The sequence below is a fragment of the Citrobacter pasteurii genome (assembly GCF_019047765.1).
Classification (GTDB): Bacteria; Pseudomonadota; Gammaproteobacteria; order Enterobacterales; family Enterobacteriaceae; genus Citrobacter; species Citrobacter pasteurii.
In genome coordinates this window covers 57672-114627 of record NZ_CP077262.1, presented here as the reverse complement: position 1 = coordinate 114627, position 56956 = coordinate 57672, and the positions used below count along the sequence as shown (strand labels likewise).

At 53.2% G+C, this 56956-nt stretch carries 55 protein-coding genes (2 of these 55 only partly in view); 23 read left to right on the top strand and 32 right to left on the bottom strand.

What is annotated here, in order from left to right; all coding sequences use genetic code 11:
* The 6 genes from I6L54_RS00595 to I6L54_RS00570 form a co-directional block, all read right to left on the bottom strand.
* A protein-coding gene (locus I6L54_RS00595; RefSeq protein ID WP_040233071.1) for a putative frv operon regulatory protein crosses the window boundary here: on the bottom strand, nt 1-1268 show its 5' portion. 478 nt of this gene lie to the left of the window's left edge; the window shows 1268 of its 1746 coding nt (coding positions 1-1268); it begins with the start codon at nt 1266-1268; its stop codon lies off the left edge, out of view.
* 82 nt (nt 1269-1350) lie between these two features.
* Nucleotides 1351-2463, bottom strand: a complete 1113-nt coding sequence (locus tag I6L54_RS00590) for an aminopeptidase (RefSeq protein ID WP_005121803.1) — start codon at nt 2461-2463, stop codon at nt 1351-1353.
* Nucleotides 2453-3904 (bottom strand): PTS fructose-like transporter subunit IIBC, encoded by a 1452-nt coding sequence (locus I6L54_RS00585; protein ID WP_040233070.1) that lies wholly within the window; start codon nt 3902-3904, stop codon nt 2453-2455. The genes I6L54_RS00590 and I6L54_RS00585 overlap by 11 nt, the downstream gene beginning before the upstream one ends.
* Nucleotides 3905-3914: 10 nt before the next feature.
* Nucleotides 3915-4361: a PTS fructose transporter subunit IIA gene (locus I6L54_RS00580; RefSeq protein ID WP_005121799.1), complete on the bottom strand. Its 447-nt coding sequence runs from the start codon at nt 4359-4361 to the stop codon at nt 3915-3917.
* Nucleotides 4362-4543: 182 nt separating this feature from the next.
* Nucleotides 4544-4867 carry an AzlD domain-containing protein gene (locus tag I6L54_RS00575; protein WP_005121797.1) on the bottom strand — a complete coding sequence of 108 codons (324 nt, stop codon included), beginning with the start codon at nt 4865-4867 and terminating at the stop codon, nt 4544-4546.
* Nucleotides 4867-5526 (bottom strand): AzlC family ABC transporter permease, encoded by a 660-nt coding sequence (locus I6L54_RS00570; protein WP_040233068.1) that lies wholly within the window; start codon nt 5524-5526, stop codon nt 4867-4869. Before I6L54_RS00570 ends, I6L54_RS00575 begins: the two co-directional genes overlap by 1 nt.
* A gap of 101 nt (nt 5527-5627) precedes the next feature.
* Between I6L54_RS00570 and I6L54_RS00565 the strand changes: the two genes are divergently transcribed.
* The gene (locus I6L54_RS00565; protein ID WP_040233067.1) at nt 5628-6176 is read left to right on the top strand and encodes a helix-turn-helix domain-containing protein; all 549 of its coding nucleotides are present in this window, start codon (nt 5628-5630) and stop codon (nt 6174-6176) included.
* 84 nt (nt 6177-6260) lie between these two features.
* Here I6L54_RS00565 and rhaM read toward each other — a convergent pair whose 3' ends face one another.
* The 5 genes from rhaM to rhaB all read right to left on the bottom strand — a co-directional run bounded on the left by rhaM (nt 6261) and on the right by rhaB (nt 11543).
* On the bottom strand, nt 6261-6575 hold the full coding sequence (rhaM, locus tag I6L54_RS00560; protein ID WP_040233066.1) for an L-rhamnose mutarotase: 315 nt from the start codon (nt 6573-6575) through the stop codon (nt 6261-6263).
* Nucleotides 6572-7720 carry a lactaldehyde reductase gene (gene fucO / locus I6L54_RS00555; RefSeq protein ID WP_005121786.1) on the bottom strand — a complete coding sequence of 383 codons (1149 nt, stop codon included), beginning with the start codon at nt 7718-7720 and terminating at the stop codon, nt 6572-6574. The genes rhaM and fucO overlap by 4 nt, the downstream gene beginning before the upstream one ends.
* Nucleotides 7721-7846: 126 nt before the next feature.
* Nucleotides 7847-8674 (bottom strand): rhamnulose-1-phosphate aldolase, encoded by an 828-nt coding sequence (gene rhaD / locus I6L54_RS00550; RefSeq protein ID WP_005121783.1) that lies wholly within the window; start codon nt 8672-8674, stop codon nt 7847-7849.
* 143 nt (nt 8675-8817) lie between these two features.
* Nucleotides 8818-10077 (bottom strand): L-rhamnose isomerase, encoded by a 1260-nt coding sequence (gene rhaA, locus I6L54_RS00545; protein ID WP_040233064.1) that lies wholly within the window; start codon nt 10075-10077, stop codon nt 8818-8820.
* Nucleotides 10074-11543, bottom strand: coding sequence for a rhamnulokinase (gene rhaB, locus I6L54_RS00540; RefSeq protein WP_040233062.1), 1470 nt, complete (start codon nt 11541-11543; stop codon nt 10074-10076). Before rhaB ends, rhaA begins: the two co-directional genes overlap by 4 nt.
* Before the next feature lie 303 nt (nt 11544-11846).
* On the opposite strand from rhaB, the gene rhaS reads away from it, so the two are divergent.
* Nucleotides 11847-12695: an HTH-type transcriptional activator RhaS gene (gene rhaS, locus I6L54_RS00535; RefSeq protein WP_040233061.1), complete on the top strand. Its 849-nt coding sequence runs from the start codon at nt 11847-11849 to the stop codon at nt 12693-12695.
* A gap of 131 nt (nt 12696-12826) precedes the next feature.
* Nucleotides 12827-13675 (top strand): HTH-type transcriptional activator RhaR, encoded by an 849-nt coding sequence (gene rhaR / locus I6L54_RS00530; protein ID WP_005121771.1) that lies wholly within the window; start codon nt 12827-12829, stop codon nt 13673-13675.
* Here rhaR and rhaT read toward each other — a convergent pair.
* A complete protein-coding gene (gene rhaT / locus I6L54_RS00525; RefSeq protein ID WP_005121768.1) occupies nt 13672-14706 on the bottom strand; it encodes an L-rhamnose/proton symporter RhaT in 1035 nt (344 codons plus the stop codon). The genes rhaR and rhaT overlap by 4 nt on opposite strands.
* 289 nt (nt 14707-14995) lie before the next feature.
* Between rhaT and sodA the strand changes: the two genes are divergently transcribed.
* Nucleotides 14996-15616, top strand: a complete 621-nt coding sequence (gene sodA / locus I6L54_RS00520; RefSeq protein ID WP_005121766.1) for a superoxide dismutase [Mn] — start codon at nt 14996-14998, stop codon at nt 15614-15616.
* A 236-nt stretch (nt 15617-15852) separates the two neighbouring features.
* The gene (gene kdgT, locus I6L54_RS00515; protein ID WP_040233060.1) at nt 15853-16836 is read left to right on the top strand and encodes a 2-keto-3-deoxygluconate transporter; all 984 of its coding nucleotides are present in this window, start codon (nt 15853-15855) and stop codon (nt 16834-16836) included.
* A gap of 42 nt (nt 16837-16878) precedes the next feature.
* Here kdgT and I6L54_RS00510 read toward each other — a convergent pair whose 3' ends face one another.
* Complete coding sequence (locus tag I6L54_RS00510; protein WP_005121761.1) at nt 16879-17775, bottom strand: dihydrodipicolinate synthase family protein; 897 nt, start codon at nt 17773-17775, stop codon at nt 16879-16881.
* Between the two features lie 152 nt (nt 17776-17927).
* Between I6L54_RS00510 and yiiM the strand changes: the two genes are divergently transcribed.
* A complete protein-coding gene (gene yiiM / locus I6L54_RS00505; RefSeq protein ID WP_040233057.1) occupies nt 17928-18602 on the top strand; it encodes a 6-hydroxyaminopurine reductase in 675 nt (224 codons plus the stop codon).
* Between the two features lie 62 nt (nt 18603-18664).
* Here yiiM and cpxA read toward each other — a convergent pair whose 3' ends face one another.
* A complete protein-coding gene (gene cpxA / locus I6L54_RS00500) occupies nt 18665-20038 on the bottom strand; it encodes an envelope stress sensor histidine kinase CpxA (protein ID WP_005121758.1) in 1374 nt (457 codons plus the stop codon).
* Nucleotides 20035-20733: an envelope stress response regulator transcription factor CpxR gene (gene cpxR / locus I6L54_RS00495; RefSeq protein WP_005121756.1), complete on the bottom strand. Its 699-nt coding sequence runs from the start codon at nt 20731-20733 to the stop codon at nt 20035-20037. The genes cpxA and cpxR overlap by 4 nt, the downstream gene beginning before the upstream one ends.
* Before the next feature lie 150 nt (nt 20734-20883).
* Between cpxR and cpxP the strand changes: the two genes are divergently transcribed.
* The 7 genes from cpxP (at nt 20884) to I6L54_RS00460 (ending at nt 28594) form a co-directional block, all read left to right on the top strand.
* Nucleotides 20884-21384 (top strand): cell-envelope stress modulator CpxP, encoded by a 501-nt coding sequence (cpxP, locus tag I6L54_RS00490; protein WP_005121753.1) that lies wholly within the window; start codon nt 20884-20886, stop codon nt 21382-21384.
* Nucleotides 21385-21531: 147 nt separating this feature from the next.
* Entirely contained in the window at nt 21532-22434 is a 903-nt protein-coding gene (gene fieF / locus I6L54_RS00485; RefSeq protein ID WP_040233055.1) for a CDF family cation-efflux transporter FieF, read from the top strand.
* A gap of 184 nt (nt 22435-22618) precedes the next feature.
* Nucleotides 22619-23581 (top strand): 6-phosphofructokinase, encoded by a 963-nt coding sequence (pfkA, locus tag I6L54_RS00480; protein WP_005121749.1) that lies wholly within the window; start codon nt 22619-22621, stop codon nt 23579-23581.
* Between the two features lie 203 nt (nt 23582-23784).
* Complete coding sequence (gene sbp, locus I6L54_RS00475) at nt 23785-24774, top strand: sulfate/thiosulfate ABC transporter substrate-binding protein Sbp (RefSeq protein WP_040233054.1); 990 nt, start codon at nt 23785-23787, stop codon at nt 24772-24774.
* Between the two features lie 106 nt (nt 24775-24880).
* Nucleotides 24881-25630 (top strand): CDP-diacylglycerol diphosphatase, encoded by a 750-nt coding sequence (locus I6L54_RS00470; protein WP_040233053.1) that lies wholly within the window; start codon nt 24881-24883, stop codon nt 25628-25630.
* A 73-nt stretch (nt 25631-25703) separates the two neighbouring features.
* Complete coding sequence (locus I6L54_RS00465; RefSeq protein WP_040233051.1) at nt 25704-27008, top strand: SLC13 family permease; 1305 nt, start codon at nt 25704-25706, stop codon at nt 27006-27008.
* A gap of 113 nt (nt 27009-27121) precedes the next feature.
* Nucleotides 27122-28594, top strand: coding sequence for a DASS family sodium-coupled anion symporter (locus I6L54_RS00460; protein ID WP_040233049.1), 1473 nt, complete (start codon nt 27122-27124; stop codon nt 28592-28594).
* Nucleotides 28595-28633: 39 nt separating this feature from the next.
* Here the strand turns inward: I6L54_RS00460 and tpiA are convergent, their stop codons facing one another.
* Nucleotides 28634-29401 (bottom strand): triose-phosphate isomerase, encoded by a 768-nt coding sequence (gene tpiA / locus I6L54_RS00455; RefSeq protein ID WP_040233048.1) that lies wholly within the window; start codon nt 29399-29401, stop codon nt 28634-28636.
* A gap of 111 nt (nt 29402-29512) precedes the next feature.
* The gene (locus I6L54_RS00450; RefSeq protein WP_005121734.1) at nt 29513-30109 is read right to left on the bottom strand and encodes a YiiQ family protein; all 597 of its coding nucleotides are present in this window, start codon (nt 30107-30109) and stop codon (nt 29513-29515) included.
* A gap of 100 nt (nt 30110-30209) precedes the next feature.
* Here I6L54_RS00450 and I6L54_RS00445 point away from each other — a divergent pair, with 100 nt between their 5' ends.
* A complete protein-coding gene (locus tag I6L54_RS00445) occupies nt 30210-30638 on the top strand; it encodes a DUF805 domain-containing protein (RefSeq protein ID WP_005121733.1) in 429 nt (142 codons plus the stop codon).
* Between the two features lie 70 nt (nt 30639-30708).
* Here the strand turns inward: I6L54_RS00445 and fpr are convergent, their stop codons facing one another.
* From fpr to I6L54_RS00425, 4 genes are all read right to left on the bottom strand, one after another.
* The gene (fpr, locus tag I6L54_RS00440; RefSeq protein WP_005121731.1) at nt 30709-31455 is read right to left on the bottom strand and encodes a ferredoxin--NADP(+) reductase; all 747 of its coding nucleotides are present in this window, start codon (nt 31453-31455) and stop codon (nt 30709-30711) included.
* A 95-nt stretch (nt 31456-31550) separates the two neighbouring features.
* On the bottom strand, nt 31551-32561 hold the full coding sequence (gene glpX, locus I6L54_RS00435; protein ID WP_040233046.1) for a class II fructose-bisphosphatase: 1011 nt from the start codon (nt 32559-32561) through the stop codon (nt 31551-31553).
* A 182-nt stretch (nt 32562-32743) separates the two neighbouring features.
* On the bottom strand, nt 32744-34252 hold the full coding sequence (glpK, locus tag I6L54_RS00430; protein ID WP_040233045.1) for a glycerol kinase GlpK: 1509 nt from the start codon (nt 34250-34252) through the stop codon (nt 32744-32746).
* 21 nt (nt 34253-34273) lie between these two features.
* The gene (locus I6L54_RS00425) at nt 34274-35119 is read right to left on the bottom strand and encodes an MIP/aquaporin family protein (RefSeq protein WP_005121726.1); all 846 of its coding nucleotides are present in this window, start codon (nt 35117-35119) and stop codon (nt 34274-34276) included.
* Nucleotides 35120-35545: 426 nt separating this feature from the next.
* On the opposite strand from I6L54_RS00425, the gene zapB reads away from it, so the two are divergent.
* Nucleotides 35546-35791: a septal ring assembly protein ZapB gene (zapB, locus tag I6L54_RS00420; protein ID WP_005121725.1), complete on the top strand. Its 246-nt coding sequence runs from the start codon at nt 35546-35548 to the stop codon at nt 35789-35791.
* 202 nt (nt 35792-35993) lie between these two features.
* On the opposite strand, the gene I6L54_RS00415 is transcribed toward zapB, so the two are convergent.
* From I6L54_RS00415 to priA, 8 genes are all read right to left on the bottom strand, one after another.
* Nucleotides 35994-36737: an SDR family NAD(P)-dependent oxidoreductase gene (locus I6L54_RS00415; protein WP_040233044.1), complete on the bottom strand. Its 744-nt coding sequence runs from the start codon at nt 36735-36737 to the stop codon at nt 35994-35996.
* A gap of 187 nt (nt 36738-36924) precedes the next feature.
* On the bottom strand, nt 36925-37410 hold the full coding sequence (gene rraA, locus I6L54_RS00410) for a ribonuclease E activity regulator RraA (RefSeq protein ID WP_003028798.1): 486 nt from the start codon (nt 37408-37410) through the stop codon (nt 36925-36927).
* A 92-nt stretch (nt 37411-37502) separates the two neighbouring features.
* Nucleotides 37503-38432 carry a 1,4-dihydroxy-2-naphthoate polyprenyltransferase gene (gene menA, locus I6L54_RS00405; protein ID WP_005121721.1) on the bottom strand — a complete coding sequence of 310 codons (930 nt, stop codon included), beginning with the start codon at nt 38430-38432 and terminating at the stop codon, nt 37503-37505.
* 67 nt (nt 38433-38499) lie between these two features.
* A complete protein-coding gene (gene hslU, locus I6L54_RS00400) occupies nt 38500-39831 on the bottom strand; it encodes an ATP-dependent protease ATPase subunit HslU (protein WP_003028803.1) in 1332 nt (443 codons plus the stop codon).
* 9 nt (nt 39832-39840) lie between these two features.
* A complete protein-coding gene (gene hslV / locus I6L54_RS00395) occupies nt 39841-40371 on the bottom strand; it encodes an ATP-dependent protease subunit HslV (RefSeq protein WP_003028805.1) in 531 nt (176 codons plus the stop codon).
* Nucleotides 40372-40463: 92 nt separating this feature from the next.
* On the bottom strand, nt 40464-41447 hold the full coding sequence (ftsN, locus tag I6L54_RS00390) for a cell division protein FtsN (RefSeq protein WP_072041491.1): 984 nt from the start codon (nt 41445-41447) through the stop codon (nt 40464-40466).
* A gap of 93 nt (nt 41448-41540) precedes the next feature.
* On the bottom strand, nt 41541-42566 hold the full coding sequence (gene cytR, locus I6L54_RS00385; RefSeq protein ID WP_003825179.1) for a DNA-binding transcriptional regulator CytR: 1026 nt from the start codon (nt 42564-42566) through the stop codon (nt 41541-41543).
* A gap of 156 nt (nt 42567-42722) precedes the next feature.
* Complete coding sequence (gene priA, locus I6L54_RS00380; protein ID WP_005121709.1) at nt 42723-44921, bottom strand: primosomal protein N'; 2199 nt, start codon at nt 44919-44921, stop codon at nt 42723-42725.
* Nucleotides 44922-45125: 204 nt separating this feature from the next.
* Here priA and rpmE point away from each other — a divergent pair, with 204 nt between their 5' ends.
* From rpmE to I6L54_RS00365, 3 genes are all read left to right on the top strand, one after another.
* Entirely contained in the window at nt 45126-45338 is a 213-nt protein-coding gene (gene rpmE, locus I6L54_RS00375) for a 50S ribosomal protein L31 (RefSeq protein ID WP_003028810.1), read from the top strand.
* Between the two features lie 344 nt (nt 45339-45682).
* Nucleotides 45683-46363, top strand: a complete 681-nt coding sequence (locus I6L54_RS00370; RefSeq protein ID WP_005121705.1) for an oligogalacturonate-specific porin KdgM family protein — start codon at nt 45683-45685, stop codon at nt 46361-46363.
* Nucleotides 46364-46441: 78 nt separating this feature from the next.
* Nucleotides 46442-47866 carry an MFS transporter gene (locus I6L54_RS00365; RefSeq protein WP_005121703.1) on the top strand — a complete coding sequence of 475 codons (1425 nt, stop codon included), beginning with the start codon at nt 46442-46444 and terminating at the stop codon, nt 47864-47866.
* 52 nt (nt 47867-47918) lie between these two features.
* On the opposite strand, the gene metJ is transcribed toward I6L54_RS00365, so the two are convergent.
* Nucleotides 47919-48236 carry a met regulon transcriptional regulator MetJ gene (gene metJ, locus I6L54_RS00360; protein WP_003028816.1) on the bottom strand — a complete coding sequence of 106 codons (318 nt, stop codon included), beginning with the start codon at nt 48234-48236 and terminating at the stop codon, nt 47919-47921.
* Between the two features lie 265 nt (nt 48237-48501).
* Here metJ and metB point away from each other — a divergent pair, with 265 nt between their 5' ends.
* Nucleotides 48502-49662: a cystathionine gamma-synthase gene (gene metB / locus I6L54_RS00355; RefSeq protein WP_005121701.1), complete on the top strand. Its 1161-nt coding sequence runs from the start codon at nt 48502-48504 to the stop codon at nt 49660-49662.
* Nucleotides 49663-49664: 2 nt separating this feature from the next.
* Nucleotides 49665-52097 (top strand): bifunctional aspartate kinase/homoserine dehydrogenase II, encoded by a 2433-nt coding sequence (metL, locus tag I6L54_RS00350; RefSeq protein WP_040233039.1) that lies wholly within the window; start codon nt 49665-49667, stop codon nt 52095-52097.
* A 72-nt stretch (nt 52098-52169) separates the two neighbouring features.
* Here metL and I6L54_RS00345 read toward each other — a convergent pair whose 3' ends face one another.
* Nucleotides 52170-52601, bottom strand: coding sequence for a hypothetical protein (locus tag I6L54_RS00345; protein ID WP_052463778.1), 432 nt, complete (start codon nt 52599-52601; stop codon nt 52170-52172).
* Nucleotides 52582-52959, bottom strand: coding sequence for a carboxymuconolactone decarboxylase family protein (locus tag I6L54_RS00340; protein ID WP_005121694.1), 378 nt, complete (start codon nt 52957-52959; stop codon nt 52582-52584). The genes I6L54_RS00345 and I6L54_RS00340 overlap by 20 nt, the downstream gene beginning before the upstream one ends.
* Nucleotides 52960-53048: 89 nt before the next feature.
* Between I6L54_RS00340 and I6L54_RS00335 the strand changes: the two genes are divergently transcribed.
* From I6L54_RS00335 to katG, 3 genes are all read left to right on the top strand, one after another.
* Nucleotides 53049-53957: a LysR family transcriptional regulator gene (locus I6L54_RS00335; protein ID WP_040233037.1), complete on the top strand. Its 909-nt coding sequence runs from the start codon at nt 53049-53051 to the stop codon at nt 53955-53957.
* A gap of 157 nt (nt 53958-54114) precedes the next feature.
* Nucleotides 54115-55002, top strand: coding sequence for a methylenetetrahydrofolate reductase (metF, locus tag I6L54_RS00330; RefSeq protein ID WP_005121692.1), 888 nt, complete (start codon nt 54115-54117; stop codon nt 55000-55002).
* Between the two features lie 168 nt (nt 55003-55170).
* Nucleotides 55171-56956, top strand: partial view of a catalase/peroxidase HPI gene (gene katG, locus I6L54_RS00325; RefSeq protein ID WP_005121691.1) — the 5' portion only. The gene runs 395 nt beyond the window's last position; 1786 of the gene's 2181 nt are visible here — the first part of the coding sequence; its start codon is at nt 55171-55173; the stop codon falls past the right edge of the window.

Here is a 56956-nt window from a genome sequence, read left to right as displayed (position 1 = left end):
GCAGCGGTGATAATGTTCTTGATGGTTAATGTATTTTTTATTGAGTCATCGAGTAAGTAATGGCTATTGTTGATGATTAACAATGGGGCAACTTCTTCACTGATGGCGCTGATTTCACTTGTATTTCGCGCAATGATCACCCGACAATTCAGCACATCTCGCTCAATGGCCTGTTGGTTGATGGTGGCGATAGCATTCTGGTCGGATAACAAAATGACGGGCTGCCGCTCGTTTTGATGTCGTTCCAGCGCGCAGGCGAAGTAAAGCCCGATGAGGTCGCTATCAAACAGGGGGATATCCAGTTTTTCACGCAGCAGGGCAATAAAACGCAGACTCAAATCGAAAGCAGCCGGCCAGGTAGACCTCAGGTTATGCATACTGCTCTGGCGATGTTCCGGTACCCAAACCGGGGCAGAGATGCATCTCAGCAAGTGGCCGGTAATATTATCAACCAGTTGGGTATCGATAACGTTCAACGCAGCGATGCCGGGAACGCTTTTTAACAAACAGGTCACCGCATCGGCCGAGATGGTCATTGCCTGCCGTTGCCTGATTTCCAGAAGACCGTTCAGTGTTCTGAAGGCGTTCTCGCCCAGGTAAACACCACCTTGTTCCACCACATTTTTCAATGATGCATACCGACATTCCGGCCATGAGCCGGAGAGCTGATTACGCAGGGCGTAGACTGCCAGCACCAGGCTTGCCAGGTATTCTCCCGAAATGAGCGGGAATTCATTCAGTTTTTCACATGCGGCATTAAGCCTGTCAATGTTGTCTCGGGTCATACCCGGCAGTGGAATCAGGAGAGGATCTTTTTTGAGCAGATTTGCCAGCAGGATAATGCGCTTTTCTTCCGGTTCATCAATGAAATGACCGACGCCCGGGCGGCTGGCCAGGCAAAAGGCACGCTCATAGCGCTGCTTCAAACGTAGGAGGCGGTCGGCCACCCAGGTTTCGGGCAAATTAAGCGCTGAGGCCAGCTGTACCCGGGGTGTGAAGGTATTGATTAACAGAAACGCCAGCAACCGATCATCATTATCATGACGTTGCAGAAGCTGGAAAAAACTGCGCCTGTCGACGATATCCAGTTGATAGCCCGCGTTGCCGCCAGGCTGAATACGGGCCTTACCACTGAGGGTAAAGTTGAGGTAATCAATATCACGCAGGATGGTTCTGCCTGAAACGCCAGTTTGTCGCGCCAGCTCGCCCAACGGACACGGCTGTTGTTCAAGAATATCCACAATTTTTAACTGGCGTTCCGATAACATATACACTTCCTCCTTCAAGCTGCTTCTGCGTTGGCTGCATTCACTCCCCCTGGTCACGTACTATTTGTACGTTCCCAGGGATTCATTCATTTGCCGCCTTGATGCAACTCGAATGAGTTTGTGTATTGTTCACCTGGCGAAAGTCGGTGAAGGATTTCACTTTCTCTGCCGTCAGCGAGGTCAACAGCTCACGCACCAGCGTAAACAGCGCGTCGTAATCTGCTGCGGAAATCATGCCGCTGTTGGCGTGGAGATAGCGAGTCGGCAGACAGAGCGCCGCCACCGGGCGACCACCACCCATCACGTTATAGCGCCCACCGTCCGTCGCCCCGGTTTTCATGGTACAGAACTGCAAAGGCGCATCGCTCTTTTTGGCACACTCTTTTAACGCGGCGACCAGTTGCTGATTGGGAAAATATCGCTTATCGAACAGCATCAGGCCAGGGCCATCGCCCAGCTTCAAGGGGTATTTAATATTGTCGATTCCTGGTACGTCGCCCGCCACCGCCGTATCCAGCACGATCACCACGTCGGGCTTGATATGCTCCGCTGAAGTTTGTGCCCCGCGCAACCCGACTTCTTCTTCCACGCTGCCCACGCCGTACAGGGTAATTTCAGGGTTATCGACGGTTTGTAGAAGCTCTGCCATCAGGGCGCAGCCGACGCGGTTATCCAGCGCTTTACCGACGATCTTATCTTCGCCCCAGCGAGCGAAGTTGGCTTCCGGGCTACTGAAGTCACCGATCGCAATCCCGCGTTTTTCCACCTCTTCACGGCTGCTCGCGCCAATATCAATAAACATCTCGTCAAAGGTCAGCGGCTGCTGTCTCTGCTTTTCCGTTAAGGCGTGCGGAGCGACGGAGCCGATGATGCCAGGGATTTTAACGCCTTTACGGGTACGAATGGTGACCCGGTGGTTCAGCATCGACTGGCTCCACCAACCGCCAATGGTGGTGAAGCGCAAAAAGCCGCTATTGTCGATATGTGTAATCATAAAGCCCACTTCATCCATGTGCCCAACGATGGCAACCTTCGGCCCACGGTTTCCTTTGCGGGCGACAAAGCTGCCGAGGCCGTCGAAGGTGATTTCATCGACGCTGGGATCCAGCGCATTAATGAGAAGTGCGCGAACGTCCTGCTCATCACCGCTGACGGCGCTGGCTTCACATAACTGCTGAAGTAACTCAATGTTCATGGGCAAGCTCCTGCTGCGCGGCTTTTGCTTTACGTCTCAGCCACAATCCTTTCAGAATGATAATTAACGAAATGTTCAGCGCCAGGCCGATAGCCAGCACCAGGTAAAATGAGCCCACTGGAGACATCAGGCCGATCAGCGGATCAAAGATACCTAAACCTGGCGCGAGGCGTTTGATTCCAAAGGTGATGACCAGCATACCGGTAATACCGCCGGAGAGCGTATTAGCGGTAATCATCGGTAGCGGCGCAGCCAATGCGTAAGGGATCGCCGGTTCGGTGGCGACGGTTGCACCCACCACAATCGCGCTACTGGCGGCGGCTTTCTCCTGTTGGGTAAACAGTTTTGGTGCGATATAGGTGGCAATGCCCGCCGCGACGGGCGGCATCAGGGCTACCACCCCGACGATGGCGTACCAGTCATAGATATGCTTTTCCAGCAGCGAGAAGCAGAAGAACCAGGCGGTTTTGTTGATTGGCCCGCCCATATCAAACGCCAGCATCGCGCCAACGAGGAAAGCCGCGCCCATTTTCATAGACGGCGGAATGGTGTTCAGGAAGTGCAGCAGGCCGCCCATGATGTCAGACATTACCGGGCCGATGACGTAATAAGTCAGTACGCCAAACACCAGTAGGGTGATGAACGGGATCAACATGGAACCCAGCAGCGGCTGCAGCGCTTTGCCGAGCTTAACTTTGCGAAACCACAGCACGAAGTAACCGATCGCCAGCCCCAGCACTACCGCACCGAGAAACCCCGCCCCGGACTGGGTACCGAGCAGGCCTTTATCATTTGCCAGATAACAGACCAGAAATGCGGGAGCGAAAGCCGGCTTATCGGCAATCGACCATGCGATATACGCGCCCATAATTGGGATCATAAAGGTAAAACCCAGATAGCCTACCGATTCGACAATCCAGGTAAACGACGGTGCGCCTTTCGACATATCGGTGTAGGGCAAACCGAACTGAACGAGCATATTGGCGATGGCGACCAGAATACCCCCGCCGATAACAAACGGCAGCGCGGCGGAAACGCCCGCCATCAGGTGACTCATCACGCTGCCCTGCTGAACCTCCTGTTTACCCAGCCTCACGCTGCTGTCGGCGGCAAACAGCTGCGAATGCGTCGGCAACTGGGTGAAAATCTGGTCGATATTTTTCAGCGCCTGGGAAATGGCAATCTCATAGACTTTTTTCCCGGCGAAACGCGCGCGATCCTCACCGCTTAATCCACGACCCGTCGCCAGAATAACGTAATCGGCGGCGGCAATATCTTCGGTTGTCAGGCGGTTTTCGACACCGCTTGAACCCTGAGTTTCAACGTTAATGGTGTGGCCGAGTGCGCGCGCTTTTTGTTCCAGCGCTTCCGCCACCATATAAGTGTGAGCGATACCTGCCGGACAGTTGGTGATCGCCACTAAACGTAAGGATGACTCCATAGCCGCTTCCTTATGAGGTTAAGGTCTGATTGAGCAGGGCGAGCACCTGGCTGGCGTCGCCCTGTTTCAGCTGGTTGATAAAATCGTCGTGGATGATTTTGCGGCACAGGGTGCCGATAATTTTGACCTGATCATCTTCGCCGGTTTGCGGTACGCCGAGGCAGATCCAGCAGTTAACGTCTTCGCCGTCGCTGGCTTTCCAGTCCACGTTTTCTGATTTACGCGCGAACAAGACGAAAGGCTGCCTAACGCAGGGGCTTTTACCGTGAGGGACGGCGATGCCGGATCCAAAGCCAGTAGAGTGCAGCTTTTCGCGCAGCAATAGGGTTTGTAGGAAGGCGCTGCGATCGGAGACATAACCATTCTGAAACGCCATATCCGCCAGTTGCTTGAGGATGGCATAAACGCTATTCCCCTGAATATTCAGGTCAATACAGTTAGCTGTAAGGGCTGTCATGGTGGGATTCCGTTAAAAACTGTTTGATGTGATTTTAACGATGAGATGGCGAAGAGATGAGCAGCAATATGTCTGCGGGGCGTGACAATTTTAGGCAGAGTTAGCGCCTGGTTTTGTGGAGTAAAACACACAACGCCACAGGCGATTACCCTGACGAATATTTTGCCAGGGTAATGCTATTTTTAGTGCATACCAGCCATTCTTAACAACGCAGTCACCACTGCGGCGGCAACGATCACCACAATCAGCGGCAGCTTACGCCAGGCGAGAAACACCGCAAAACCCACACCGAGTACGCGCGCCATGCCGGCAAAGTGTTCGCCTTCATAAAAGGTGGTTGCCAGCGCGACGGAGAACAGTAACACCGTTGCAGCATCAGAAAGCAACGCCTGTGAACGTTCAGAAAAGGCTAAACGGCCTCCCAGTTTTGCTCCCCCTAAGCGCATTAAATATGTACCCAAAGACAATACGGCGATACCGACGATAAACAGCGTCATGTTACCCATTATTTTTTCCTCGCCAGTAAGCCAAACAGTGAGAGCAGTACCGGCAAGCCTACCGGTGCGAAAGGTACGGACGCGAGTGACAATGCGGCCCCGCTACAGGCACGGATGAGCGTGGTGCGGTTTTTAAAGGCCGGAACCACTAAGGCCAACAAAATGGCAGGGAAAACGGCATCCAGCCCAATGGTTTCAGGTGCAGGGAGCAGCTTGCCGACACCGGCACCGATCAGTGTGCCAATCGGCCAGAAAATGGCGACGCCCAGGCCGCATAACCAGTAGGCGGCTTTACGTTGTTCCGGTGTTTTTTGCGACAGGCCGAACACCACGCTTTCATCGTTCATGATATGGCAGCCGAGAAAGCCAGCGGCGCGAGTGCCGACCAGATCGCGTACCGTCACGCCAAACGGTACATGTCGGGCATTCACCAGTAACCCGGCCGCCGCTGCCGCCAACGGATTTCCGCCGCTGGCGATAATACCGATAAACATAAATTCAGAAGCCCCGGCCAGCACTGTAATCGAGAGTACAAAGGGCACCCAAATCGGGAAGCCGTAAGCCATTGCCAGCGAACCGTAGGACATGCCTACCACGCCGACGGCCAGGCACACTAAAAATATCGCTTTAATCGTGTCGCCTTTGAGGCTGGAAAAATAATGTTTCATACTGTTTTAGCCATATCGAACGAATTTCCATTATAATGAACGGAACAGGTTTGCTTTACAAGTCGAACGATTCGTTCGATATAAAAAACAAAGAGTCGAATATGACCCAACCCATCAGTATGATTGCGAAGAGTCTGGTGCGCGAACGTCAGCGTACCGGTTTGTCGTTGGCGGAGATTGCGCGCCGCGCAGGGATTGCAAAATCTACGCTTTCGCAGTTGGAAGCCGGTAATGGAAATCCTAGCCTGGAAACGCTGTGGTCACTGTGTGTGGCGCTGGATATCCCCTTTGCCCGATTACTGGAACCGCAGGAGCAAAAAACGCAGGTGATTCGCCGTGGCGAAGGGACAAAAGTGGTGGCGGAACAGGCCCATTATCAGGCGATTTTATTGGCAGCTTGCCCACCGGGCGCGCGGCGGGATATCTATTTGCTGCTGACGCAACTCGGTGCGGACCGTATTTCACAGCCACATCCACCGGGATCGGTGGAGCATATTATTGTGACGCAGGGTAAGGCGATGGTGGGATTGACGGAAGCGCCGGAGGAGTTAGGCGAGGGCGACTATATTTGTTACCCCGCTGACCAGGCGCATATCTTTAAAGCACTGGAGCCGGACACCCAGGCGATTCTGGTTTCTGAACAAAATTGAAACTGCCGGATGGCGCTATCGCTTATCCGACCTGGAAAAAATAGAACCGTAGGCCCGGTAAGCTTGCGCCACCGGGCACACGACTTACGGCAAATAAAACACTTCTTTTAGCTCTGCGCTGACCGGGCTGTTGTCCGGGTTTGCCGGCATTACATCGCGCATATGCTTCCACCAACGCTGGCAAACCTCAGTCTCGGCGACAGCATTCCAGCGCGCTTCGGACTCGATCTCAACGGTGGCGAACAGCAGATTGCGCTCCTCGTCGAGATAAATCGCATAGTGATGTGCGCCGTGGGCTTTCAGCACCGCTTCCAGTTCTGGCCAGATGGGATTGTGCCGACGTTGATACTCAACGTGCGCATCGGCATTCACCTGCATTATAAAGGCCTTGCGGATCATAACGCCTCCAGATACAGCTCGCGGATCTCGTCGCGGCTGGCGGTGCGCGGGTTGCACGGCGCACACGGATCGGCCAACGCTTTATCCAGCCAGCCCTCAATATCCTCTTTCGTCACGCCAAGTGAACTAAAGCCCGCAGGAATACCGACACGCTTGCTGAGTGCACGAATCGCGTTGATGGCCTCCATGCTGGCCGCTTCATCGCTCATACCGTGCGTATCGACGCCCATTGCCTGCGCCACGCGGGCAAAGCGTGCCACGGCGTTGGGGCGATTAAAGTTTTCGATTACCGGCAGCAGGATGGCGTTGCAGACGCCGTGCGGCAGGTTGTGCGTTGCGCCCGGCTGGTGCGCCAGCGCATGTACCAGGCCAAGACCGGCACTGTTAAACGCCATGCCCGCCAGATACTGGCCAAACGCCATTTGTTCACGGGCGTCGAGGTTATGACCCTCATCGACCGCTTTCGGTAGCCATAGGTTGATCAGACGAATCGCTTCTAACGCGTTGGCATCGGTCAATGGATGTGCGCCGACGGAGACATAGGCTTCAATGGCGTGGGTCAGGGCGTCCATGCCGGTTGCAGCGGTGACGGAAGCCGGGATGTCCAGCATGACGCTGGCGTCATCCACGGCGATATCCGGGATGATATTCGGGTCGATGATCACCTCTTTAACCTTGCGGGCTGAGTCGATAATGACCGCATTACTGGTCATCTCTGCTGCCGTTCCGGCGGTGGTATTGATGGCGACCAGCGGTACGCCCGCATTTTTCACTTTTCCCACGCCGGAGTAAGCAGTGGAAGGGCCTGGGTTGGCGGTCAGGATCTTCACCGCTTTGGCGGTATCGATCGGGCTGCCGCCGCCGAAAGCGATGATGTAATCACACTCTGCGTCCTGGTACGCCGCAAAGCCTTTCTGCACCAGCGCTTCCGTCGGGTTTGGAAACACCTCATCAAACAGGTGGTAAGACATCTGATGTTCATCCAGCGCGGCAAACAGGCTATCCAACAGGCCCAGCTTTACCAGTTGACCATCGGTGACGATCAGCGCTTTGCCCCATTGCTTATTCGCCACGAGGTTCACCATATCGGCAATCGCGCCGGCGCCATGCAGGCTAATTTTTGGCAGTGCCAACATAAAGCTCATCATTATTCTCCTTAAAAAAATTCCCTGGTGCCCGATGGCGCTACGCTTATCGGGCCTACGGTGAAATGCGCACCGTCATGTAGGCCGGATAAGGCGAAGCCGCATCCGACGTTGAGTGGGGAGGTATCAGTACAGCTCTATGGCGCTTGCCAGCGGCGTCACGCCGAAGCGTTTGCCAAGTGCTACCAGCTCTTCACGCGTAATGGTCTGCTTCATACCGCCCATCGAGTAAATCTTGACCAGAACCTCAGCGGATTTCTCTGCGGTATCGATCAAACCGAACGCTTCGTCGAGGGTGGGGCCACTGCCGAACACGCCGTGGAATGGCCACAGTACCAGCGAATGTTTCTGCATTTCTTCTGCGGTGGCCTGACCGATTTCATCCGTACCAGGCACCATCCACGGCAGAATACCGACGCCATCCGGGAACACCACCAGACACTCGGTGCTGCCTTCCCACAGCTTACGGGTCATCAGCGCGGTATTGTTTTCCAGTACGTAGGTCAGGGCGATCAGGTTGGTGGCATGGCAGTGCATGATCACGCGGTCTTTGCCATTGGTGGCTTTAATGCGCTCGCAGTGGGAAAGGAAGTGCGCGGGCAGTTCGGAGGTCGGCACGGCTTCATGGGTCAGCCCCCACAGAATGTGGTAACCCGCGCCATCGCTGTCGATTTTCACCACGCCCAAATTGGCTGCCGGATCGAGCTGGACGTTGCGGAAAAATTTCCCCGAACCGGTGACGATAAACGGCGTATTCGCCAGCAGCGGCATCGGCTGGCTCAGCGCGATATAGCGCGGTTTTTCGTGGAAATCGGCGCTAAATGGCGCAATATCTGCCTCATCCAGGCGCAGTGTCAGGTTGCCGCCGTTGCGTTCGTCCCAGCCTTTCAGCCAGGCATCGGAAGTGGCTTTAATCATCCCCTGGACGAACCAGGAAGTGGTCATGTTTTGCATGTTCGGTGTTCCCATTTATTGCCCGAACGTTATCGGGTCTTACGTAGGCCGGATAAGCGAAACGCCATCCGGCAATCGTGTTTTATTCATTGCCGGATGGCGACGCGGGGCGTTTTATCCGGCCTACAGGTCAGGCGATGCGGTTAGCTACGTTTGCTCAAAATCTCTTTTTCATAAGCGCGAACGCTGTCCAGCCACTGGCTGCCCGCTGGCGTGTCGTGACGCTGGCAATACATCTCCCAGACGGCCTGCCACGGCAGCGATTTTTGCTCTTCCAGCAGAGCCAGACGTGCGGTGTAGTCGCCGCTGGCTTCGAGCTGACGCAATTGCCCGGTCGGTTCTAACAGCGCGCGCAGCAGGGCTTTTTTCATATTGCGGGTGCCGATCACCCACGCGGCGATGCGGTTAATGGAGGCGTCGAAGAAGTCGAGGCCGATGTGTACGCGGTCAAACAGGTTGTGGCGCACGATCTCGCTGGCAATCGCCTGTGTTTCATCATCCAGCAGCACCACGTGATCGCTGTCCCAACGCACCGGACGGCTGACGTGCAGCAGCAGGCGCGGCACGTACAGCATGGCGGCGGAGATTTTGTCGGAGATCACTTCTGTTGGGTGGAAGTGACCTGCATCCAGGCACAGCGCGGTCTGGCGGCTGGTGGCGTAACCCATATAGAATTCGTTGGAGCCGACGGTATAGCTTTCTGCGCCAATACCAAACAGTTTGCTCTCGACGGCATCGATGTGGTGCGCCGGGTCGAATTTCTCGCTGATCACTTCGTCCAGCGCGTCCAGCAGGCGTTGGCGCGGTGCTAAACGATCAACAGTGATGTCTTTCATGCCATCCGGGATCCAGATGTTCATCACTGATGGCGTACCCAACTGCTCGCCAAAATACGCCGAGACGCGACGGCTGGCTTTGCAGTGGTCAATCCAGAACTGGCGAATGGTGTCATCGGCGTGGGCCAGCGTGAAGCCGTCGGCGCTCAGCGGATGCGAGAAGCAGGACGGGTTGAAATCAAGCCCTAAGCGGTTCACTTTTGCCCACTCAACCCAGTTTTTAAAGTGTTCAGGTTTGATTTGGTCGCGGGCAACTGGCGTATCAGACTCCAGATAGATTGCATGCAAATTCAGACGTTTTGGACCCGGGATCAGGCTCAGCGCCTGCTCCAGATCGTCCCGCAGTTCGCTGGCGTTACGCGCTTTGCCCGGATAGTTGCCGGTAGCCTGAATACCACCCGTGAGCGAACCTTCCGGGTTTTCGAATCCGGCGACGTCGTCGCCCTGCCAGCAGTGCATGGAGACCGGCAGACGATCGAGCTGGCGCAAGGCTGCCTCGACATCAATACCTACCGCGGCGAAACGCAGTTTTGCCAGTTCCCAGGCTTGTTCAAGTTGAGTGGTCATGCGCAAAGCTCCTTTGTCTGTCGTAATGGTTGAAACTGCGCTTTGTGGCGGGCAATTTCACTTTCAGGATTGGGAATGAAGGTGGTCAGGTCGTAGTTAGCGCGTACCACCTGACGGAAATCATCGACGTTGTTAAGCTCGTCCAGCGTCATCAACTGGACGCCAATATTGCCGAGCGTGGAGGCCTCAATAGGCCCGGATATGACACGAATACCGCAGGCATCCGCGCAAAGTTGGTTGAGTAATGCGTTCTGGCACCCACCACCCACGATGTGCAGTTGGTGAAATACTTCGCCGCGAAGCTCAGCCAGTTCCTGCAGGATATCGGCGTACAGCAATGCCAGGCTGTCGAAGATACAGCGCGCCAGTTCGGCGTTTTGCTGGGGAACGGGCTGGCCTGATTCACGACAGGCCGCCTGAATTTCCGCACTCATATCGTCGGGATTAATAAAGCGATCGTCGTTGGGGTTTATCAGGAACTGACAGGCCGGCAGCGCTTGCGTTTGGGCGATAAGCGCTGGCAGGTCGGTTATCTGTCGCTCTTTTAAAACGCGCTGAAGTAGCCACAGCCCCATGATGTTTTTCAGCACGCGGTAGCGCCCTTCCGCGCCCCCTTCGTTGGTGATGTTCGTCGCCAGCGCCGCATCGTTGGTATACGGTGTTCTGCTTTCGAAGCCCATCAGCGACCAGGTACCGGAAGAGAGATAGGCACTATTTTTATCGGCCAGCGGAGAAGCAATGACCGCGCTGGCCGTGTCGTGACTGGCGACGGCAACCACCGGAATTTGATTTTTCTGCGGGCAAATCCAGTGGCCAATTACGTTCCCCGGATGTGTGGGGCGGCCAAACCACGTTGTGTCGGCACCGCTCCAGGCCAGCAGGGTTTCGTCCCAGTCGTCGGTGTTGATATTGACTAACTGGGTGGTGGTGGCGTTGGTATATTCCCAGTTCATTTCTCCGGTCAGGCGATAGCTGAAGTAATCTGGGATCAGCAGGGCATGCGCCACCTGGGGGAGCAGTTCCGGTTGCTGCTCGACCAGCGCGCGGAGCTGATACAGGGTATTAAAGGGTAGAAACTGAATGCCGCTACGGCGATAGATTTCACTTTTACCTGGCTGCGTCATGGCTCGTGACATAATGCCGTTCGTGCGGCTATCGCGATAAGAGACTGGCAACCCAACACGCTGACCGTTTTTACCGATCAGGACATAATCCACACCCCAGGTATCAATGCCGATGCTGTCGATCCGAATGCCTTGATCGCAGACTTTCTGCAGACCGAGGCGAATGTCGTTTTCCAGGCTGTCGATGTCCCAGGTGTCAAAACCGTCTGTTTTTTGCAGGCAGTTAACAAAGCGGTGGATTTCACGCAGTGTCAGGGTACGGTGTTCACTGTCGTAACGCGCCAACATTACGCGTCCACTGGATGCACCGAGATCAACAGCGACACAATGGCGAAGAGTCATAGCGAGGTCCTTCTGAGTTTCATTGCACTCAGTCTAAGAACCCGTGAAATGGCGTACCTTCTTGTTAGTGACAGCGACAATACGCGGCTGGCAGCATGGCAAAGGTGAACGTGATAGCGTTCACAGTTTCTACTAATAGGGACGATTTCACCTGATGTGACCCCTTCCGCAATTCCCGATCTTTCCCGCTATTTCTTGAAGAATTGACCGTGTTTACGCACTTTGGCGTCAAAAATTTAAGGTGAGGGTGATAACCCTTAATTACTATTCAGCCATGTCCATTTGATCGGGGGGGATGTCATCATGACCGTATTGCATTGCGTGGATTTTTTTCCGACAGGTAAAGCGCCCGTGGCGATTGAGCCCCGGCTTCCTCAGCCTGCTTTTCCAGAGCATCATCATGATTTTCATGAAATTGTAGTGGTTGAACATGGTACGGGAATTCATGTGTTCAATGGACAGCCTTATACCATTGGCGGGGGAACGGTGTGTTTTGTCCGCGATCATGACAGACACTTATATGAACATACTGACAACCTGTGTCTGACCAATATTCTGTATCGTTCCCCGGATGCATTTCAGTTTTTGTCCGGGCTGAATCAGTTGTTACCCCAGGAGTTGAATGGGCAATATCTGTCACACTGGCGGGTGAATCAGAGCGTGTTGCTGCAGGTTCGGCATCTGGTGGGGCAAATGGAAAATCTTGGAGAGGCAATGGATACGCCAACAGCGGCAAACCGTGAGATCTTGTTCATGCAGTTGTTGGTGCTGTTGCGTAAAAGCAGCCTGATGGAAGCGGCAACAGATAATGATGCGCGGCTGAACCAACTACTGGCATGGCTGGAGGACAATTTTGCCGATGAAGTGTGCTGGGAAGCCATAGCCGAGCAGTTTTCGCTCTCTTTACGTACTTTGCACCGCCAGCTTAAACAACAGACCGGGCTGACGCCACAGCGCTATCTCAACCGCCTACGGCTTATCAAAGCCCGCCATTTGCTACGTCACAGTGATGACAGCGTGACGGACATCGCTTATCGCTGCGGGTTTGGTGACAGTAACCATTTTTCGACGCTGTTTCGCCGGGAGTTTAACTGGTCGCCGCGCGATATCCGACAGGGACGCGATGTCATTACTGGAAGCAGCCTCCAGTAACGCGAAAGCTATCAACGTTTTTTACCGCCGAATCTCAGATAATCTTGTTCCTTAACGCCGGATGGCGGCTACGCCTTATCCGGCCTACAGATTACGTGACACGTAGCCGCTATCCGGCAGGGAATATTGTGATGGCGAATCAGCTAATCCTTTTGAAATCAGACTTTTTTGCGCATGAGCAGCAGGCTGTCGCCGTGGCCGATCGTTATCCGCAGGATGTCTTCGCTGAGCATACTCACGAGTTTTGCGAGCTGGTGCTGGTCTGGCGCGGCAATGGCCTGCATGTTCTCAACGATCGCCCGTACCGGATAACCCGTGGCGATCTGTTTTATATCCGTGCCGAAGACAAACACTCCTACACCTCAGTTAACGATCTCGTCCTGCAAAATATCATTTACTGCCCGGAACGGCTGACGCTGAATGTCGGCTGGGAAAGCGCGATCCCAGGATTTAACGGCTCGCCGCGACAGCCCCACTGGCGGCTTGGTAGCGCGGGTATGTCCCAGGCCCGGCAGATAATTAGTCAGCTTGAGCATGAGAGTAATCAGCGTGACCCGCTGGCTTTTGAAATGGCCGAGTTGCTGTTTGGGCAACTGGTGACTCATTTCAAACGGCACCGCTATGCCACGGATACGCTTCCATCGACATCAAGTGAAACGTTGTTGGATAAGCTGATTACCGCGTTGGCCGGGAGTCATGAACATGCCTTTGCGCTGGATAAATTCTGTGAGCAGGAACAGTGCAGTGAGCGAGTTTTGCGTCAGCAGTTTCGCAGCCAGACCGGGATGACCATCAACCAGTATCTCCGCCAGGTACGGGTTTGCCATGCTCAGTATCTGCTCAAACACAGTAGGCTGATGATCAGTGAAATTTCTATGCGCTGCGGCTTTGAAGACAGTAATTACTTTTCGGTGGTATTCACGCGAGAAACCGGGATGACGCCGAGCCAGTGGCGTCATCTCAGCAGCCCGCATGATTAACTGGCCATCCCCAGACCAACAATATTTGCCGCGAGAATAATGACCACGCAGCCGAGGCTCAGTACGCTGATCGGACGGCGGCCCGCGTTTTTCCACTCTTTCAGCACCAGACCAACAATACCGCCACACAGGACATAGAAGCTCATGTGCAGCATCCAACTGACATAATCATACTGCGCCGGAATGCGAGCGTGGCCCCAGGCGTAGAAGAAAAATTGCAGATACCACATCAGGCCACCGAGCGCGGACAGTAGCACGTTGGTAATGATCAGCGGTTTGGCTAACGAGAAGTCGGCTTTTATCGAAAGATCTTTCACTTTTGCCAGACGAATAAAACAGAAGCCCAGGTTGACTAACGCGCCGCCGCCCATGATGACGACATAGCTTGGTAGCGCGACATACAGCGGATCAACGCCCAGCGCGGCGGCGGCATCGTGCATGGGTTTCGCCGCGTTCATCGCAAAGGACATCCCGGCAGAGAAAATGCCGCACATTACCGCCAGCACCAGCCCCTTCTTCAGGTTGAACTCTTCTGCTTTGATGCCCATTTTACGTTCTTTCAACTGTCCTGCGCGGGTCACAATGCCCACGCCGATCAGCGCGACCAATACGCCCAGTAGCGTCATGCGCCCGCCATCGGTGTTGATCAGCACATCAAAGTTACCGTTGATGATAGGGGTCATCAGCGTGCCGACAATCAGGGTAATACCAATCGCAATACCAATCCCCATCGACATGCCGAGATAGCGCATGGTCAGGCCATAGTTGATATTACCGATCCCCCACATCGCGCCAAACAGGAATACCGGTGCCAGCGTGGAGAGGCTGAAAGAACTGAAGTAGGCCCAGAAGTTGGGAAGCAACATGGCGCTGATGGTCCATGGCAGGATAAGCCAGGAGACGATCCCGCCAACCGACCACATCGTTTCCCATGACCAATGTTTGACTTGTTTGAACGGGGCATAGAAACAGGCTGCACTGGCTGCACCTATCAAATGCCAAAGAATACCCATCGTAATCGCGTTACTCATGACTGAATCCTCGTTATTTTTTATCGTCGGTCATAACCCCTCCGACACAACGAGTTTAAAAATTACGCAGATTATTAACCTTTTGACGATTGCCGCCTTTGTCCTCTTGTTGGCAATCATCACGTTAACTGGGTGATTTGGCTCACATCTTCAGCAATGGTGATGAATAATTAAAACCATGTAAAAAGTACGGCATTGATAATCATTTTCAATATCATTTAATTAACTATAATGACCCAACTGCTTACGCGGCGTTAACACTGGCCGCCCGACAATACTGGAGATGATTATGAGTTATACACTGCCATCCCTGCCGTACGCTTATGATGCCCTTGAACCGCACTTCGATAAGCAGACGATGGAAATCCACCACACCAAACACCACCAGGCTTACGTAAATAATGCTAATGCTGCGCTGGAAAGCCTGCCTGAATTCGCGAGCCTGTCCGCTGAAGAACTGATCACCAAACTGGATCAGCTGCCTGCGGATAAGAAAACCGTTCTGCGTAACAACGCGGGCGGTCACGCTAACCACAGCCTGTTCTGGAAAGGCCTGAAAACCGGTACCACGTTGCAGGGCGACCTGAAAGCGGCTATCGAACGTGACTTCGGTTCTGTTGACAACTTCAAAGCTGAATTTGAAAAAGCAGCAGCAACTCGTTTCGGTTCCGGCTGGGCGTGGCTGGTGCTGAAAGGTGACAAACTGGCTGTTGTTTCCACTGCTAACCAGGATTCCCCGTTGATGGGTGAAGCAATCTCTGGCGCTTCCGGCTTCCCGATCGTGGGTCTGGACGTTTGGGAACACGCTTACTACCTGAAATTCCAGAACCGTCGCCCGGACTACATCAAGGCGTTCTGGGACGTAGTGAACTGGGACGAAGCTGCTGCACGTTTCGCTGCAAAAAAATAAGTTCGACGCGTTAACTAAGCCCCTGCAAGCGATGCTTGTGGGGGTTTTTTTGTGATCAAAATCAATATAAAAACAATGATCCATTTAAATTGAAACAAGGTTTTATTATGTGGGTGAGATCACTTTTATAGTCTCTACGAATGTCTATCTTCTTTTCATCAAGACGGGCGCATCTCAAAAGCAAGATGCAGTCGCCCATAAAAATTGCCCCATTTTTATGTCTACAGGTGATGGAAATGCAGATCAAACGTACGATAGAGAAAATCCCAGGCGGTATGATGTTGGTGCCGCTGTTTCTGGGCGCGTTGTGTCACACCTTTTCCCCCGGCGCCGGGAAATACTTCGGCTCATTTACCAACGGTATGATCACCGGTACGGTGCCGATTCTGGCAGTCTGGTTCTTTTGCATGGGAGCGTCGATTAAGCTGAGCGCTACCGGAACCGTACTGCGTAAATCCGGCACGTTAGTGATAACTAAGATCCTGGTGGCGTGGGTGGTTGCGGCGATTGCATCGCGCATTCTGCCTGAACATGGCGTGGAAGTCGGGTTCTTCGCCGGGTTGTCCACGCTGGCGCTGGTGGCCGCTATGGATATGACCAACGGCGGGCTGTATGCCTCGATTATGCAGCAGTACGGCACTAAAGAAGAGGCCGGGGCGTTTGTCCTGATGTCGCTGGAATCAGGCCCACTGATGACCATGGTGATTCTGGGAACCGCAGGGATTGCCTCGTTTGAACCGCATGTGTTTGTCGGCGCGGTATTGCCGTTCCTGATTGGCTTTGCGCTGGGGAATCTGGACCCTGAACTGCGGGAATTCTTCAGTAAGGCCGTGCAGACGCTGATCCCTTTCTTCGCCTTCGCATTAGGTAACACCATTGATTTGAGCGTGATTGCACAGACCGGCGTACTGGGTATTCTGCTGGGCGTGGCGGTGATTATCATCACCGGTATCCCGCTGATTATTGCCGATAAACTGATTGGCGGCGGCGATGGTACGGCAGGAATTGCAGCTTCCAGCTCTGCGGGGGCGGCGGTCGCCACACCGGTGCTGATTGCGGAAATGGTTCCGGCGTTTAAACCCATGGCACCGGCGGCAACCTCTCTGGTGGCGACGTCAGTGATTGTAACCTCCATCCTCGTGCCGATTATCACGTCCATCTGGTCGAAAAGAGTCAAAGCCAGAGCGGCGGCAATCGATATGCGCAACGCGGTGAAGTAACGTGATTAAGCCGGATGGTTTGTACCATCCGGCTTAACCGTTTTAACCCTTGATTACAAACACCTCATCAATTGTTCGACACTCACTTTCATTCAGCTCCCCGCCTGCATTACGCGAAACCCCGGTGCAATAGCCAAACTTACGCGATACCACGGTTTTGATGGTGGTGACGAAATCCTCACCGATGGCGTAGATGGACATGTAGGTACCAATCTGGTCCTGAATATCGCGAAGTGCAGCCAGATCCCCCTGCTTAAATGCTTCTCGTGCGCTGACAAACAGCTCCGGCATGACGTTGTTTAATCCTGAAATAATCCCCGCGCCACCTGCCAGCAGGTTAGGAATATAGTATTCGTCATAACCCGACAGCACCGCAAAATCTTCCCGCACGGCACGTGTTGTCTGGATCATGCTGCGGGTGTGGGACTGGCAGTCCACGGTATCTTTAATGCCAGCAAAGTTCGGGAATTCAGCTGCCAGCGTGGCAACCAGTTCAGGCGTTAAATCACAACCGGTTCGCGCCGGGAAGTTATAGGCAAACCATTTGCCGCTGAGTTTCTGCCCCAATTGACGGAAGTAGCTCAGGAGCTGTTTCGCCGTTTGCCCGTAATAGTAAGGTGGTAGGATCATCACGGCATCGTAACCGGCGCGATACGCTTCCTGTGCCATCAACAGCACATCGTTCTGGCAAGTGGATGAGACGTTGGCGACCATCTTCAGCGAGCTCATGGCACGGGCTTCACGGATCAGCAACAGCCTTTCTTCGAGCGTAAAGGAGGCAAATTCCCCGATGCTGCCCATCAGCAAAATTACGTCGATTTTGGCCTCGGTAAGGCGTTTGAGATGCTGGCTCAGACCGTTAAGATCGATCTTGCCGTCATTGTCCATTGGCGTAATGGAAGGACACCAGACGCCAGCAAATTGCGATTGACCAGTCACGTTGTCGACTCCTTAATTGAAATGATGTTTCAAAACCAGATTACATTGATAGCATGTGTCCCTAAGTTTCATGTGAACCGTGCTCTCATTTTGAGCGACTGGGGTAAAATAAATATGGTGTAATGGGAGAAATTTATCGGGAGAGGGAACAGATGCGATATCCGGTCGATGTTTTTACAGGCAAGATTCGGGACTACACGGGAAGCCGTCCCAGCGCGATTGCTAAAGTTCAGGTTGATGGCGAGCTGATGCTGACCGATCTGGGGCTCACGGGTGATGAACAGGCGGAGACTAAAATTCACGGCGGGCCGGATCGTGCGTTGTGCCACTATCCGCGTGAACACTATCAGCACTGGATACAAGAATTCCCCGAACAGGCGGAGTTATTTGTCGCCCCTGCTTTTGGAGAGAACCTCTCCACAGAGGGGCTGACGGAAGAGAATGTCTGTATCGGTGATATCTTCCAGTGGGGCGAAGCGCTGATTCAGGTCACGCAGCCACGCTCGCCGTGCTTTAAGCTGAATTTCCATTTTGGCATTAGCGACATGGCAAGCCAGATGCAGGAGGCGGGCAAGACGGGTTGGCTGTGCAGCGTCATTGCTCCCGGGCTGGTATCGGCGGACGCGCCGTTGATCCTGGCGTCACGCGTGAGCGACGTCAGCGTGCGGGAGGCGATTGCCATTGCCTGGCATATGCCGTTTGATGACTCGCAATATCACCGGTTATTGTCGGCTGCCGGGCTATCGAAAAGCTGGACCAGAACGATGCAAAAGCGTCGTTTAAGCGGCAAAATCGAGGACAATTCCCGCCGTTTGTGGGGGAAATAATTCTTCCAGTCCGTGGAGGCCGGATGAGGCATTTACGCCGCCATCCGGCACCACAGAGAGACTCAGGAACGCTTATACAGCGGCAACCAAATTACCAGCCGTAAACCACCCAGCGGGCTGTCCTCGGCCTTCACCCAGCCGCGATGCTGCTGGATTGCGGTTTCCACAATAGCCAGACCCAGACCCGTTCCGCCAGACTCGCGATCGCGGGCCTCATCGGTACGATAGAACGGACGGAAAATCTGTTCTCTGTCTTCAGGGCTAACTCCTGGGCCGTCGTCGTCCACGGTGATGGTAATCCCGTCGATATCCACCGAGAAGCCCACTTCGATCTTCGTATGTGAATAGCGCAGGGCATTGCGCACAATGTTTTCCAATGCGCTTTCCAGTGCGTTCGGGTTGCCATACAGCGGCCACGGACCCGGCGGGAAATTCACTGTCAGCGATTTACCCATCTGCTCGGCTTCAAAGGCGGCGTTATCCAGTACTTCGCCCCACAGCTGATTGGCTTTCACCGTTTCACTGACCAGCGCGTTCTTCTGCTGATTACGCGACATCACCAGCAGGTCGTTGATCATGCTGTCCAGCCGATGTGCTTCAGTTTCAATCCGCTCCAGCTCTTTGCTCTCACCGCTACGACGGCGCAGCAGCGCAGTCCCCAGTTGCAAACGTGTGAGTGGCGTTCTCAACTCGTGAGAGATGTCCGACAGCAGGCGTTGCTGCGTGGTCATCATGCGTTCCAGCGCGGTCACCATCTGGTTAAAACTGGCACCTGCTGCCAGAAATTCCTGCGGGCCGGCTTCCAGTTCCGGATGCTGACGCAGGTTACCCTGTGCCACCTCATCTGCCGCATTTTTCAACTTACGCGCCGGTTTCGCCAGGCTCCATGCCAGCCAAAGCAGCAGCGGCGAGCTGACGAGCATGGTGACGATCAGTAACAACAGCGGTCGGTCGAACAGCAGGTTGATAAAGTCAGATTGTGAGCTGCTGGCAGGTCGAATGAGATACAGCTGGTAGTTATCTTCACCGTCTCTGACGGAGAAGGGCCCGACCATCTCAACGCGACCATATTTTTTCTTTTGCGGATGGTCGGCGTTATCGGCCTGACCAATAAAGTTACGAATGATCTGCATTTCGTTGCGTTCTGCACCGATCACACGTCCTTCTGTAGTAACAAGCAATAACCGCTGCCCTGGCGGCGCCCACTTGTCTATTGCCCGAAACAAGCGACGCCACCACATCAAATCGTTGGGTGGATCGTTCGCCAGTTCAGCTTCAACGTGTTGCTCAATCATCAACCCCTGGCGCTGCTCGCTGTCCAGTAGCTCGGTCATCTGGCGTGAGTCGAGCTTGGGTAACATCAGCACCAACATCAACACCAGTGCCAGCGTCAACCAGAAGATGGCAAAGATGCGTGCGGTTAAGCTCCCTATCATGAAGCGGAGACCATCAGGTAGCCGCGACCACGCAGAGTTTTAAACCACGGGTGTCCGTCTTTACGCTCTGGCAGCTTACGACGCAGGTTCGAGATATGCATGTCGATCGCGCGGTCAAACGGCGTCAGGCGTTTGCCCAGCACTTCCTGACTCAGGTGTTCACGAGAAACGACCTGGCCGAGATGCTGTGCCAGTAAATAAAGCAGGGTGAATTCGGTGCCGGTTAACTCCAGGGTTTGCCCATCAAAACTGGCTTCCTGGCGACCCGGATTCAGGCTTAACGCATCCACTTCCAGCGTCGGCGAACCGTTGTCGCTGTTCTGCTGTTGTTCACTCCAGTGCGAGCGACGCAGAATAGCGCGGATGCGCGCGACCAGTTCACGGTCGTTAAAGGGTTTGGGCAAATAGTCGTCCGCGCCCAGCTCAAGGCCGAGTACGCGATCCAATTCGCTGCCGCGAGCGGTCAGCATGATTACGGGCGTCTGGTGTGTCTGACGAAGCGCTTTCAGTGTATCGATGCCGTTTTTTTTCGGCATCATGACGTCGAGCAAAAGTAAATCGATGCTGTCATCCAGAAGCTCAAGTGCCTGCTCCCCATCATGGGCAACCAGCACATCGAAACCTTCCATTTCGAGCAACTCCTTTAACAGGGAAGTCAGCTCTCGGTCATCATCAACTAACAGGATTTTATTCATTGTTTACGTACCTCCGAGGCAGAAATTACGTCATCAGGCGTCGCTAATCTATGACTTTACGTTGTTTTACACCCCCTGACGCATGTTTGCAGCCCGAATCGTAAACTGTCTCTCGTTGAATCGCGACAGAAAAGATTTTGGGAGCAAGTGATGGGCAAAGTTACCGCTGCCGTCATGGCCTCAACGCTGGCACTTAGTACTTTAAGCCATGCAGCTGAAGTCGTCACAGGCGATCACTGGCACCTCGGTGAAGGCTCATCGCAGCGCAGCGTACAGAGCCACATGTTTGACGGTATCAGTTTAACCGAACATCAACGTCAACAGATGCGAGATTTAATGCAGCAGGCAAGACACGAACAGCCTCCTGTTAATGTTAGCGAAATGGAGACAATGCATCGTCTTGTCACCGCAGAGAAATTTGATGAAAGCGCTGTGCGCGCTCAGGCAGAAAAAATGGCACAAGAACAGGTTGCCCGCCAGGTTGAAATAGCCAGGGTCCGCAACCAGATGTATCGCCTGTTAACGCCCGAGCAGCAAGCGGTTTTAAATGAGAAACATGAACAACGAATGGAGCAACTGCGCGACGTAGCGCACTGGAAACAAAGCTCATCGTTAAATTTATTGAGTAGTAGCAACTCACGTTCCCAGTAGTAACCCTGTTTTCCTTGCCATAGACACCATCCCTGTCTTCCCCCACATGATGTGGGGGTTTTTTTTGCCCCAAATTTGTCACTCGGTAATTGCCTGACTGTTTTACTTCATCCGTTATACTAGCGGCATATCCTGGCAGGAGTGTTTATGAATCAAACCTATGGGCGGCTGGTTAGTCGGGCGGCAATTGCGGCGACCGTGATGGCATCGCTGTTACTTTTGATCAAAATTTTTGCGTGGTGGTACACCGGATCGGTCAGTATTCTGGCTGCACTGGTGGATTCTCTGGTGGACATCGCGGCGTCGTTAACCAACCTGTTGGTGGTGCGCTATTCGTTGCAACCGGCCGATGATGAACATACGTTCGGACACGGAAAAGCGGAATCACTGGCGGCGCTGGCGCAAAGCATGTTTATTTCCGGTTCGGCGTTGTTTTTATTCCTGACCGGGATTCAGCATCTCATCCAGCCGACGCCGATGAAAGATCCTGGCGTTGGGGTGGTGGTCACCATCATTGCGTTAGTGTGTACAATTATTCTGGTCACGTTTCAGCGCTGGGTGGTTAAACGTACGCAAAGTCAGGCTGTACGGGCAGATATGCTTCATTATCAGTCTGATGTTATGATGAACGGTGCGATTCTCGTGGCGCTTGGACTGGCCTGGTATGGTTGGCATCGTGCGGATGCCTTGTTTGCGCTCGGGATTGGCATCTATATTTTATATAGTGCATTACGCATGGGGTATGAGGCAGTGCAATCCTTGTTGGATCGCGCTTTACCCGATGAAGAACGTCAGGAAATTATTGATATAGTGACGTCATGGCCAGGGGTCAGCGGCGCTCACGATCTTCGCACGCGGCAGTCAGGGCCGACCCGCTTTATTCAGATTCATTTGGAAATGGAAGATAATCTGCCGCTCGTTCAGGCGCATATAGTGGCTGAACAGGTTGAGCAGGCAATTTTACGACGTTTCCCGGGATCGGATGTGATTATTCACCAGGATCCCTGTTCAGTCGTACCCAAGGAAGGCAAGATGTTTGAGCTTTCATAATTCATTGTAAAAAAGTGAGCCGGGCCAGCATGTTGTGTATAAATTACCACCATTTGGCCTGACCTGAATCAATTCAGCAGGAAGTGATTGTTATACTATCTGCATATTCGTTGGATCGTTTCGATATGCGGAATCGACTTCCGGCAGCAGATTTCATTTTGCATTCCAAAGTTCAGAGGTAGTCATGATTAAGAAAATCGGTGTGTTGACAAGCGGCGGTGATGCGCCGGGCATGAACGCAGCAATCCGTGGTGTTGTACGTGCAGCGTTAACGGAAGGACTGGAAGTCATGGGGATCCATGATGGCTACCTGGGTTTGTATGAAGACCGTATGGTTCAGCTTGATCGCTACAGCGTGTCCGACATGATCAACCGTGGTGGTACTTTCCTCGGTTCTGCTCGCTTCCCGGAATTCCGCGACGAAAACGTGCGTGCAGTGGCTATCGAAAATCTGAAGAAACGTGGCATCGACGCATTAGTTGTTATCGGTGGTGACGGTTCTTACATGGGTGCAAAACGCCTGACTGAAATGGGCTTCCCGTGCATCGGTTTGCCGGGCACTATCGACAACGATATTAAAGGTACTGACTACACCATCGGTTACTTCACCGCATTGGGTACCGTCGTCGAAGCGATTGACCGTCTGCGTGATACTTCTTCTTCTCACCAGCGTATCTCCATCGTTGAAGTGATGGGTCGCTACTGCGGCGACCTGACTCTGGCTGCAGCAATTGCCGGTGGCTGTGAATTTGTTGTGGTTCCGGAAGTTGAATTTAGCCGTGACGATCTGGTTGCTGAAATCAAAGCCGGCATTGCAAAAGGTAAAAAACACGCCATCGTCGCGATCACTGAGCACATGTGTGACGTTGATGAACTGGCACATTACATTGAGAAAGAAACGGGCCGTGAAACGCGTTCTACCGTGCTGGGTCACATTCAGCGTGGTGGTTCCCCGGTTCCTTACGATCGTATCCTGGCATCCCGTATGGGCGCCTATGCCATTGAACTTCTGCTGGAAGGTCACGGCGGTCGCTGTGTAGGTATTCAGAACGAGCAGCTGGTTCACCACGACATCATCGACGCTATCGAAAACATGAAGCGTCCGTTCAAAGGTGACTGGCTGGACTGCGCGAAAAAACTGTACTGATTGTTTTTTGTTGCCCGGTGGCGTTTCGCTTACCGGGCCTACAAGAGTACACGCTGTAGGCCGGATAAGGCGTAAGCCGTCATCCGGCACAACCTTTCTTATTTATTCCCCCAGGTTATAGCAAATCTTTTTTTATTCTTTAATGTTTGGATCTCTTTCTGGCACGCTTTGCTCATCACAACATCACATAAGAGAGCTGGGCGATGAACAAATGGGGCGTAGGGTTAACATTATTGCTGGCATCGACCAGCGTTCTGGCAAAGGATATACAGCTACTTAACGTATCGTACGATCCAACACGTGAGCTGTACGAGCAGTACAATAAAGCCTTCAGTGCGCACTGGAAGCAGGAAACAGGCGATAACGTCGTGATCCGTCAGTCGCACGGCGGTTCGGGTAAGCAAGCAACCTCTGTCATCAACGGTATTGAGGCCGATGTCGTGACGCTGGCGCTGGCTTACGATGTGGACGCCATTGCAGAACGTGGCCGTATCGATAAAAACTGGATTAAGCGCCTGCCGGATAACTCCGCGCCTTACACCTCCACCATCGTGTTCCTGGTTCGCAAAGGCAACCCAAAGCAAATTCATGACTGGAACGATCTGATCAAACCAGGCGTGTCGGTCATTACGCCAAACCCGAAAAGCTCAGGCGGCGCACGCTGGAACTATCTGGCAGCATGGGGCTACGCTCTGCACCACAATAACAACGATCAGGCCAAAGCGCAGGACTTCGTCAAAGCACTGTTTAAAAACGTTGAAGTACTGGATTCCGGTGCGCGGGGCTCAACTAATACGTTTGTTGAACGAGGGATTGGCGATGTGCTGATTGCCTGGGAAAACGAAGCGTTGCTGGCAACGAATGAGCTGGGCAAAGATAAATTCGAGATAGTCACCCCAAGTGAGTCTATCCTCGCCGAGCCGACCGTTTCCGTGGTCGACAAAGTGGTGGAAAAGAAAGATACCAAAGCGGTGGCAGAAGCTTATCTGAAGTATCTCTATTCCCCGCAAGGTCAGGAAATTGCGGCGAAAAACTACTATCGCCCGCGTGATGCTGACGTCGCGAAGAAATACGAAAGCGCATTTCCGAAGCTGAAGCTGTTCACCATCGACGAAGAGTTTGGCGGCTGGACAAAAGCGCAGAAAGAACACTTTTCTAACGGCGGTACGTTCGACCAGATCAGCAAACGCTAAATAAGTTCTGTGATTTACCGACCCGGTGGCATAGCGCGACCGGGTTTTTTTATTTGTCATCGTTTTGCGTTACTCTTGCCCTTCAATGGGATACAGGAAACGCGTAATGAAAAAAGCAGGCTATCTTTTACTGGCGGTGATTGTGGTCGCCGCCGCTGCAGGCGTTGGGTACTGGAAATTTAGCGGCAACCCGGACGCGTTACGCCAGATAGTCCTTGAGCAATGCCTGCTACATCAATTGCAGCAGCACGATCCCGCGCCGTGTACTGAAGTTAAACCCGATGCCGGATATGTGGTGTTTAAAGACCGTAACGGCCCTTTGCAATATTTGTTGATGCCCACTTACCGCATCAACGGTACGGAAAGCCCACTGCTGTTGAAATCAGGCACGCCGAACTTTTTCTGGCTGGCCTGGCAGGCGCGTAGCTTTATGAGCCAAAAATACGGCCATGAAATCCCTGACAAAGCGGTCTCCCTGACCATTAACTCGCGCAGCGGGCGTACACAAAATCATTTGCATATTCATATCTCCTGCCTGCGAACCGATGTCAGACAACAACTGGATGACAATCTGGCGGAAATCAGCACTCGCTGGTTGCCATTGCCCGGCGGACTGCGCGGTCATGAATATCTGGCGCGTCGCGTCACGGAAAATGAACTGGCGCAACGTAGCCCGTTTATGATGCTGGCAGAAGAGGTGCCGGATGCGCGTGATCATATGGGCCGCTACGCCCTGGCAATGGTGCGTCAGAGCGATGAATCCTTTGTTTTGCTGGCGACCCAGCGCAATCTGCTGGCGTTCAATCTCGCCTCCGCTGAGGAAATTCAGGATCATCAATGTGATATTCTGCGTTAACCCCACCTAATCTGGCGTTTACTCCGCATGCCTGTCCCCGTATTCTTGTTGAAAAAAACAACAGGAGACAGGCATGTCGCTCTGGCTTACACACCCTCTGTTTATCCCCTCTTTGGTGGTTGGCATCACCATTCTGCTCTGGGCTACGTCGCTGCTGCCGGAGTTTATCACGGCGCTGCTGTTCTTTGCCGTGGCGATGGTGGCCAAAATCGCGTCACCGGATGTGATCTTTGGCGGCTTTGCGTCCTCCGCATTCTGGTTGGTGTTTAGCGGCTTTGTGCTGGGTATCGCGATTCGTAAAACGGGGCTGGCGGACAGGGCGGCGAGGGCGCTGTCATCACGGTTGACCGACTCCTGGCCGTTAATGGTGGCGAGTGTGGTGCTGTTGAGTTACGCGCTGGCGTTTGTCATGCCGTCCAACATGGGGCGTATTGCGTTGCTGATGCCGATTGTCGCAGCGATGGCGAAACGGGCTGGAATTAACGATGGTACGCGCGCCTGGTATGGTCTGGCACTGGCCGTTGGGTTTGGGACATTCCAGCTTTCTGCGACGATTTTACCCGCAAACGTACCGAATCTGGTGATGAGCGGCGCTGCGGAAGGCTCTTACGGCATCCACCTCAATTATCTTCCCTATTTGCTGCTGCATACGCCGGTTCTGGGTTGGCTTAAAGGCGCGGTTCTCATCGTGCTTATCTGCTGGCTGTTCCCTGGCAAGCCCCATGCGCCGCGCGATCTCACGCCGTCGGAACCGATGAGTGGAGATGAAAAACGTCTGGCCTGGATGTTAGCGGTGGTGTTGCTTCTTTGGGTAAGCGAAAGCTGGCACGGCATTGGCCCCGCGTGGACTGGGCTGGCGGCGGCAGTTATCACATTGCTCCCACGGGTTGGCTTTATCAATGGCGACGAGTTTTCCACTGGGGTCAACATTCGTACCTGTATTTATGTGGCGGGTATTCTGGGGCTGGCGATCACCGTCACGCAGACCGGTATTGGTAGCGCGGTAGGCGAGGCGCTGTTACAGGTGATGCCGCTGGATGCGGAAAAGCCGTTTACCAGTTTCCTCGCGCTGACCGGTATTACCACGGCGCTTAATTTTATTATGACGGCGAACGGCGTTCCGGCGCTGTATACCACGTTGGCGCAAAGCTTTGCCGATGCGACGGGATTCCCGCTGCTGTCGGTGATTATGATCCAGGTGCTGGGTTATTCCACACCACTGTTGCCGTATCAGGCTTCACCGATCGTGGTGGCGATGGCGCTTGGGAAAGTACCTGCAAGGGCGGGAATGCTGCTGTGTATCACGCTGGCGGCGGCAACGTATCTGATACTGCTGCCGCTGGATTATGTGTGGTTTAGCGTGTTGGGGAAATTATAGTTGTATCGGAATGTTAATTTTTTGTTTTGTGAGTGGGTGAATTGTATTATGCGCACCGATATCGGTTAATACCTGAGCGCATAATTGCGTGCTGGAAACTCAAGGATTGATTCATGGACAGATTGACCCCCATCCGCTGTTGGCCTGCCATCATCTCGATTGTTATTACGCTGACCATCTGGTTTGTTATCCCATGTCCAGCAGATGTTACCCCCGAAGCGTGGCATCTGCTGGCGTTATTTATCGGTACTATCGCGGCAATTATTGGTAAAGCCATGCCTATCGGCGCGATTGCGATTGTGGCAATTATGCTGGTAGCCATGACTGGCGTAACGCATCCCGGTAAACCCACCGCGGCGCTGAGCGATGCGTTAAGTGGTTTTTCTAACCAGCTAATCTGGCTGATTGGTTTATCCATTATGCTGTCGCAAAGTCTGTTAAAGACCGGCCTGGGCGCGCGTATTGGCTATGGGTTTATTGCTTTGTTTGGCAAAAGAACGTTGGGTATCGCCTGGGCGCTAACGCTGGCAGAAACGCTGATCGCACCCGTTACGCCAAGCAATACCGCGCGTGGTGGCGGCATTATTCACCCGGTAATGCGGGCGATTGCGGAAAGTCTGGGCTCTCAACCCGGTGACAAGGAGAACGGCGCTACAGGTCGTTATCTGGCTCTGGTGAACTACAACATTAACCCGATCAGCTCGGCAATGTTCATCACCGCGACCGCACCTAATCCGTTAATCGTCAGTTTTTTGACAAAGGGGACGGATGGCGTGCTGAACATGACCTGGGGAATGTGGGCGATTGCGGCGCTTCTTCCTGCCGTTGTCTCACTGGTCGTGATGCCTATTGTCATCTGGTGGCTCTATCCGCCAGCTATCACGCGCACGCCAAATGCGCCGCAGTTTGCGCGGCAAAAACTGGATGCGCTGGGTCCACTTTCTTTGGCAGAGAAAATCACCCTGGGGGTGTTCATTTTGCTGCTCTGTCTATGGGCGGGTGTTCCAGCAATGCTGATGGGCAGTGCCTGGAGCGTAAACCCCACTAGCGCCGCGTTAATTGGATTGTCGATTCTATTGATGGCGGGTGTATTGAGCTGGGATGACATTCTTAAATGCCGCGGGGCATGGGATACGATAGTCTGGTTTGCCGCACTGGTTATGATGGCGGATTTTCTCAGCAAACTGGGTCTGGTGGGGTGGCTGGCGACGAGTGTTGGTAGTGCAATTGACCATCTCGGCGTGCACTGGAGTATCGCCACGCTGCTGTTGATCCTGCTTTATGTCTATTCACACTACTTTTTCGCCAGTACCACTGCACATATCACGGCCATGTTCGCGGCTTTCTTTGCTGCCGGATTAGGCCTCGGTGCTCCACCGGCGCTGCTCGGTCTGATGCTGGGCTTCTCCTCCTCGTTGATGATGTCGCTCACGCACTATGGCACGGGTACTGCGCCGCTCATCTTTGGTTCGGGCTATGTCACGCTGGCGGAGTGGTGGAGAACGGGACTGGTGATGAGTGTGGTCAACCTGACCATTTGGGGTGTGACCGGCGCCTTCTGGTGGCACTGGTTGGGATACTGGTAGTTAATACAGCGGGAGGAGTGCTCCTCCCGCCTTAACAACTTAGGCCTGTTTAGCGGCTTCAGCGGCTTTAACGATCACTGCGAAAGCGTCTGCTTTCAGAGATGCACCGCCAACCAGCGCGCCGTCGATGTCCGGCTGAGCGAACAGTTCAGTAGCGTTTGCTGCGTTTACGGAACCGCCGTACTGGATGATAACCTGTTCAGCGATTTTCGCATCAGCTTTAGCAATGTGGTCTCGGATGAATTTGTGGACTGCCTGAGCCTGAGCAGGCGTTGCAGATTTACCGGTACCGATAGCCCATACAGGTTCGTAAGCGATAACCACGCCTTCGAATGCTGCTGCGCCCTGAGTTTTCAGCACGGCGTCAATCTGGCGTGCGCAAACTTCTTCAGTTTTGCCTGCTTCGTTTTCCGCTTCGGTTTCACCGATGCACAGAACCGGGGTCAGACCTTGCTCTTTCAGCACAGCGAATTTCTTCGCGATCAGCTCGTCAGACTCTTTGTGGTAAGTACGACGCTCAGAGTGACCGATAATGATGTACTGCGCGCCGATATCTTTCAGCATTTCAGCAGAAGTTTCACCAGTGAATGCGCCAGACAGGTTCAGGTCAACGTTCTGCGCGCCCAGAATGATGTGGCTACCGGCAGCGGCGTGTTTCGCCAGGTCGATATACATTTCCGGTGGAGCGATTGCTACTGCACAGCCAGCAACGCCAGCCAGTTCTTTACGCAGATTAGCAACCAGTTCGTTTACCATGTGGCGGCTGCCGTTCAGTTTCCAGTTACCCATCACTAAAGGATGTCGCATTTCATTTCTCCACGCTTGTCAGCGAATTAAGGAATATGGCCGCCCGTCAGGGCAGCATGGTCTGTGAAACAGTATAGAGATTCATCCCCTGAAAGGCTTTGCTTTTTGTCATCAATTCGCTTTCTCAAGACTTTCTGATAGTGCCAGCTTAATCGGTTCAACAGCGAAGGTCAGCCCTTTTTCACCGTTATCTGCGATGACATAGCGGATTGCGCCTTCGGTTTCGGCGTAATAGTGCTTACCTTTGCCGGCAGCGAGTAATTTTTGCAGCTTTTTCTGGCTTTGCTCTTTCGTCAGTAGCGGCGCGACGGTGCGAATGACGGCGGTCATGTATTCCAGCGCTTTCGCTTTGGCCGCCTTTTGTTCTGGCCCCTGAATCGGCAGCCAGGTTATCTGCATACTTTTGATTTTTAAGGTGCCGCGCTCAAGGGCGGAGGACGCATACAGGTTTTCATTAATTTTACTGGCGGCACGGGTGAGATTTGCCCGATCGCGGCTGCTGTCGATGGCACGGAACTCATTCAGAATAAGCTTCGGATTCTGCGTATTAAAGTTTTCGCGAAACTGGCTAATCGACAGGTCAAAGGTCGGCGCCCCTGCCAGTAAATAGGGGGCCGTGGTTGCCGTCGATGGCTCTTCCGCCCGTGCCGCAGTACTGGCGGTTAAGGCTGAAAACAATAATAAAAACAGTGTCAATCCTTGCTTCATCAATCGTACCTTTCATTCTCTCTGCTCACGATTAAAACGGTAACCGTCAGGCTTGTCAAAAGGGTAAACTGTTCTGGAAGGTAATAATAAAGGAATCTACATGACCATACAGCAGTGGTTATTCTCATTTAAAGGGCGTCTTGGACGCCGTGATTTCTGGATTTGGATAGGCCTGTGGATTGTCGGGATGCTGGTTTTGTTTTCGCTGGCGAGTAAACAATTGCTCGATATCCAGACGGCGGCATTTTGTCTGGTCTGTCTGCTGTGGCCGACAGCTGCAGTCACAGTAAAACGTCTGCATGATCGGGGTCGCTCCGGCGCGTGGGCGTTCCTGATGATTCTTGCATGGATGCTGCTGGCCGGAAACTGGGCAGTATTGCCTGGTGTCTGGCAATGGGCGGTAGGCCGCTTTGTACCGACGTTGATTCTGGTTGGCATGCTTATCGATCTGGGCGCCTTTGTCGGCACCCAGGATGCAAATAAATACGGGAAGGACACGCAGGACGTAAAATACAGAGCTGACTCGTAGGCCGGATAAGGCGCGTCAGCGTCGCCATCCGGCAAAATGCCCGGGACGCTTACCGGGCAGTGAAACGTGCTTACCAGTAATGCTCAGCGGTCATATGGCCCGGTCGACGGCGCAGATGTTTGGTCATCTGCCGGGTTTCTTTCAGCAACTGCTGCGTGTCGCGTACCATTTGCGGGTTACCACAGAGCATCACATGACTGGTTGCTGTATCCATGGGTAGCCCAACTGCCGTTTCCAGTGCGCCGCTTTCAATCAACGCCGGAACTCGCCCGGTTAATGAACCTGCGGCGGTTTCACGGCTGACAACCGTCTGGATGCGTAATTTACCTTCGTAACGCTTTTCAAGCGCCTGCATCAACGGCAGATAGCTTAAATCGGCGGCATAACGTGCGGCATGGACCAGCACCAGATTTTTAAAACGGTCCAGATCTTTGCCCAACTGCAGAATCGATAAATATGGGCCGATAGCCGTGCCGGTTGCCAGCATCCACAGTGTGTCGCAATCGGGGACTTCATCCAGCACGAAGAAACCGGCTGCTTCGCTCACTACCTGTACTTCGTCGCCAGGCTTCAGTGCGGCCAGACGGGGGCTGAGTTTTCCGTCAGGAACCGTCACCAGATAGAACTCTAAATCGGGGTTATCAGGCGCATTCACGTAGGAATAGGCTCGCTGGACGCGCTCGCCGTCGATTTCGAGGCCGAGCTTGGTAAACTGACCTGCCGTGAAGGGAAGAACCGGAGCTCGCACGGTCAAACTAAATAAGGCATCGGTCCAGTTCTGTACCTTAGTGACTTTGCCTGTTACCCAATCTGCCATGGTTTTCTCCTGTCTGCTGTGATTGCCTTATCTTCGTTCGTTGCACAAAAGATTTCCAGCCCAGATGGGCTGGAAGGCTCTATTGATCAAATCAATTACAGGATATGCGTCTGTACATCCGGATCTTTGCGATCGAGGTAGTGGATGGACTGAATACGACGGATCGTACGTGATTTCCCACGGATCAGCAGCGTTTCGGTGGTGGCGATATTACCTTTGCGGCTAATGCCTTCCAGCAGATCGCCTTTGGTGATCCCGGTTGCGGAGAAAATAACGTTGTCGCTGCGGGCCATTTCATCCAGACGCAGCGCTTTACCTGCCTCAATACCCATCGCGGCGCAGCGAGCCAGCTCCTGTTCGCCGATACGACGGTTCTCTTCGCTGTCGCCTTTGACGTCATGGCGAGCCAGCAGGCGGCCTTGCATGTCGCCATCCAGCGCGCGGATAACGGCGGCAGAGACCACACCTTCCGGTGCGCCACCAATGCCATACAGCACGTCAACTTCGCTGTCGGGCATGCAGGTCAGAATAGACGCAGCCACGTCGCCGTCGGGAATCGCGAAGACGCGAACGCCCAGCGCCTGCATTTCGGCGATGGTTTCATCGTGGCGTGGTTTCGCCAGAATGGTGACGGTCAGTTCGCCGAGCGGTTTGTTGAGCGCGCTGGCGACATTACGCAGGTTGGCTTCCAGCGACAGGTTCAGGTCGATTGAACCTTTGGCGCCAGGGCCGACAATCAGCTTTTCCATGTACATATCCGGCGCGTTCAGGAAGCAACCCTTGTCGCCGACAGCCAGTACCGCCAGCGCGTTGGCCTGGCCCATGGCCGTCATGCGTGTGCCTTCGATGGGATCGACGGCGATGTCGACCGCATCGCCGAGACCGGTTCCGACTTTCTCGCCGATGAACAGCATCGGCGCTTCGTCGATCTCACCTTCGCCAATCACGATGGTGCCGTCGATGTTGACCTGGTTGAGCATAATACGCATGGCGTTCACCGCCGCGCCGTCAGCGGTATTTTTATCGCCGCGGCCCAGCCATTTATAGCCAGCCAGCGCGGCCGCTTCGGTCACGCGTGAAAATTCAATGGCAAGTTCTCGTCTCATTGCAAACTCGTAGCTGAAAGGAATGGCGCGAAGTGTAGCACAGGGGAGTGAGGGAATAATTGATATGCTCGGGGGTTACTTCTGCACAGATAACTTACCGGGCGGCGACGTTGCCTTATCCGGCCTACACAAGCATGTAGGCCGGATAAGACGCCTTAGCGTCGCCATCCGGCAATGACGTATTACTCCTCGTGATCTTCCCACGCCAGCGCGCGTTTGACCGCTTTTTTCCAGCCGCTGTAACGGAAGTTACGCTCGGTGGTTTCGATGCCTGGGCGGAACTCACGCTCAATGACCGCTTTTTCCTGCAGCTCATCCAGATTCTGCCAGAAGCCTACTGCCAGGCCAGCCAGGTACGCGGCACCCAATGCGGTGACTTCGCGGACTTCCGGACGCTCTACACGTGTGCCGAGAATGTCTGACTGGAACTGCATCAGGAAGTTGTTGGCTACCGCACCGCCATCCACGCGCAGCGCGTGTAAACGAATACCGGAGTCCGCCTGCATTGCTTCCAGCACGTCACGCGTCTGATAAGCGATAGACTCAAGCGTTGCGCGGATGATGTGGTTGGAGTTTACGCCACGGGTCAGGCCGAAGATGGCGCCACGTGCATACGGGTCCCAGTATGGAGCACCCAAACCGGTGAACGCCGGAACAACATATACGCCGTTGGTGTCCTTCACTTTGGTGGCGAAATACTCTGAGTCGAATGCATCGCTGATGAGTTTCATCTCATCACGTAGCCACTGGATGGACGCACCCGCCATGAACACAGCACCTTCCAGCGCGTAGTTCACTTCCCCGGTCGGGCCACAAGCGATAGTGGTCAGCAGTCCATTTTCTGACTTAACGGCTTTCTCGCCGGTATTCATCAGCATGAAGCAGCCAGTACCGTAGGTGTTCTTCGCCATCCCTTCTTTCACGCACAGCTGGCCAAATAGTGCAGCCTGCTGGTCACCCGCGATACCGGAGATAGGAATACGTGTGCCGCCTTTACCGCCAATGTTGGTCTGGCCGTAGACTTCAGAAGAACGGCGAACTTCCGGCAGCATGGCACGCGGAATATCCAGCGCATCCAGCATCGTGTCATCCCAGTCCAGGGAGTGGATGTTGAACAGCATGGTACGCGAGGCGTTGGTGTAATCCGTGACGTGTACGCGTCCCTGAGTCATTTTCCAGATAAGCCAGGTGTCCACGGTACCAAACAGCAGTTCGCCGCGACGAGCTCGCTCACGCGAGCCTTCAACGTGGTCGAGGATCCACTTCACTTTGGTGCCAGAGAAGTACGGGTCAATGACCAGGCCGGTGTTGTTACGGATGTACTCTTCCATGCCATCGCGCTTGAGCTTTTCGCAGATATCCGCGGTACGACGACACTGCCACACAATGGCGTTATAGATTGGTTTTCCGGTCTCACGCTCCCAGACGATGGTGGTTTCACGCTGGTTGGTTATACCGATTGCTGCAATTTCATCGGAACTGATATCGGCTTTCGCCAGAACTTCAACCAGCGTAGAGCTTTGGGTCGCCCAAATTTCCATTGGGTCGTGTTCTACCCAACCTGCTTTCGGGTAGATTTGCTCGAATTCGCGCTGTGAAACGGCAACGATATTCGCATCGTGGTCCATTACGACCGCGCGGGAGCTGGTGGTGCCCTGGTCGAGCGCAACGATATATTTTTTTTCAGTCATAATTTTTGTCCCGTAGTCACATTACAGCGAAGCTTTTTGTTGAGTGTTGGCCGCCGCATCTTTTTCTTCAATCGCGCAGACATCGCACGGTAAATGGCGACCAATCAGTTTGCGATATGCCCATGCGCCCAAAATCGCGCCGGTAATTGGGCCAAACACCGGAACCAGGAAGTAAGGGATATCACGACCACCCGTGAAGGCAATCTCGCCCCATCCTGCCATCCAGGCGAAGAGTTTCGGTCCGAAGTCACGTGCCGGGTTCATCGCAAAACCTGTCAGCGGACCCATGGAAGCACCAATAACGGCAATCAACAAGCCGATCAGCAGTGGTGCCAGCGGACCACGCGGTACACCGTTACCATCGTCGGTCAGAGCCAGAATCAGCCCCATTAGAATAGCGGTAATGACCATTTCAACCGCGAAGGCCTGCACAAAATTGATATGCGGGTTCGGATAGGTGGAGAAAGTACCTGCCAGACCCAGGCTCTCGGTACTGCCGCGCACGATATGGTTAGTTTGTTCAAAATCGAGGAAAAGATTGTAATAAAGCCCGTAAACCAGTGCCGCTGCGCAAAAGGCGCCGGCAATTTGCGAAATAATAAAAGGGACAACTTTGCGTTTATCAAAACAGGCGAACAGCCAGAGTGCGATAGTTACCGCGGGATTCAGGTGTGCGCCAGAAACGCCTGCTGTCAGATAGATAGCCATGGCTACCCCCAGACCCCAGATGATACTGATTTCCCACTGACCAAAAGTAGCACCAGCCACTTTGAGTGCAGCGACACAACCCACACCGAAGAAAATCAACAACCCGGTACCGAGGAATTCAGCAATGCACTGGCCTTTCAAGGTTGATGTTTGACTCATAATCGGATCCTGAAGAGTTTAATGTTTATTGTATGCGAGAAGGTCACTGACATCCCCGGAGCCGGTAGGCACACTGTTAATTTATCGTTAACGCTCAAAAACGAGAAATATCGAAATTAAAATGTGTGTACTCCATCAACAAAATGAGCGTTTTCGCGCCATTGCGCGGTATTTGTTATACAAAAATAGTGTGAGCTGAATCATTTCACCGATCATCCTGTTAACACTTAAGAGTTATGACGGTTGTGTCACCAGGACAAAGATTAAAAGTGTTGCAAACCGCAATCTGCGCGGGATGCCGCTGGACAGGGATGGCGCGGCTTCATACAATCGGTGTTAAGTAGTGTGCGCTCGTTTTTATTAAGGCGTCGCCGGTTATCGGGACGAGGATTTTTATCCATCAACGCCTTGCAATTCAGGAGAGGTATGACGATGTCATTAGAAGTGTTTGAGAAACTGGAAGCAAAAGTACAGCAGGCGATTGATACCATCACGCTGTTGCAGATGGAAATCGAAGAGCTGAAAGAAAAGAACAACTCACTGTCGCAGGAAGTTCAGTCTGCACAGCAGCAGCGTGAAGAGCTGGAGCGTGAGAACAACAGCCTGAAAGAACAGCAGAACGGCTGGCAGGATCGTCTGCATGCCCTGCTGGGTCGTATGGAAGAAGTCTAATTACGCTTCATCTTTCGTGCCGTAGCTGCGTTGGCTGCGCTCAGTTACCCCAGTCACGTAGTTTACTACGCTCCTGGGGATACCTTCGTTTGCCGCCTTGCTACAACACGAAATCTCTTGCGTAATCGTTCCTGTGTAGGCCGGATAAGGCGTAAGCCGTCATCCGGCAATACAAACGTTTTACCGCAACACAACGTTAATTTCAGGCATTCAAACCCCCATCTACGTCCAGACCGGTGCCGGAAATCTGCCCAGCCTCTGGGCTTGCCAGAAACGTCACCGCCGCTGCAACATCCTCCGGTGTTCCGTAATGCCCTGTCGCAATAAGCTGTCGTTGGGATTCTGCCTGCTCGCCATCTGCCGGGTTCATATCACTGTCCGTTGGACCGGGATGGACAAGATTAACGGTAATACCCCGTGGGCCGAGATCACGAGCCAGGCCACGGGTTAGCGAGTTGAGCGCTGATTTAGTCATCGCGTAGACGGCAATCCCCGGCTGGGCGACGCGGTTGGCAAGACAACTGCCAATATTGATGATTCGCCCACCTTCAGGGAGATGCGGCAGCGCGGCCTGTATGGCAACTACCACGCCACGGATGTTCACGTTAATCAATGCGTCGATGTCCTCCAGTGACAGCGACTCCAGCGGGCCGCCGCGTGCGATCCCTGCGTTGTTGACCAGAATATCCAGTCCTCCGAGTGACTGTACCGTGCGGTTTACGGCGTTCTGAATCGCCTGAGCGTCTGCACTGTTTGCCTGAATGGCCTCACCATGGCGGCCAAGTGCTGTAATTTCATCGGCAACGGCCTGGGCTTTCTCCGCAGATTTTTCATAGGTTATAACAACATCAGCACCGGCTTTCGCCAGCGACAGTGCAATGGCGCGCCCTAATCCACGACTGGCTCCGGTGACCAGCGCTTTTTTACCTGTCAGATCGATATGCATGATGACCTCGTGATGAGAGTGATGAGATTCATCATTAGGTATAGAGAGAGTTTTTTCTTCGTCAATGCGCAGGATGGGGGAATCGGAAGGGGAAAATGGCAAAAGAGGCTCTGGAGATTTTTAGAAGCGAAAAAAAGCCAGTCAGTTGTTTAACCGACTGGCATCACACCGAATTGCGGTGTTTTCTTTACTCGATATCGAGCGGGTCTTCGGAGAGGATTATCCCGGTGTTGTCGGCGTACAGGTGGTCGCCAGAGAAGAACGTTACGCCGCCAAAGTTGACGCGCACATCGCTTTCCCCAATACCTTCCCCTGCGGCACCGACCGGAATTGCGGCAATCGCCTGAATGCCGATATCCAGTTCTTCCAGATCGTCTACCTGACGGACTGAGCCGTAGATGACCAGACCTTCCCATTCATTCTGTACGGCCAGTCGAGCCAGTTCGGCATCGACCAGCGCACGACGGACAGAACCGCCGCCATCGACCAGCAGAATGCGACCACGGCCGTTTTGTTCGAGCAGATCGTACAGCAACCCGTTGTCCTCGAAACATTTTACCGTGATGATTTGCCCGCCAAACGACGACCGTCCTCCAAAGTTAGAGAACAGTGGTTCCACGACGTTGACATCTTCCTGATAGATGTCACAAAGCTCGGATGTATCGTATTTCATAGGCTCAACGTTCAGTTGCTGCGAGAATTTTTAGTATATCGCGCTATGTGTACTGTTGGCAAAATCATCAATTGTTAATTGATATTTGTCAGTTAAAGAGACCACTGACTTAAGAAAATTCCAACAACAAACAGCAGGTTAGTCAACAGTGCCGCTTTTACGGTGCGTTCCAGCATTGGGCGCATTGCCGTCGGATCCATTTCACGCATCACGTAGCGTGCCTGTTTAATCAGCAGTGGTGCGGCGAGGATAAAGAGCCATCCCCATAAACTTTGCAGCGAGAACAGGTTAAACAGCGCCAGGCAGACCAGCGTGCCCATCAGCAGACAGGCGTGGTAGCGGCGGGCATTGACAGCGCCTAAACGCACGACCAGCGTGTTCTTGCCGTTCTCTCTGTCGCTGTTGATATCGCGCAGGTTGTTAACGTTGAGTACGGCAGTTGCCAGCAGGCCGCAGGCGGTAGCAGGCAGAATGAGCGCCGGAATCAACGTATGCGCCTGCAGATACCAGCTTCCCATCACGCTCAGCCAGCCGAAGAACACCAGTACAGAAATATCACCCAGACCGATATACCCGTATGGACGATTACCGACGGTATAGGTGATAGCGGCGATAATCGACAGGCCGCCGAGAATCAGGAAGCCGACAAAATCTGCCAGCGTGTGACAGGCCACCGCCACCAGCGCCAGACCGGACAGGCAGATTAAGACCACGGTGACAATCAGCGCACGCTTCATCTCTTGCTGGGTAATAACGCCTTTTTGCATACCGCGCAGCGGTCCAATACGGTCGGGCTTGTCGCTGCCTTTAACGGCATCGCCATAGTCGTTCGCGAGATTGGACAGGATTTGCAGCAGTCCTGCGGTAATCAGTGCCAGCAGAGCGACCAGCGGATCAAAGAACCCTTGCCACCATGCTAATGCCGTACCGACGATGATCGCCGCGAAGGCGAGCGGTAAGGTCTTAGGTCGTAAACTTTCCAGCCAGGCTTGCGAGCGGCTAATTTGTTGTTGTTCAGTCATATTTAGCGCCAATAAAAATGGGGCTTTATCAGCCCCATCAACAGTGATGAAAATGCATTGAACGCGATTATAGGATAAAACGGCTCAGATCTTCATCTGCGACCAGCGCATCCAGATGTTTGCTCACATATTCGGCATCAATTGTGATGCTTTGGCCGTTCAAATCGCTCGCATCATAGGAAATATCTTCCATCAGACGCTCAAGCACGGTATGCAGACGACGCGCACCGATGTTTTCGGTGGTTTCGTTGACCTGCCAGGCCGCTTCGGCAATGCGTTTAATGCCCGACTCGGTGAAGTTAATGTCCACACCTTCTGTCGCCATCAGCGCTTTGTACTGCACGGTGATGGAGGCATTCGGTTCGGTAAGGATACGCTCAAAATCGCTGGTGGTCAGCGCCTGAAGTTCCACACGAATCGGCAGACGACCCTGCAGTTCCGGGATCAGGTCAGACGGTTTCGCCACCTGGAATGCGCCGGAGGCGATAAACAGGATGTGATCGGTTTTCACCATACCATGCTTGGTAGAGACGGTGCAGCCTTCAACCAGCGGCAGCAGGTCGCGCTGTACGCCCTCACGGGAAACATCCGGGCCGGAGGACTCGCCACGCTTACAGATTTTGTCGATTTCGTCGATAAACACGATTCCGTGCTGTTCAACGGCGTCGATAGCTTCCTGTTTCAGCTCTTCCGGATTGACCAGTTTGGCCGCTTCTTCTTCAATCAGCAGCTTCATCGCATCTTTGATTTTCAGCTTACGCGGTTTTTGCTTCTGGCCACCCAGATTCTGGAACATAGACTGCAACTGGCTGGTCATCTCTTCCATGCCCGGAGGCGCCATAATTTCTACGCCCATCGGTGCGGCAGCAAGATCGATTTCAATCTCTTTATCGTCCAACTGGCCTTCACGCAGTTTTTTACGAAATGCCTGACGCGCTGCTGAAGGTTCCTGAGGCTGCTCTGACTGTCCCCAGTTATTTTTGGCTGGCGGGATCAGTACATCGAGAATACGCTCTTCGGCCATTTCTTCTGCGCGGAAGCGGTTTTTCTCGATCGCCTGAACGCGAACCATTTTGATGGCGGCATCGGTCAGATCGCGGATGATCGAGTCAACTTCTTTACCTACATAGCCGACTTCGGTGAATTTCGTTGCTTCAACTTTGATGAACGGCGCGTTGGCCAGTTTTGCCAGACGGCGGGCGATCTCGGTTTTACCGACACCGGTTGGGCCAATCATCAGAATATTTTTCGGTGTGACTTCATGGCGCAGCTCTTCGTTGAGCTGCATGCGGCGCCAGCGGTTACGCAGGGCAATCGCCACGGAACGCTTAGCGTTATCCTGGCCGATGATGTGCTTGTTCAGTTCGCTGACAATTTCGCGTGGGGTCATTTCAGACATGGGGGATCCTTACGCTTTGGAGTTCAATTCTTCGATGGTATGGAAGTGGTTGGTATAAATGCAGATATCCCCTGCAATATCCAACGCTTTCTCAGCAATTTCGCGTGCGCCAAGCTCGGTGTTTTCCAGCAGAGCGCGTGCTGCAGCCTGGGCGTAGGGACCGCCGGAGCCGATGGCAATCAGATCGTTTTCTGGCTGAATGACGTCACCGTTACCGGTGATGATGAGCGATGCCGTTTCATCTGCAACGGCCAGCAACGCTTCGAGTTTGCGCAGCATACGGTCGGTACGCCAGTCTTTAGCCAGCTCAACGGCGGCCTTAACCAGGTGACCCTGGTGCATTTCCAGTTTGCGTTCAAACAGTTCAAACAGCGTAAATGCATCCGCAGTACCGCCCGCAAAGCCCGCAATGACTTTGTCGTTGTACAGACGGCGGACTTTTTTCACGTTGCCTTTCATTACGGTGTTACCCAGTGTGGCCTGACCATCACCGGCGATTACCACATGGCCGTTACGGCGTACGCTTACTATTGTTGTCACGAGCAGACCCCTTGGTTACAAATGCAGAATACAGGCCCCGCACAGGTGTACGGGGCGTAATGCAAGTATAGATGGGGGATATTTTGGGGGTTTCAACCCCCAGTGGCGAGTCGAATGCAGTTTGTGTGGCCGGCAACTTTCAGGCGGCTGATGGTGTTGTCGGCATTTTCCTTGCCTTTCACCGGGCCAATCACCACGCGATTCCAGCCGTTGTTGGTGGTAATGCGGGAGTTGAAGCCCTCAAAGGCCAGTTGAGCACGCACGGTTTCTGCCTGCTCTGCCCCTTTGAATGACCCGCACTGCACCATCCAGCGGCGTTCATCTTTTTTCTCCGCCGTTTGTTTTGGCGGCTGCGTTTCATTCGTTATTGGCGCGGCTGGCTGCGTTTTCGGCTGAGCGGCGGTGGTATGCGCAGGCGTCTGCAGCAGATCCTGGTACGGCTGTTGGGCCGCCGGTTTTGGCTGTGCTTTCGGCTGTTGTTGTACCGGAGCTGCTTGCGCCGTACGCGTTTGCTGCTGCTGGTAAGGCTGTTCCGCTACCCGTGGTTGCGTGCGCGGTTGCTGCGCCTGCTGCTGCGCGTTGTTCCACTGTTGTTGTTGCACCTGACGCTGACGCTGCAGCGTTTGCTGGCGCTGTTCAGGCGTTTGTTCGTTCCACGGTACTTCGTTGAGCTGTGTCGGCTGTTGACGCATATCAGCCTGCATTTGCGCCAGCAACTGGCGCTGCTCATTGGTCAACTGATCGGCGTTAAGCACTTCGCCACCCGCAGAGGGTTCGGTTGGCGCACGTACGCCAGGCTGACGGCTTTCCAGCTCTTTGATGTAGCGCCAGCGTTCTTCCGGTTTTGGTGGGATGCCATTGCCGGTGACTTTCTGGTTTTGCAGCGTCTCGGACTCTTCTTTCTTGTGATGCGTAATGAAGTACAGACCACCGATAAAGGTCACGAGTACGGCTGCAGCAATAGCGACCATCGCGGGGGATACCGCTGGCGTACTGCGTTGCTTTTTCCGTGATGTGCTCTTTTTGCGCCGCGAAGGTGCCGGTTGGCCGCGACGTACATAATCTCGTTGTGCCACTATCGTTTCGCTGTATTTATTCGTTCGTCAGCCCGCCATGTTACTTAAGCGACGGGCCTTTGACCAGACAGGGGAGTCCGAAAGCACTTTACTTTACGTCAGTGCCCGGGTAGTACCCCGAATAATTAGCTCGCAGTCCAGTAAACGTGAGCCACTGCTGACGCTCTGCCCTTGTAATTGATCGAGCAGTAACAGCATAGCTTCACGTCCGATATCGAAACGCGGTTGTGCGACGGTTGTCAGGGGTGGATCACAAAATTCCGTCAGTGAAATATTATCGAAGCCAATGATAGATAAATCATCCGGTACTTTTAAGCCCTGACGTTTGGCGTAAGAGAGCGCGCCAAGCGCCATCACATCGCTGTGACAAAAGACCGCGGTCGGCGGCTGCGGCAGCTCAAGTAGCTGTTTTAACGCGTTAGCGCCCGCTTCATAGGTGAAATCACCGCGCGCGATGAAGTGTGGATCGACGGTAATTCCACTGCGGCGTAGTGCCTGAACATAGCCTTGCAGGCGGTAGTGGCACAGCGGCATATCCTCTGGACCGGCAATACAACCAATGCGCTTATGCCCCAGTTCCAGCAGATAATTCATCGCGTTAAAGGCTGCAGTGAGGTTATCAATGTGCACGGTGGGCAGTTCCAGCTCTGGCGCAAATTCGTTGGACATGACCATCGGCGGCAAGTTGCGTTGCTCTTCCACGCTGGCATCAAACGGCAGGCGTGAGCTGAGCAGCACCATGCCATCGATCTGTTTGGTGATTATGAGGTTGAGGAAGGTCTTTTCCTGCTGGTTCTGGTGCGCGCAATCGCCGATAAGCACCAGATATCCTTGCTCTGCGGCGGTCACTTCTATGCCGCGAATCACTTCGCTAAAAAAGGGATCGCAGATATCCGGTACAATCACCAGAATGGTACGTGACTCATTACGCTTAACATTGCGTCCCATTGATTGGGGTAAATATCCCACTTCCAGGGCTGCCTGCTCAACCTTGTTACGGGTTGACTGTGAGACTTTGTCCGGGTTCATTAATGCGCGGGATACGGTTGCCGTTGAGACTTTCGCCTTCAGAGCAACATCTTTCATCGTAGCGGCGGCAACCTGCTTATTCGGTTTCACTCTTTCTCCTCGCCAGAGAGCTGCTGGCACAGACTCGTCCTTGAATAGCCTTCATCTGAAACATTTTTATCAGATAGTTAATGGAAACGGTTACAGAATTTTCATAAAAAGTGTGATGGATCTTTAATTTTACGATCCGTCTCGCATCGTGAGGGATTATCCCTCGATGGGATCGACATCCAGCACCCATTTAACCTTACGTGCATCGGGTAACGTATTGATCAGCGCCAACGTGCCGCTGACGATATGCTGCAGGCGAATTCGCGACGGATGCTGTAACAAAATTTGCCAGCGATAGCGACCGCCGCGCTTAGGTGCCAGAGCGGGAACCGGGCCAAGCACCCACAGTTTGTCATCGGCCAGCGGACTGGCCTGAATCAGATTTCGTAACTGCTGTAAGAACATTGGCGCATGCTGATTGTTATGATCTTCTGCCCGCACGATCACGTGACTGGTCCACGGTGGTAACTGCAGCGTTTGCCGCTCGGCCAGCGCCTGTTCGGCAAATGCGTCATAACCTTTATACAGCAAGGTTTGCAGTAGCGGATGTTCAGGATGGTGCGTTTGCAGAACCACTTCGCCTTGTTTCCCGGCGCGCCCAGCTCGTCCGGAAACCTGGGTATAAAGTTGGGCGAAACGTTCAGCCGAACGGAAATCGGCAGAGAATAGCGCTCCGTCAACGTCCAGAAGCGCCACCAGGGTAACGTCCGGAAAGTGGTGGCCTTTAGCCAGCATTTGCGTGCCGATCAGAATGCGAGCGCCGCCGCGATGCACTTCTGCCAGGTGCTGCTCCAGCGAGCCCTTACGGCTGGTGGTGTCGCGATCGATGCGTGAGATTGGCACGCCGGGGAAAAAAGGTGCCAGAGTTTGCTCAAGCTGTTCGGTGCCGAGTCCTACCGGCACCATATGCGTTGAGCCGCAGGAGGGGCACTGGCGCGGTATCGGGCGCTGGCTGTCGCAGTGGTGGCAGCGCAGATGATGCTGCGCCTGATGTAGCGTGTAGTAGTGATCGCAGCGTGGGCATTCGGCAATCCAGCCACAGTCGTGACACAGCAGCGCAGGCGCAAAACCCCGACGATTAAGAAACAAAATTACCTGGTTATCTGCTTGCAGATGTTGACGCATGCGGGTGATCAGCGCCGGAGCCAGTCCGGCCTGCACCTGCTGACCCTTGAGATCCAGCACGTGCTGAGTGGCAGGGCGTGCGTTTCCGGCGCGGCGCGTCAGGCGCAGCATGCGGTATTTGTTCTGTCGCACGTTGCACAACGTTTCCAGTGCGGGAGTGGCTGAACCGAGAATAATCGGGATCTGTTCGCTGTGGGCGCGGTAAACCGCCAGATCGCGGGCATGGTAGCGCCAACCTTCCTGCTGTTTATAAGAACTGTCGTGCTCTTCGTCGATGACGATCACGCCGAGGTTTTTAAACGGCGTAAACAGCGAGGAGCGCGTACCGATAACTATCGCCGCTTCGCCATTTTTTGCTTTCAGCCATGCCGAAAGACGTTCGCTGTCATTCAATCCGGAGTGCAGGACTTCGACCGGCGCATTAAAGCGTTCACGAAAACGGGCAATGGTTTGTGGCGTCAGGCCAATCTCCGGCACCATTACCAGTGCCTGCTTGCCCTGGGCAAGGACATTTTCCAGTACGCTTAGATAGACCTCTGTTTTACCCGACCCCGTCACGCCGGCTAATAGCCAGGCGCTAAAGCTGTCCGACGCGCTATGAATCGCGCCAACAGCGGTGGCTTGCTCGGTATTCAGTCGAAGACGCTCACCGGAAACGGCGTAGTGCGTACGCCAGTCGCTGAAACCTGGCGTTTCACTCGCCAGGGAGCACAGACCTTTTTTCCGCAACGCCTGTAATGCGGCGTCATTAAATTCCAGCTCTGCCACCTGGTCGCGCCATATTTTTCCCTGGCGTAGCGCAGCCAGCGCCTGCTGCTGCTTGGGAGAACGCTTCAGGCTGTTGAGGTCAATAACCAGGCCTTCTTCAGTGGCAAACCAGTACCACATGGGCGCGTTAGTCGCCGGGCGTCCCTGGCGCAGCAGAATTGGCAGGGCATGAAACAGTACGTCACCGATAGGATGATGATAATAATCCGCCGCCCACAACAGCAGACGCCAGACGGAGGTCGAGTAGACCGGTTCGCTGTCCAGCACTTCGAGAACGGCTTTCAATTCGCTCCGCGGTAGTTCACTGTGCTCGCTGACGGAAAGGACGATACCGACACGCTCCTGCTGCTTGCCAAAGGGCACGCGTACGCGACACCCGGCTTTGGCGCTCATACCTTCCGGCAGGAGATAGTCAAAGGTACGAGGTAGCGGAACGGGTAAGGCAACATGCGCAACGGGCATTGAATCATCCTGACTTGAAATCTGGCGGGTTAGTATACACATTAGTGAAGGACAGAATGCGGATCAGTTTGCATGAGCAGGTTAATTTCTGTATGATTCGCCGCCTTTGATACAAATTTGTATCACTGACCTATACTATTAACATCGCGTGGTGTCTGGCGTTAGGGCTGGAAGAGCGACGCGGCCTTAAACCGAGGTTTTCCCATGAAAAAAGATATTCACCCGAAATACGAAGAAATTACTGCAAACTGCTCTTGCGGTAACGTCATTAAAATCCGCTCTACTGTCGGTCACGATCTGAACCTCGACGTGTGCAGCAAGTGCCACCCGTTCTATACTGGCAAGCAGCGTGATGTTGCTACCGGTGGCCGTGTTGATCGCTTCAACAAGCGTTTCAGCATCCCAGGCAGCAAATAAGTTTCAGCTGCCAGAAAAAAGCGCCTTATGGCGCTTTTTTTGTATCTGTATTTGATAATACAATTTATGTTTATATTTATGTGTTGAATAATATTTCGTTTTTAATAAATGAAATGGCGTTTTATTTTTAAAATAAAATATTCACACTAGTGATCTTCGTCATTTTTATCTTCTGTTCTTTGCCACTCATGCCAATTCCTGGCAAAATCTCAAAGGTTTATCCCCTCTTTCTAAAATACACTTTCGCGGAAATATAAAATTATTCTTACGACTCTATTGCTTTCCTGTTTATAGCCCGGAATGTGATGGTGAATTTTCTTTATTTAGTGTGAAAAGGGATTGTCATGAAATTTAAATCTACCTTGTTACTTATTCCATTATTATCTGCGGCCGCGCAGGCGGGTTATGTTGATTACCGCCATGAATATTATGATGACGGGCGAAATTACGATCGTGTTTATATGTCTCATCGTCTTGCTACAGGTTTTGGTGTAGCGGTAGAGGCCATTTCACGTTCTGAAGATACGCAATCGAACGATGCGTGGAATAATATGGAAAGTAACGGTAACGAGTATACGGCAAGTTACCAGTTTACCTGGCGGGATCTCATCTGGCAGCCAGGTATTGCGATCGAAACGGGCGATAACATCACGATTTATAAACCTTATATCCGCGTGCAGTACAACATCAATGACAGCTGGTGGACTGCGTTCCGCTATCGTCAGGAGTACATGCGAAGAAACACTGACGGCAAGGATGACCGCATGGTCTATCGTCCGGAAGCATGGCTCGGTTATAACATTAATGACTGGATGTTTGAGCTAAACGGTATTTATAAAATTGCCGATAGCGAAGATTTATATAACAACCGAAAAGATGATTACGAATATAACTTCCGCGTGGCGTATAAACTAGGATCCTGGGTTCCATTTGTTGAGGTTGGCAACGTTTCCTCTGGTTATAACACAACAACGACAGACGATCGCCAGACCCGTTATCGTGTCGGTCTTGGTTATAACTTCTAATCGGTAATAGTTTTCATATCGACCGATTACGTCGATAAGCATAGTTTGTGTGAATAATATGTCTAAGGAGTTGACATCATGTCTAATGATGGAACTATTATCGGAAATAATGAAACCACTGCCGTCAGACCTTTCGGATTTAGAGATAAAATTGGTTATTTGTGTGGTGACCTGGGAACCTGTTTTATTCTTGGCTTAGTAAATAGTTTTTTAATGATTTATTACACTAACGTCCTCGGCATTTCAGGGGTTATTGTCGGCTCACTCTATTTTGTGACTAAACTCTTTGATGCGTTTGTCGATGTTGGTGTAGGGCGCTTATGCGATACCTCTAAACTGACGATACATGGGCGATTTAACCCCTGGGTGCGCCGCATGAAGTATCCATTCTGTATCATCGCGGTGGTCCTGTTTCTGCCGTTTGTGAATGATTTTTCTTATACGGCGAAAATTATCTACATTTGCTGCTCCTATTTTGTGTACGGTTCACTGTTATCGACAGTCAGCATTCCGTATGGCGCCATGTCTGCGGCGATTAGCTCGAACCCGGAAGACCGGGTGTCGCTGTCAACCTGGCGCAGCGTGGGTTCCGCTATCGGCGGCGGAGCAACCGGCTTTTTTATCCCGATTCTGATGTACACCACCCTGGTGGACGGAAGTCAGGTGATTTCCGGGCAGCATTTCTTCTGGATCGCCATCGGCTGTGCGGTGTTGGGTTTTATCTTTTTAACATTGACCTGCCAGTTAACGACGGAGCGTGTGCGCGTAGAGAAAAAAGAGAGCATGCCTGTTTCAGTGCTGTTGAAAGGGCTACTACGCAATAAGGCGCTGATTGTTTTAGTGGTTGTGGATCTGTTGATCGTGATTAATCAGGGGTTGTCTGGTACCAACATGACTTACCTGTTTAATGACTATTTCCATAACAAAGAGGCCATGTCCGTTGCCTTGCTCTTCACCTTTGGGTCTCTGGTTTTGCTGGCGCCATCGGCATCCTGGCTCACGAAGCGGTTTGGTAAAAAAGAGGCCAGCGTCGGCGCATTGCTCTTTGCGGTGGCGATGTATCTGATTATGTACTTCATCCATATTACCGACGCGAAAGTCTATTTGGTTTGCCTGTTCCTGGCGACGCTGGGGGCTGGGTTATTCAACCTGATGATCTGGGCGTTTATGACCGATGTTTGTGATTATCATCAGTATGTCACCGGCGATCGTGAGGATGGTACGGTTTACGGCGTGAACTTCTTTGCCCGCAAGGTGGGTCAGGCGTGTGCAGGGGCGGTTGGTGGATTTATGCTGGCCATCATTGGTTATCAATCTTCGTCAACGGGCGGCGCTGTGCAAACCAGCATCGTGCAGGAAAACATCTATACGATGGCGAATCTTTTACCGGCGTTATGCCTGTTTTTGGCCGCGATTATTCTGATTTATTTCTATCCCTTGAACCGTAAAGAGACGCTCAAAATGGAAGAGACATTGAATAAACTTAATGGTATCAGTAAGTAACATAGTGAGAAGCGGCGGGAGTAATCCCGCCTTTTCTCATCTGTTCTAACAATCAGTATTCCCACGTTTCCGGGTTGATACCCAGTTCACGCATGATTACCTTTGCTTCTTCCGGGATTTCATCACTGCGCTCTTTACGCAGGTCTTCATCGTTGGGTAATGGTTGCCCGGTAAAAGCATGCAGAAACGCTTCACACAGCAGTTCACTGTTGGTGGCGTGACGCAGGTTGTTAACCTGACGACGCGTGCGTTCATCGGTAAGGATTTTTAACACCTTCAGAGGAATGGAAACCGTAATTTTTTTGACTTGCTCACTCTTCTTACCGTGCTCAGCGTATGGGCTGATATATTCGCCGCTCCATTCAGCCATGAGATACCTAATCCTCTTTGTCATTAATATTGAGGCCAGAACCTGAGCCCGGACCATAATTGCGCGTAGTTTATCGTAGTGGCGCGGCCCTGACACGAAGTTAGCCGACGCAAATGTACGCTAATGCATATAATTTTAACGGCTATTTCCTGTTTGCTCAATCTATACGCAAAGAAGTTTAGATGTCCAGATGTATTGACGGCTATTGTAACAATGATTACTCTGGTGTCTGACTTTTCACCGACTCAGCCAGGATCTCCTCAATATGACGCGTAAACAGGCCACCATTGCAGTGCGTAGCGGATTAAATGACGACGAGCAGTACGGTTGCGTTGTCCCACCGATTCACCTCTCCAGTACCTATAATTTCACCGGTTTTAATGAGCCGCGCGCGCATGACTATTCACGCCGCGGCAACCCGACGCGTGATGTGGTTCAGCGTGCGTTGGCGGAGCTGGAGGGAGGCGCTGGTGCAGTGCTGACCAATACCGGCATGTCGGCGATTCATCTGGTGACCACGGTATTCCTCAAGCCTGGCGATCTGCTGGTCGCACCGCACGACTGTTACGGTGGGAGCTATCGTCTGTTTGACAGTCTGGCAAAACGTGGCTGCTATCGCGTGCTGTTTGTCGATCAGGGTGATGATCAGGCGCTGAAAGCGGCGTTGGCGGAAAAACCAAAGCTGGTACTGGTCGAAAGTCCAAGCAACCCGCTGCTGCGCGTGGTAGATATTGCAAAAATCTGCCAACTGGCGCGTGAGGCTGGTGCGGTGAGCGTTGTCGACAACACTTTTTTAAGCCCTGCACTGCAAAATCCACTGGCATTGGGCGCCGATCTGGTGTTGCATTCATGCACGAAATATTTAAACGGTCACTCGGATGTGGTGGCTGGCGTGGTGATAGCGAAAGATCCGGAGACGGTCACTGAGTTGGCATGGTGGGCGAATAATATTGGCGTTACCGGCGGCGCATTTGATAGTTATCTGCTGTTGCGTGGCCTGCGTACTCTGTCGCCGCGTATGGAAGTGGCACAACGTAATGCTCAGGCTATTGTGGACTACCTGCAAACCCAGCCGCTGGTGAAGAAACTGTATCATCCGTCACTGCCGGATAATCAGGGGCATGAGATTGCCGCGCGTCAGCAAAAAGGGTTCGGCGCGATGTTGAGTTTTGAACTGGATGGCGACGAGCAAACATTGCGTCGCTTCCTGAGCGGGTTGTCATTGTTTACGTTGGCGGAATCATTAGGGGGCGTTGAAAGTCTGATCTCCCACGCCGCGACCATGACACACGCGGGTATGGCGCCAGAAGCGCGTGCTGCTGCCGGAATTTCGGAAACGTTGTTGCGTATCTCCACCGGTATTGAAGATGGCGAAGATTTAATTGCCGACCTGGAAAATGGCTTCCGGGCTGCAAACAAGGGGTAAACATGAGTGTGATTGCGCAGGCAGGGGCGAAGGGTCGTCAACTGCACAAATTTGGTGGTAGTAGCCTGGCAGACGTGAAATGTTATTTGCGTGTCGCAGGTATTATGGCGGAGTACTCGCAGCCTGACGATATGATGGTTGTTTCCGCCGCGGGCAGTACCACTAACCAGTTGATTAGCTGGCTTAAGTTAAGCCAGACCGATCGTCTTTCTGCGCATCAGGTTCAGCAGGCATTACGCCGTTATCAAAGTGAGCTGATTAGCGGCCTGTTACCACCAGACGTGGCTGATGGGCTGATCGGTGCGTTTATTCACGATCTGGAGCGTCTGGCCGGATTGCTCGACAGCGGTGTGAACGATGCCGTCTATGCCGAAGTGGTGGGACATGGCGAGGTGTGGTCGGCGCGTTTGATGTCTGCTGTCCTTAACCAACAGGGGCTGGAATCGGCCTGGCTGGATGCGCGAGAGTTTTTACGTGCTGAACGCGGTGCCCAGCCGCAGGTGGATGAAGGTCTGTCTTATCCGTTGCTGCAACAACTGCTGGCTCAGCATCCGGGTAAACGCCTGGTGGTTACCGGGTTTATCAGTCGTAGCAATGCGGGTGAAACGGTGCTGCTGGGGCGTAACGGCTCTGACTATTCAGCGACGCAGGTTGGCGCGCTGGCGGGCGTTTCCCGCGTGACTATCTGGAGCGATGTCGCTGGGGTTTATAGTGCGGATCCGCGTAAAGTCAAAGATGCCTGTTTGCTACCGCTGCTGCGTCTTGATGAAGCCAGCGAGCTGGCGCGTCTGGCGGCTCCGGTTCTGCATGCTCGCACCTTACAGCCGGTTTCGGGTAGCGATATCGACCTCCAGCTGCGCTGCAGCTACACGCCGGATCAGGGGTCAACGCGGATTGAGCGTGTACTGGCTTCTGGTACCGGAGCGCGCATTGTGACCAGCCATGACGACGTCTGTCTGATTGAGTTTCAGGTTCCCGCCGGCCAGGACTTTAAGCTGGCTTACAAAGATATCGACCAGATTTTAAAACGCACGCAGGTGCGTCCGCTGGCGGTTGGTGTGCATCCGGACCGTCAGTTGCTGCAATTTTGCTATACCTCCGAAGTTGCTGATGGCGCACTGAAAATTCTTGATGAAGCCGGTTTGCCGGGCGAGCTGCGTCTGCGCCAGGGGCTGGCGCTGGTGGCGATGGTTGGGGCAGGCGTAACGCGCAATCCGCTGCATTGCCACCGTTTCTGGCAGCAGTTAAAAGGCCAGCCCGTCGAGTTTACCTGGCAGTCGGAAGAGGGGATCAGTCTGGTTGCGGTACTGCGTACCGGCCCGACCGAAAGCCTGATTCAGGGTTTGCATCAGTCTATTTTCCGTGCAGAAAAACGTATCGGTCTGGTGCTGTTCGGCAAGGGGAATATTGGTTCACGCTGGCTGGAACTGTTTGCCCGCGAACAAACAACGCTTTCCGCGCGTACCGGGTTTGAATTCGTGCTGGCAGGCGTGGTGGATAGCCGCCGCAGCCTGCTGAACTATGAAGGGCTGGATGCCAGCCGTGCTCTGGCTTTCTTCGACGACGAAGCGGTAGAGCAGGATGAAGAGGCGCTATTCCTGTGGATGCGCGCCCACCCGTATGATGATTTAGTGGTACTGGATGTGACGGCCAGTGAACAATTGGCCGATCAGTATCTGGACTTCGCCAGCCATGGTTTCCATGTCATTAGCGCCAATAAACTGGCGGGGGCGAGTACCAGCGATAAGTATCGCCAAATTCATGATGCTTTCGAAAAAACCGGTCGCCACTGGCTGTATAACGCCACCGTGGGTGCAGGTTTGCCGATCAACCATACTGTGCGCGATCTGATTGATAGTGGTGATACGATTCTGTCGATCAGCGGGATCTTCTCCGGCACGTTATCCTGGCTGTTTCTGCAATTTGATGGCACGGTTCCGTTCACCGATCTGGTGGATCAGGCCTGGCAGCAAGGGCTAACTGAACCAGACCCGCGCGTCGATCTTTCTGGTAAAGATGTGATGCGTAAGCTGGTGATCCTGGCGCGTGAAGCAGGTTACGATATTGAGCCGGACCAGGTTCGCGTTGAGTCACTGGTGCCTGCGCACTGTGAAGAAGGCTCCATTGACCATTTCTTTGAAAATGGTGATGAGTTGAACGAACAGATGGTGCAACGTCTGGAAGCTGCACGTGAAATGGGGCTGGTGTTGCGCTACGTGGCGCGTTTTGACGCCAATGGTAAAGCGCGTGTGGGTGTTGAAGCGGTCCGCGCTGAACACCCGCTGGCAGCGCTGTTGCCGTGCGATAACGTGTTCGCCATTGAAAGCCGTTGGTATCGCGATAACCCGCTGGTGATCCGTGGGCCGGGCGCAGGTCGTGATGTAACCGCCGGTGCTATCCAGTCCGACATCAACCGTCTGGCGCAGTTGTTGTAGTTTTTTTGCCGGATAAAATGCGTAAGCATTACTATCCGGCATCATTACCGTTTATCAATGAGGGCGTTGTATTTACAGCGTCCTTATCGTCTGAAACACAGAATGGGCAGAGTAACGTGGGCTTTGCTGAAATTCCGTCTGTTGCTGCAACCCGTTGAGAAAATGATGACTTGCCGCCAGGGTTATTAACGCTCCTTTTTCAACCTGACCCCCTGTTAACAAACACACCATTTTACGCGTGTCGCCTTGTTGCCAAATTTGCCACTGGTTTTGCCACCATCCCTGATAACTTTTGCCCAGTAACTGCCAGGGTCTGGTGTGTTGATCGTCACTGATTTCTTCATCCACAAACCAAAGCGAGGCGTGATGTTCGCGAAATTGTTCCCCATTAAACAACGGGGGATAGCTGCCGCATGCCCGGCAATGCAGTGCGGCATAACCCAGCAGATACTCAGGCCAGCAGATAATCCGCTGGCCTGTTGTTTTAGCCTTTGTGGGAGGCAAACACCTCTTTTGCGGCGAACACACCGTTGAGTGCCGCGGGGAAGCCAGCATATACGGCCATCTGCATAATCACTTCAACGATCTCATCCTGCGTTAAACCCACGTGTAATGCCGCACCAATATGTACTTTCAGTTGCGGTGTGGCGTTACCCAGCGCAGTTAATGCCGCGACGGTAGCTATTTCTCTACTGCGTAAATCCAGCCCCGGTCTTGAATAGATGTCGCCAAAAGGAAATTCAATCAGGTATTGGGCGAAGTCTGGCGCAATGTCCTGCAGACTTTCGATGACCGCATCGCCCCCTTTGCCATCCACTTTTTGCAACATCTCCTGACCGGTAATAAAGCGTTCTGAAAGCATCATTTCTTCCTCTATCGTGTGGTCTGTGGCGTGAGGATAGAGCGCGCAGAATGATTGGGATAATACCGTTTCCGTGATACTTTTTTGGTATGACAATATCGCCCCTGCACTCTCTGGATATCCGTCTGCTGCGCTACTTCACCGTAGTGGCCGAAGAGAACAACATGAGCCGTGCGGCGCAACGTCTTTTTATGTCGCAGCCGCCGCTAAGCCGCCATATTCGCCAGCTTGAAGAACGTCTGGGGGTGACGCTTTTTGTCCGTCATACCCGTGGGCTGACATTGACGGAAGAGGGCCAGCATGTATTAGAAATGGTGCGCCCACTGCTGGCGCTACAGGACAAGACCTATATTGCATTGAGCCAGCTAGCGCAGATGGAGGTGCAACCTCTGCGTTTAGGATTAAGCACGGCGTTTGAACAGGGTGTTTTTGTGGCGCTTGAATCAATGCTAAATGCTCGTGTAAAAATGCTGCGTGTCATGCGTCACGGCTCACCTGAACTTGTTCGTCAGGTAAGGCGAGGCAAACTGGATGCGGCGTTGGTGGCTTTGCCTATTGAGGCATCTGGGCTTACCGTCATCCCTTTAGCCTGGCAAGAGCCGATAATTGCTGCATTACCCTCCTTTTGGTCAGAGGCTTGTACGACCTCTCTTTCCTTATCGGCACTTAACCACCGACCGTTGTTCTGGTTCCAGCGGGAACGTAACCCGGCTTTCTTTGACTATACCCGGCAGATTTTCCACCGCGCTGGTTACTCTCCTTCCTGTCTTGAAGAACCACTGGAGCATGATGTGTTGCTTGCGCGGATTGCCCAGGGCGATGGTTTAAGTTTGCTCCCGGCTTCATTGGCCGCTATCCAGCGCCAGGGCGTGGTATTCCATCCACTGAGCGATGCTGAGCTGTGTATCCGTGCCGGGTTCGTGATGTTGCCTGAAAATGAGAGCCGGTTGCAGTGGGTGCAAGAACTCATGATGCAATCCTTCACCATTTCAAGCTGATGTGAATTTTTTTCACGTTGGCTGAGTATTCCTCACCTTTATCGATGATTTTTGTGTTGACGCCAGCGTGCTTTTCCGTCATTTTTACATCTAGACGTCTAAACGTATAGCAGTTCACAATACAACATATAACGACAAAAGATTGATGAGGTAAGGTATGAGCTTTTTTCACGCCAACCAGCGGGAAGCCCTGAATCAGAGCCTGGCGGAAGTTGCCGGTCAGATTAACGTTTCGTTTGAGTTTTTCCCGCCGCGCACCAGTGAAATGGAACAAACCCTGTGGAACTCCATCGATCGTCTGAGCAGCCTGAAGCCGAAGTTTGTTTCCGTGACCTACGGGGCAAATTCGGGTGAGCGCGACCGTACGCACAGCATTATTAAAGGTATTAAGGATCGCACGGGTCTTGAAGCAGCGCCGCACCTGACCTGCATTGATGCGACCCGTGATGAGCTGCGTACCATTGCTCAGGACTACTGGAACAACGGTATTCGTCATATTGTTGCCCTGCGTGGTGACCTGCCGCCGGGAAGCGGTAAACCGGATATGTATGCTTCTGACCTGGTGACGCTGCTGAAAGACGTTGCAGACTTTGATATCTCTGTTGCCGCTTATCCGGAAGTTCATCCGGAAGCGAAGAGTGCTCAGGCTGATTTGCTGAACCTGAAGCGTAAGGTTGATGCCGGTGCAAACCGGGCGATCACCCAGTTCTTCTTTGATGTGGAAAGCTACCTGCGTTTTCGCGACCGTTGCGTATCAGCAGGCATCGATGTGGAAATTATTCCGGGTATCCTGCCGGTCTCTAACTTTAAGCAGGCGAAGAAATTTGCCGATATGACCAATGTTCGTATCCCTTCCTGGATGTCGACAATGTTTGATGGTCTGGATGATGATGCCGAAACCCGCAAGCTGGTAGGGGCGAATATCGCCATGGACATGGTGAAGATCCTCAGTCGCGAAGGGGTGAAAGATTTTCACTTCTATACGCTCAACCGCGCTGAGATGAGCTACGCTATTTGTCACACACTGGGTGTAAGACCGAATTAAACAGATGCCCCAGCCCTCTACGGAGGGCTTTTTATTGATCATTTTGATCTACATCTCTGTAACGTAAAATATAAAAGGAATTAGCTATCGAATCTGTGGGTTATTTCGACTATATCTTATCTCTGGTGGTGTATATCGTAGTCAGAACACTGTAAAGGGAGCATATAGATGAGCATGTCCGACGATAGCCATAACGCATCAACTGCCGGTAAGTGTCCTTTTCATCAGGGCAGTCACGATCAGAGCGCGGGAGCAGGAACGAACAACCGCGACTGGTGGCCTAATCAACTCCGTGTAGATTTGCTGAACCAACATTCCAACCGTTCGAACCCGCTGGGCGAGGACTTCAACTACCGCAAAGAATTTAGCAAACTCGACTATTCTGCCCTGAAAGGGGATCTCAGAGCCCTTCTGTCCGAATCTCAACCGTGGTGGCCCGCTGACTGGGGAACCTATGCTGGATTGTTTATCCGCATGGCATGGCACGGTGCAGGGACTTATCGCTCCATCGATGGACGCGGCGGCGCGGGTCGCGGACAGCAGCGTTTTGCACCACTGAACTCCTGGCCGGACAACGTTAGCCTTGATAAGGCGCGTCGTCTGCTGTGGCCAATCAAGCAGAAATATGGTCAGAAAATTTCCTGGGCCGATCTGTTTATCCTCGCGGGTAACGTGGCGCTGGAAAACTCAGGCTTCCGTACCTTCGGTTTTGGCGCAGGGCGTGAAGATGTCTGGGAACCGGATCTGGACGTAAACTGGGGTGATGAGAAAGCCTGGCTGACTCACCGCCATCCTGAAGAGTTGGCAAAAGCCCCGCTTGGCGCAACCGAAATGGGTCTTATCTATGTGAACCCAGAAGGTCCTGATCACAGTGGTGAACCGCTTTCTGCGGCAGCGGCTATTCGTGCGACCTTCGGTAATATGGGGATGAACGACGAAGAAACTGTTGCGCTGATTGGTGGTGGTCATACGTTGGGCAAAACCCACGGAGCAGCACCTGCATCCCATGTTGGTCCTGATCCTGAATCTGCACCAATTGAAGCGCAGGGCCTGGGCTGGGCCAGCAGCTACGGCAGCGGCTCGGGTGCAGATGCCATCACTTCTGGTCTGGAAGTTGTCTGGACGCAGACTCCGACCCAGTGGAGCAACTATTTCTTCGAGAACCTGTTCAAATATGAGTGGGTGCAAACTCGCAGCCCGGCAGGCGCTATTCAGTTTGAAGCGGTTGACGCACCGGAGATTATCCCCGATCCGTTTGATCCGTCGAAAAAACGCAAGCCAACAATGCTGGTCACCGACCTGACCTTGCGCTTTGATCCTGAGTTCGAGAAGATCTCTCGTCGTTTCCTTAACGATCCGCAGGCGTTCAACGAAGCCTTTGCTCGTGCGTGGTTTAAACTGACGCACCGTGATATGGGGCCGAAAGCGCGTTACATCGGGCCGGAAGTACCGCAAGAAGATCTGATTTGGCAGGATCCACTGCCGCATGCGTTCTTCAACCCAAGTGAAGAAGACATTCTTAACCTGAAGGCGACCATTGCAGCTTCCGGGCTTTCTGTCAGTGAGCTGGTATCGGTGGCGTGGGCTTCCGCATCGACTTTCCGTGGCGGTGACAAACGTGGTGGCGCTAACGGTGCTCGCCTGGCGCTGGCACCACAACGCGGCTGGGATGTGAATGCGACTGCGGCACGTGTTCTGCCTGTGCTGGAAGGTATTTATAAATCTGCTCATACCGCCTCGTTGGCCGACATTATCGTGCTGGCCGGTGTGGTCGGTGTCGAGAAAGCGGCAAGCGCGGCGGGTGTTAACATCACTGTGCCTTTTGTTCCGGGCCGCGTAGACGCGCGTCAGGACCAAACCGATATCGAGATGTTTGAGCTGCTGGAGCCTATTGCAGATGGTTTCCGTAACTATCGTGCCCGTCCTGACGTGTCGACCACCGAGTCGTTACTGA

What these genes read in the sequence shown, in the direction of transcription:
- I6L54_RS00370 (WP_005121705.1), top strand. Translation starts at nt 45,683, where the DNA reads ATGAAATTTAAATCTACCTTGTTACTTATTCCATTATTATCTGCGGCC.
- metB (WP_005121701.1), top strand. Translation starts at nt 48,502, where the DNA reads ATGACGCGTAAACAGGCCACCATTGCAGTGCGTAGCGGATTAAATGAC.
- I6L54_RS00335 (WP_040233037.1), top strand. Translation starts at nt 53,049, where the DNA reads ATGACAATATCGCCCCTGCACTCTCTGGATATCCGTCTGCTGCGCTAC.
- cpxR (WP_005121756.1), bottom strand. Translation starts at nt 20,733, where the DNA reads ATGAATAAAATCCTGTTAGTTGATGATGACCGAGAGCTGACTTCCCTG.
- hslU (WP_003028803.1), bottom strand. Translation starts at nt 39,831, where the DNA reads ATGTCTGAAATGACCCCACGCGAAATTGTCAGCGAACTGAACAAGCAC.
- I6L54_RS00590 (WP_005121803.1), bottom strand. Translation starts at nt 2,463, where the DNA reads ATGAACATTGAGTTACTTCAGCAGTTATGTGAAGCCAGCGCCGTCAGC.
- kdgT (WP_040233060.1), top strand. Translation starts at nt 15,853, where the DNA reads ATGCAGATCAAACGTACGATAGAGAAAATCCCAGGCGGTATGATGTTG.
- I6L54_RS00565 (WP_040233067.1), top strand. Translation starts at nt 5,628, where the DNA reads ATGACCCAACCCATCAGTATGATTGCGAAGAGTCTGGTGCGCGAACGT.
- cpxP (WP_005121753.1), top strand. Translation starts at nt 20,884, where the DNA reads ATGGGCAAAGTTACCGCTGCCGTCATGGCCTCAACGCTGGCACTTAGT.
- tpiA (WP_040233048.1), bottom strand. Translation starts at nt 29,401, where the DNA reads ATGCGACATCCTTTAGTGATGGGTAACTGGAAACTGAACGGCAGCCGC.
- I6L54_RS00340 (WP_005121694.1), bottom strand. Translation starts at nt 52,959, where the DNA reads ATGCTTTCAGAACGCTTTATTACCGGTCAGGAGATGTTGCAAAAAGTG.
- rhaM (WP_040233066.1), bottom strand. Translation starts at nt 6,575, where the DNA reads ATGATCCGCAAGGCCTTTATAATGCAGGTGAATGCCGATGCGCACGTT.
- rhaR (WP_005121771.1), top strand. Translation starts at nt 12,827, where the DNA reads ATGGCGAATCAGCTAATCCTTTTGAAATCAGACTTTTTTGCGCATGAG.
- rhaS (WP_040233061.1), top strand. Translation starts at nt 11,847, where the DNA reads ATGACCGTATTGCATTGCGTGGATTTTTTTCCGACAGGTAAAGCGCCC.
- sbp (WP_040233054.1), top strand. Translation starts at nt 23,785, where the DNA reads ATGAACAAATGGGGCGTAGGGTTAACATTATTGCTGGCATCGACCAGC.
- rhaB (WP_040233062.1), bottom strand. Translation starts at nt 11,543, where the DNA reads ATGACTCTTCGCCATTGTGTCGCTGTTGATCTCGGTGCATCCAGTGGA.
- glpX (WP_040233046.1), bottom strand. Translation starts at nt 32,561, where the DNA reads ATGAGACGAGAACTTGCCATTGAATTTTCACGCGTGACCGAAGCGGCC.
- I6L54_RS00570 (WP_040233068.1), bottom strand. Translation starts at nt 5,526, where the DNA reads ATGAAACATTATTTTTCCAGCCTCAAAGGCGACACGATTAAAGCGATA.
- metJ (WP_003028816.1), bottom strand. Translation starts at nt 48,236, where the DNA reads ATGGCTGAATGGAGCGGCGAATATATCAGCCCATACGCTGAGCACGGT.
- rhaA (WP_040233064.1), bottom strand. Translation starts at nt 10,077, where the DNA reads ATGACCACTCAACTTGAACAAGCCTGGGAACTGGCAAAACTGCGTTTC.
- I6L54_RS00425 (WP_005121726.1), bottom strand. Translation starts at nt 35,119, where the DNA reads ATGAGTCAAACATCAACCTTGAAAGGCCAGTGCATTGCTGAATTCCTC.
- I6L54_RS00450 (WP_005121734.1), bottom strand. Translation starts at nt 30,109, where the DNA reads ATGAAGCAAGGATTGACACTGTTTTTATTATTGTTTTCAGCCTTAACC.
- sodA (WP_005121766.1), top strand. Translation starts at nt 14,996, where the DNA reads ATGAGTTATACACTGCCATCCCTGCCGTACGCTTATGATGCCCTTGAA.
- rhaD (WP_005121783.1), bottom strand. Translation starts at nt 8,674, where the DNA reads ATGCAAAACATGACCACTTCCTGGTTCGTCCAGGGGATGATTAAAGCC.
- I6L54_RS00445 (WP_005121733.1), top strand. Translation starts at nt 30,210, where the DNA reads ATGACCATACAGCAGTGGTTATTCTCATTTAAAGGGCGTCTTGGACGC.
- I6L54_RS00575 (WP_005121797.1), bottom strand. Translation starts at nt 4,867, where the DNA reads ATGGGTAACATGACGCTGTTTATCGTCGGTATCGCCGTATTGTCTTTG.
- metF (WP_005121692.1), top strand. Translation starts at nt 54,115, where the DNA reads ATGAGCTTTTTTCACGCCAACCAGCGGGAAGCCCTGAATCAGAGCCTG.
- metL (WP_040233039.1), top strand. Translation starts at nt 49,665, where the DNA reads ATGAGTGTGATTGCGCAGGCAGGGGCGAAGGGTCGTCAACTGCACAAA.
- rhaT (WP_005121768.1), bottom strand. Translation starts at nt 14,706, where the DNA reads ATGAGTAACGCGATTACGATGGGTATTCTTTGGCATTTGATAGGTGCA.
- zapB (WP_005121725.1), top strand. Translation starts at nt 35,546, where the DNA reads ATGACGATGTCATTAGAAGTGTTTGAGAAACTGGAAGCAAAAGTACAG.
- I6L54_RS00470 (WP_040233053.1), top strand. Translation starts at nt 24,881, where the DNA reads ATGAAAAAAGCAGGCTATCTTTTACTGGCGGTGATTGTGGTCGCCGCC.
- I6L54_RS00460 (WP_040233049.1), top strand. Translation starts at nt 27,122, where the DNA reads ATGGACAGATTGACCCCCATCCGCTGTTGGCCTGCCATCATCTCGATT.
- glpK (WP_040233045.1), bottom strand. Translation starts at nt 34,252, where the DNA reads ATGACTGAAAAAAAATATATCGTTGCGCTCGACCAGGGCACCACCAGC.
- rpmE (WP_003028810.1), top strand. Translation starts at nt 45,126, where the DNA reads ATGAAAAAAGATATTCACCCGAAATACGAAGAAATTACTGCAAACTGC.
- yiiM (WP_040233057.1), top strand. Translation starts at nt 17,928, where the DNA reads ATGCGATATCCGGTCGATGTTTTTACAGGCAAGATTCGGGACTACACG.
- I6L54_RS00465 (WP_040233051.1), top strand. Translation starts at nt 25,704, where the DNA reads ATGTCGCTCTGGCTTACACACCCTCTGTTTATCCCCTCTTTGGTGGTT.
- cpxA (WP_005121758.1), bottom strand. Translation starts at nt 20,038, where the DNA reads ATGATAGGGAGCTTAACCGCACGCATCTTTGCCATCTTCTGGTTGACG.
- I6L54_RS00580 (WP_005121799.1), bottom strand. Translation starts at nt 4,361, where the DNA reads ATGACAGCCCTTACAGCTAACTGTATTGACCTGAATATTCAGGGGAAT.
- fieF (WP_040233055.1), top strand. Translation starts at nt 21,532, where the DNA reads ATGAATCAAACCTATGGGCGGCTGGTTAGTCGGGCGGCAATTGCGGCG.
- rraA (WP_003028798.1), bottom strand. Translation starts at nt 37,410, where the DNA reads ATGAAATACGATACATCCGAGCTTTGTGACATCTATCAGGAAGATGTC.
- fucO (WP_005121786.1), bottom strand. Translation starts at nt 7,720, where the DNA reads ATGAGCTTTATGTTGGCACTGCCAAAAATTAGCCTGCATGGCGCCGGC.
- fpr (WP_005121731.1), bottom strand. Translation starts at nt 31,455, where the DNA reads ATGGCAGATTGGGTAACAGGCAAAGTCACTAAGGTACAGAACTGGACC.
- pfkA (WP_005121749.1), top strand. Translation starts at nt 22,619, where the DNA reads ATGATTAAGAAAATCGGTGTGTTGACAAGCGGCGGTGATGCGCCGGGC.
- I6L54_RS00415 (WP_040233044.1), bottom strand. Translation starts at nt 36,737, where the DNA reads ATGCATATCGATCTGACAGGTAAAAAAGCGCTGGTCACCGGAGCCAGT.
- menA (WP_005121721.1), bottom strand. Translation starts at nt 38,432, where the DNA reads ATGACTGAACAACAACAAATTAGCCGCTCGCAAGCCTGGCTGGAAAGT.
- priA (WP_005121709.1), bottom strand. Translation starts at nt 44,921, where the DNA reads ATGCCCGTTGCGCATGTTGCCTTACCCGTTCCGCTACCTCGTACCTTT.
- I6L54_RS00585 (WP_040233070.1), bottom strand. Translation starts at nt 3,904, where the DNA reads ATGGAGTCATCCTTACGTTTAGTGGCGATCACCAACTGTCCGGCAGGT.
- I6L54_RS00365 (WP_005121703.1), top strand. Translation starts at nt 46,442, where the DNA reads ATGTCTAATGATGGAACTATTATCGGAAATAATGAAACCACTGCCGTC.